This window comes from Sporosarcina sp. CAU 1771 (assembly GCF_054482775.1).
In genome coordinates, this window is the sequence record NZ_JBTLRN010000002.1 from 3,980 (window position 1) to 61,650 (window position 57,671).

The following is a 57,671-nucleotide window of genomic DNA, read 5'->3' on the forward strand; positions in this document are numbered from 1 at the left end:
ATTTGTCATATCAGTCATAAAAGTTGTGGTGTAGAAAGTGTTACACATCCTAATATACAGTCTAAAGGACTTTCAGGAAATCTGACATATAATCCTACACATTGTGAAAGATGTGGTGTTGAAAATACTGACTATACTGTTTATAAAAACGGCACGCAATTATCCCGAATTACGTTACCTATTACAGGGATAAATCCAACTTATCTACTTTTAAAAAAGCAGCGTTTCAGGTGTCAAGCTTGTCAGAGTAGCTTTACTGCTAAAACACCTATCGTTCAAAAGAATAGTTATATTTCTAAAAATGTAAAGGCACAGGTCATTATTAAATCTGCCGAAGCGCAATCTTTAACATCAATCGCAAGAGACTGTTCAGTCTCACCTACAACTGTTCAACGTTTGATTAATCAAGCTACGAAACAATTTATATCACATTATCAGGTGCTTCCTAATCATCTTTCTTTTGACGAATTTAAATACGCAAAAGGTGCACTCGCCTTTGAATATGTGAATGCTAAAACAGGCGATATCTTAGATATCTTGGATCGTCGTGATAATCATACAATTAAGAACCATTTTATCGCGAAATATAGTTTAACTGACCGACAAAATGTAGAAACCGTAACGATTGATATGAACGCAGGTTATGTAAGTGTAATCAAAGAATTGTTCCCACAAGCAAAGATTATCATTGACCGATTTCATCTTGTTCAATTGATTAATCGTTCTATGAATAAATGCCGGATTAACATCATGAATCAGCTTAAAACATCGAGCCATGACAATATGAAGAAATACCGTCGGCTTAAGCGCTACTGGAAGCTCTTATTAAAAAATCGCGCCAGATTATCCAGTGTCGAATACAAATACTATCCGTTATTTGGACAACGCTTAGAGACAAGTATTATCGAAGAGATGTTAGCTTATGATCCTGTGCTGAAAGCGAATTATGAACTTTATCAAGAACTATTAAAAGCCATGACAAATAAGGATTTCGAAGCACTGTCGTCTTGTTTAGCTAACCCTGTTTCACCTTTGATCTCAAACTACATGAGAACGAGTTTAAAAACATTAAGAAAGCATCTTTCATTTATACAAAACAGCTTTATTTATCCTTACAATAACGGAAGAATTGAAGGCATCAACAATAAAATTAAAGTATTGAATCGGGTTGCTTATGGATATAGGAATTTTCAGAATTACAAAAAACGAATTATATTACACTTTAAACTAAAGCCATCAGAAACCAACCGGAAACAAAGACAATCTGATTTAAAAGCATCCTAATATTCCTATGAGTTTCGTGTTTATATACTCATTTTATTTTAAAGTACATTTCAGTTGTTTGGAGTGGAAGATGGCGACTCCTTGGGGATTAGCGTTACAGGTGAGACCCCGCAGGAGCACGGTTTTTGCGACGAGGAGGCTCACCGAACGCCCCCAGGAAAGCGTCCATCTGGAACGGAAAGCAACGGGGTATATTGGATAGCCATGTAAAAAGGACAGTCCTAGAAAATCAGTTTCACTGACTTCCCAGACCGTCCAAGAATAAAAAACATAATCGACTATAACTCTTCACCAACGTCATTTGACAAAGAACCATTTTTTTTCGGATCATGTCGAATTAGATAAGCTATTTCCCAGGAAATACGATGAAATCCGACAAAGATTTCTAGTAGATTACTTCGAAATAGCTACCCAATGCCCTTCTGAAACTTCAACGAGTTCAGAGTTTTTCAAGTTGTATTTATCATCACTTGTTTGTTCATCCATAAGCACTCGCTTTTTCTTCGCTTCCACTTTTGGATCTGGGATTGGAATGGCGGCAAGTAAGGATTTTGTATATTCATGTTGTGGGTTCGTATAAAGTTCTTCACTCTCAGCTAATTCCACAATTTTACCTGCGTTCATAACGGCAACACGGTCACTGATATGCTTCACCATCGATAGATCATGGGCGATAAACAAGTATGTAAGTCCAAGACGCTGTTGAAGGTCTTCGAGCAGTGTAACTACTTGTGATTGAATGGAAACGTCTAGAGCGGATAGTGGCTCATCACAGACGATGAATTTAGGTTCGACCGCCAAGGCGCGAGCAATTCCGATTCGTTGTCTTTGCCCGCCTGAAAATTCGTGAGGGTAGCGCAAAGCGTGTGAAGGTTCTAACTCGACCAAATCCAATAATTCTTCAACTCGACGTTTTCGTTCAGACTTGCTAGTAGCTAAGCCGTGAATATCCAACGCTTGTCCGATTAAGTCTAAAACTTTAAAGCGCGGATTGAGTGATGAATAGGGATCTTGAAAAATCATCTGCATATGGCGACGCATTGTTTTCATTTCGCCTTTAGAAAGCCGATTCACAGCCATCCCTTGATATAAAACATCGCCATCGGTTGGTTCGTGCAGTCGTAAAATCGCACGACCAGTGGTAGATTTTCCTGAACCGGACTCACCAACGAGGCCCAAAGTTTCACCAGGCTTAATGTTAAAACTAATATCATCTACAGCTTTCAAATAATTACCTTTACCCAAATCGAAATGTAGTTTTAACGATCTAACATCGAGTAAAGGAGTCGTAGTATCCGTGTTCGTAAGGACTAGCGATGGACGTTTAGGTTTCTTCTTTTCGTCTAACCGTGGAAGGGAATTTAATAATTTCTTCGTATAAGGGTGTTTTGGATTCGCAAAAATTTCTTCAGTTGTGCCAGTTTCGACTACCTCGCCTTTTTTCATGACAACAACACGATCACACATTCCCGCGACAACACCTAAATCGTGGGTGATCAATATAATGGAAGTACCAAAGTTTTGTTGCATATCTTTCATTATATTTAAAATTTGAGCTTGAATGGTTACATCCAGCGCGGTAGTTGGCTCATCAGCAATAAGAAGTGTCGGTTGACAAGCGAGGGCAATCGCAATCATAACGCGTTGGCGCATTCCGCCAGAAAATTCATGTGGGAATTGATTGTAACGTGCCTCACTATCTTTAATTCCAACCAACTTTAAAAGTTCAATAGACTGTATTTTAGCGTCTTTCTTTGATAAATTCTGATGTTTTATTAAGCTTTCAGCAATTTGCTTACCAATTCGTATTGTGGGATTAAGGGATGTCATCGGGTCTTGAAAAATCATGCTGATGTCACGACCACGAATACTTTCCATTTCCTTTTCAGTTTTACGGGCTAGGTCTTCACCTAGGAAGGTTATTTTCCCGTCCTTTATATAGGATGGAGGGGATGGAAGAAGGCGCATAATCGATCTGGCAGTGACACTTTTTCCATTACCCGATTCTCCTACAATTCCTAATGTTTCACCTTTTTTCACATCAAAGCTAACGCCCCGGACAGCTTCGAAGACATTCTCCTTTGATTCAAAAGAAACGCGTAAATCTTTAACCGTTAAAATGGTTTCCAAATGACACACCTACCGATTGTTTAGAGTTGGGATTGAATGTTCGCTTTATATTGACTTACATATATAATTAAAATATACTTTACTATACTAAACTGAATTAAGCAATATAAGGGGAGGAGGGCTAAAATAAGGTGGAAAACAACAAGTCAGTGGCAGCAAATTTTAAACCGAACAATGCTCTTCAACATTCTTATAGTAAGATGCAGATTCACTCCACTTATAAATACTTGATTTGGATTTTAGGATTGCCTCTACATATCTTTCTAGTCCTATTCTATCTATTCAACAAAAGAGATACGAACTATGGGATAGTCTATTCAGAAATCGAAAAGACGTTGAAAAGCAATGGTTTCAAAGAGAAACTGCGGCTAGATTTTTACAATCAACTTCTACAAAAACAGTCCTTTTTTTCACAGAAAGTAAGCGAGCAAGAGACTGAAAAAGAAGCAGAGAAATTAGCCGAAGAACGATTTGAAAAAGAAATACAACAACGAACAATGAAGGAACTTGAAGAGAAAGGTCTGAAAAAACAGACTTATTCTACATTCTTTGAGGGGTTACTTTCAAAGCCATTATTTCTAATCATTAGTTTTATCCCAGGAATATTGATGTATGTAATGTTATTCATTTTAAATAATTCATACGTCAAATTTATTTTCGAAAGACTAATAATGGGTGTGTTTGTTGTATTCGGGGTTGTTGTTCTGGTCTTTACAATTCTCTATATATCTCCATTCGATCCGGCAGCAAATATAATAGGGATTACGGGAACAAAAGAACAAATAGCGAATTTCAATCGTATATACGGACTGGACTTGCCTTATTTAACTCAGTTATGGAATGCTGTGAGGGGAATTTTCACGTTCGATTTAGGAAATTCGTTTGCGGGCAATGAGGATGTAGCGACTAGCATCGCAAATAAATTCCCGATAACGTTCAAAATCACGCTTTATGCACTTGTCATGGCAGTAGTGATAGCGATTCCAATCGGTATTATTTCAGCAACGAAATCGAATTCATTTCTCGATTATACGTTTATGTTCATTGCACTTTTAGGATTATCAATACCAAACTTTTGGCAAGGACTTATCTTCATTCTAAACTTCTCGATTAAATTACAATGGTTGCCAGCAACCTTTAGTCCACAAAACAGTTTGTCGATCATTATGCCAGTCGTCGTACTGGGAACGGCACTCACGGCTTCCGTAGCGAGAATGACGCGTTCGTCGATGCTGGAAATCATCAATGAAGATTATATTATTACAGCGAAAGCAAAAGGGTTGAATCAGAGACAAGTTCTCTGGAAACATGCGATTGGAAATGCCATGATCCCGATTATTACGGTAATTGGACTTCTGTTCGGCGCAATGCTAGGCGGGGCGGCTGTAACTGAGAAGGTATTTAATATTAGCGGTATTGGTAGTTATATAGTAGATAAACAATTTATTCCTGATATTCCTGCCATTTTAGGCGGAGTTGTTTATATCGCAATTACCATTTCATTGGTAAATATACTCATTGATATACTGTACGCATTTTTTGATCCACGAATACGTTCCAAAATGAAGCAAAGTTAAAGCAGGTGAAATAATGGATGTAATGGAAAAGTTGGAAAAAAAGAAGGCGTTAAAGGTTTCATCGGAGTATACACAGGCGAGCTTCACGTTAGTTATCTCACTTGTACTTTCAATTATTTTTCTGTTGAATAGTTTTGATTTTGCTTCTAAAACACTTAAGCCTTTCATGTTTAGTGTGTTTGCAGCGTATGCTTTATTCACAGTTTTACAGTTATTCATAACGCTAAAAATCAAAAGTGATCTGATCAAGTTGGGGCATATCCAAAATTCAACAAGAAAGCTTGGATATCTTCAATTATTGAGCATTCTAACAGGTAATGTGATTATTGTTGCTTTTGCCTTTAATTTGATTAAAAAAAGAAAAACGACCGAGTATACGTTTGCGGTCTATGCACTACTTACTCAAATATTCATAGTGGGTATATCTGCACTGAATCTGTTTAAACCTTATGTATCCGACACATTTCTACCGGCCATGGGCGTACTACTTCTAATTGCAATTTTCTATTTAGTTACACTAATTCTAGTTGCAAAATACGTTGAAGCAGAAACGACGAAACCTTGGATGATTTTCATCGCTATCCCATTGTTGTTGACGGCTGTAACAGGTAATCTGTTTGCATTATTCCTAGGAATTAACCTTGTTATGAAGTCACGGAACTTTGACCTATCAACAATTGTCAAATGGGATACAATTTGGGGGAAAATTACCCGAAATACAACATCGATATTGGGTCTTTTCTTTATCGTAGTTATGCTTTCGATATCGGTTTGTAGTAATTTTACATTCGACTACAGCGTTGCCATTGAAAATAGTTATTCAACGATTTTACAAAGTCCAAGTATTCAATACCCACTCGGGACCGATAACTTTGGAAGAGATTTATTTTCAAGAATTGTATTTGGAGCGCGAATTTCACTAATCGTCGGATTCCTATCGACAATTATTCCAGCCGTTATAGGGGGAATGCTCGGCGCGTTTGCAGGATACTATGGCCGCCACACAGACAATGTTATAATGAGATTGCTTGATGTTCTTTATGCGGTACCTGGTATATTGCTTGCGATTGCAATTATTGCAGCTTTCGGAGCAAATACAACGAACTTAATTATCGCGCTCAGCGTAGGTTCCATTCCTACATATGCTCGAACGATGCGAGCGAACGTTTTAATGGTTACGAATTTAGAATATGTTGATGCTGCACGAGCCCTTGGTGAAAAGGATTTGTCGATTATATTCAAACATGTTGTGCCCAACTCGTTAGCCCCGATGATTGTAAAGTCAACACTAACAATTGGTGGTGCGGTTATTGCAACGAGTAGTTTAAGTTATCTTGGACTCGGAGTTGAACCACATATTCCGGAATGGGGAAATATTTTGAAGTTGGGCAGTACGTATCTTGAGTCCAATTCATATTTAGCGATTTACCCTGGTCTTGCGATCATCTTGCTAGTTCTATCTTTTAACTTTCTTGGAGATGGATTACGCGATGCACTAGATCCAAAATTAGATTAACCCGTTTTTAAAACAAAAAAAGATGATTCTCAGGAGGAATTTACAATGAAAAAAAGTATGTTATTAATAATGCTTGCCCTAGTATTAGTTTTATCGGCTTGTGTTAAAACGAAGTCAGACGTAGAAGAAACAGACAAAGGTGTAAATGATGGTGGGACAGATTCAGCTAAAGTTGAAATTGAAATTCTTGCAATGAGCAGCGATGAGGACAACCTTAACATCGTTCGCGATCAGCTTGTAAAAAATGGTTTTGATGTGAAAATTAATATGCAACCAGACTATGGTAGCTACAAAGCGCAACAAGATGCAGGAAACTTTGACGTTTCAATGAGTGGTTGGACAACAGTGACGGGGAATCCCGATTACGCAGTTCGTTCACTATTTAAAACAGACGGAGATTATAGCATAAATGCGGATTCAAAAATGGACGAATTAATTGACAAAGCAAGTACAGAAACACCAGAAGATTATGTTTCAACGTATAAAGAGTTTGAAGAATACCTAGTTTTCGAAAAAGCTTACATTGCACCACTTTTCAGCTCACTTAAAACACAAGCAGTGAACACAGACAAATTAGATATTAACTCAGTTCGTCTATCTAAATCTCGTTCACTTCCTTGGGAAGGTATCAAATTCAATGATGCATCAAAATCAGCAACAGAACCTTTAGTATTGTCACAAACTCAATCGACATTAACTGCATTAGATCCTGTTAAAGCAAACGATGGATCGATTAACATCATTAACACGAATATGCATGTGCGTTTAGTAAACTTAACGGACGACGACAATGTTACTTCTGATGGTTCATTATCTTTAAACCACAGTATTGCTGAAGGAAACTCAGAATACTACTTCATCTTACGTGATGACATTAACTTTGCGAAAGTAACTGACGGAGTAGCTGTAGATTCTGGGGAACGTGTTGGATTTGACGACGTGAAATTCTCACTTGACCGTGCAAAAGACAAAGACTCTGTTCCAGATCACCGTACGTATAGCTTACATGAGCACATTAAGGATGTTGAACTGGTAACAGATCTTGCATCACTAGAAGGAATTAAAGATTCTTCAGGTTCTTCAACAATTAAAGAAGCACTTGAGAATGGTTTAGAAACAAAAATCTCTGAATTAGTTGCTGAAAAAACAGCTTCAAACAACAAAGAAGGAAAATACCAAGTTGTGAAAATGACTACAACAGAGCCGTTCCCACAAGTACTAAACTATTTGGCTCACCAATCAGCTGGTATCGTTTCTAAAAAACAAGTTGAAAGTATTAACACATATGATGTTGCTACATTTGATGTAGATAAAGACATTCCTTACGGTGACGTAAATACAGTAACTGAAGGAAATAAATACGACAACCAATTATATACAAGTGGTCCATATATCATGATTACAAAAAATGATTACGATGCAAAATTCCAGAAAAACCCTGCTTACATGGTAGGAACTGAGAATGAGCCATCAATTACAAACGTTACAATGCGCTTTATTAAAGACAATGATAGTACACTTGCAGCTCTTCGTAACAGCGAAATTGATATGTTCTATGCAGTTCCTGAAACGAAGTTCGATGTAATTGAAGGCGACGAGAAGTTAGAGTTGCAAAAAATACCAAGTAACGCTGTAACGTACATGATTTTCAATACAGCAGGTCGTGACGTTGCTGAAAGCGAAGATCTTCGAAAAGCAGTTCTTTATTCAATCAATCAAGAAGATTTCATAACTTTCTACGGCGGGAACAAAGTAAAAGCATTCTCGACACTAAGCCCTCTAGTAGACACAGGAAATACTCTTGAAGCAGATGCAGCAAAAGCAAAAGAGCATTTAGACAAATACAAAGCAAGTAAATAAGTAGTGAATGACACCAGGTCTTCGGGCTTGGTGTTTTTTTGACTTTCGATAAATTCTAATTGCAAGTACGACCACAACATGTTAGGGTATAGTAAGTAAATAAGATACTACATATAGTGTGAAACGATGAATAGGTACCATAATCGGTTTAAAAGGGAATCCGGAATGTCGGAGCTGTCCCCGCAACTGTAAACGCTGACGACCACTTACAACGTCACTGTGGATAACTCCATGGGAAGGCAAGTGGAAGGACGACGCGCAAGCCAGTAGACCTGCCTTTTCATCGTCAAGCGACACTTTCTTCGGGGGTTGAGAGGTGGAAGCGAGCGGGTATCCGTGATCATTCCGTCTTTTTATGGATTTTTCACGACCTCATTCTGTTTCCAACTTACAAATCTATGAGCGATGGCTCTGCCGAAGAGGCGGATTCATCGCTTTTTTCTATGGAAAAGCGGAATTCTCCGTTCATGAAGGAACGCAACTTAAGTGCGCGACGTCCTGTCGCAACAGTTTCATGACCTAGGCCCCAGCAAAATGACTTGTGACCCCGAGAGGCTGGCGAATGCAGACTAGACACCGCGTCGAAAAGAACAAGGCAGTTTGCGAGGAAGCGAGATTCAGAAATCGCTCCGGCGCTCTGTGATGGCCTCCCGTAGGAAGCCCGCAAGAAGTTCACTGTCGGTCTTCCTACTTCGGCTCACACTTGTCGCTTCTACGCTGGATAAATTGAAATCAACAACATTATTTAACAAAGCCAATTTCAAAGGAGATGGATAAAAGATGACAACACAAGTGAACGTACGAGGAATAGAGCAGCTACTGATCGAGCTAGAAAATGAATTTGGTGTGGAGAAGATGGCTCCACTTATAAAAGTGAGTGAACGTTGGAGAAGTCGATTTCCTGGACAGAAGGACTCGGTTTGGGCAAAAGCAATGACGTTGGAAGCGATTAGCTTTGTCGCAGAAGATGAAACGTACTGGACGTTTGTTGCTTCGCGAATACTGCTGTACGAAGTATATGGAGATTATGAATTGCAAAATGGGAAGGAAGTCTATGTGAATTTTGCGGATCATGTTGAAACGTTAGTTGAAAAAGGATTGTATACACCAGTTCTAACTGAGAAATATTCAAGGGAAGATCTGCAAGCGTTAGGGCATTTATTGGAATTAAAGCGAGATAAGTTATTTACATACATTGGATTAAAGACATTTATGGACCGTTACGTCGCAGTTGATTTCAATAAAAAGGCGGTTGAACTTCCACAGCAACGATGGCTCGTGATCGCAATGACGCTCATGCAAGATGAAACTGTTGACCGTCTAGAAAAGATAGCGGAGTCGTATTGGGCGATGAGCAACTTATATATGACGGTTGCGACGCCGACGTTATCGAATGCAGGGAAAACGCACGGGCAACTATCGAGTTGTTTTATCGATACAGTTGACGATTCGCTGCAAGGAATTTATGACAGCAACACGGACATTGCCAATTTGTCGAAATACGGCGGTGGCATCGGTGTTTATATGGGGAAAGTTCGTAGTAGAGGCTCAGCGATTCGTGGGTTTAAAGGGGCTTCAAGTGGCGTGCTTCCTTGGATTAAGCAATTAAATAATACGGCGGTAAGTGTCGATCAGTTGGGTCAACGACAAGGGGCAATCGCTGTTTACCTAGATGTTTTTCATAAGGATATTTTCACGTTTCTCGATTTGAAATTAAATAATGGTGACGAGCGCTTGCGTGCACATGATATTTTTACAGGTGTTTGTCTGCCGGATATATACATGGAACAAGTCGAAGCACGTGGTGATTGGCATATGTTTGATCCGCATGAAGTTCGTGAAGTAATGGGCTTTTCGTTGGAAGATTTTTACGATGAAAAGCGAGGAAGCGGTTCTTTCCGGGAAAAGTACGAAGCGTGTGTAAATCATCCGACCTTGAGTCGTGAAACCGTTCCGGCGATTGATTTGATGAAGAGAATTTTGCGTAGCCAGTTGGAGACAGGTGTGCCGTTCATGTTTTACCGTGATGAAGTAAACCGTGCCAATGCGAATAAGCATGAAGGAATGATTTATTCTTCGAATTTATGTACAGAAATCACTCAAAATATGAGCGCGACAGAGTTTCAATCGGTCACGTTAGAAGATGATGTGATTGTGACGCGGTCAAAACCAGGTGATTTCGTTGTGTGTAACTTATCTTCGATTAATTTAGGACGAGCGGTTCCTGAAAATGTTTTGGAACGCCTTATCAAAATTCAAGTGCGCATGTTAGATAACGTCATTGATTTAAACAAGATTCCGGTTGTGCAAGCAGCTCGAACGAACTCGAGGTACAGAGGAATTGGACTGGGGACATTTGGGTGGCATCATTTATTGGCGTTAAAGGGAATTCAGTGGGAATCGAACGAAGCGGTTGATTATGCAGATGAGCTTTATGAGAAAATCGCTTATTTAACAATTTCGGCATCCATGGAATTAGCGAAAGAAAAAGGTGCGTATCCATTATTTGAAGGCTCGGATTGGCAAACTGGGGATTATTTTTCGAATAAAGGCTATGACTCAAAAAAGTGGCGTGAACTTCGTGTAGATGTCTCTACAAACGGTATGCGAAACGGTTATTTAATGGCAGTTGCACCGAATTCATCGACATCGGTAATTGCGGGCTCGACGGCTTCGATTGACCCGATATTTAAACCGTTTTTCCATGAAGAGAAGAAGGATTACAAGTTACCAACCGTCGCACCGGATTTAGATCACAACACGTATGATATTTACAGACGTTCAGCGTACATCGTCGATCAGCGGTGGTCTGTGAAACAAAATGCGGCAAGACAGCGCCATATCGATCAAGCCATTTCGTTTAATATATATGTGCCGAATACAATTCGTGCTTCGGTTCTACTTGATTTGCATGTCCAAGCTTGGAAATCGGGTATGAAGACAACGTATTATACCCGTTCGAGCGCAACGGATATTGCGGAGTGTGAATGGTGTCATTCTTAATCGCTTACGCATCTTGGAGCGGAAATACGCAAGAAGTGGCTGAAATCATCGAAGAAACTTTGGTCGGAAAAGGCGTGGACGTGCATTTGTACCGTATTGGAATTGGGGTCGTTCCAAATCCTCGGGAGTTTGACGCGGTGCTCATTGGTTCATTTACATGGGATAGTGGTTCGACGCCGAACGAGGTAAAAGATTTCGTCGCGGACGTCGGCTACAAACCCGATAATGTCTATGTTTTTGGAACGGGAGATACGCAGTTCGGGGGAGACGAGCTTTTCTGCGGGGCCGCGGTGAAATTGGCGCGATTTTATCAATCCAAACTAGACCCACTTAAAATCGAACAAAGTCCAAGAGGGTCACAGGAAAGTAAAATACGAAACTGGACGGAAGGGGTTTTACAACAATGGTTACACTTGAACGCGTAAAAGTATTAGATCCAGCACAACCGAATAAATCGACAGCAATTTTTGGTGGGGAAGCGAGCGGCATTTTAAATTGGAATGACTTAGCTCACCCGCACTTTTATATGTTAAGGCAACGTATCCGAGCTTTGTTTTGGACGGCCAATGAAGTCGATATGACGCAAGATGCGAAGCAGTTTCCGACATTGCCTCAGGAAGAACAGGCCGCTTTTTTAAAGATTATCGGTTTGTTAGCGACGTTGGACGGTCCACAAACGGACATCGCAGCTAGGATTTCGCAGTTTACAACGGACCCGTCGGTTAAATCGTTGATGGCTACGATTGCGGACCAAGAAAGTGAGCATAATCACAGCTACGCCTACGTTCTTTCTTCTGTAACGACGTTGGATAAGCAAATCGAATCGTTTGAAATGGGACGAACAGATTCAGTGCTTCTTCGGAGAAATGAACGAATCGTTAATGTGTACAATGAATTTGCCGAGCGACCGACGATTGAATCCGCTTTAAAAGCGATGGTCTATACGACTTTGCTCGAAGGACTTTTCTTCTACAGTGGCTTCGCATTTTTCTACAACTTGGCGCGAAATCAAAAAATGGTCGGCACATCGACAATGGTGTCGTATATTAATCGTGATGAACTGCAGCACGGGAAAGCAATTAGCGACATTTTTCGAGCAGCATTAGCAGAGAATCCAGAGTACAATACGGATGCGTTTACGGAGTGGATTTACGATCAATTTAGGCATTCCGTTGAACAAGAAGTGGCCTGGAGTCAATACGTATTAGCGGAAATCGAAGGCATCGACTTGGAAGAAATGGAAGGCTATATCAAGTACCGCGCGAATAAAATGCTGCGGATGCTCGGGCTGAGTGAAATCTACCTCGAGTTTACGGACAATCCAATGCGTTGGATTAAGGCGTATGTGGATAGCTTCGATGATACAAAAACAGATTTCTTCGAGCAAGCCTCAAGGCAATATGTGAAAACAAGTGATTTGAATGGGTTTGACGATTTGTAATAGGGAGCAAGTGCGCATGGCTGAGGCTGTGCGCTTTTTTTGTTGAGTGGGTTAGACGGGTTGTCCGGGGAAAAGAGTTTATTGTCCGGGGTATTCTCGTTAATGTGCGCGCAATCGTCGGAGATGTGCGGTGAATCAGTGGATGTCCGTGGAAAAGAGTTTATTGTCCGGGGTAATCACGTTAATGTCCGCGCAATCGTCGAAGATGTGCGGTGAATCAGTGGTTGTCCGCGGAAAAGAGTTTATTGTCCGGTGTAATCATGTTAATGTCCGGGCAATCGTCGAAGATGTGCGGTCAATCTATGGATGTCCGTGGAAAAGAGTTTATTGTCCGGGGTAATCACGTTAATGTCCGGGCAATCGTCGAAGATGTGCGGTGAATCAGTGGATGTGCGCGGAAAAGTGCTTTATGTCCGGGGTAATCACGTTAATGTCCGGGCAATCGTCGAAGATGTGCGGTCAATCCGTGGTTGTGCGCGGAAAAGTGTTTATTGTCCGGGGTATTCTCGTAAATGTCCGGGCAATCTTCGAGGATGTGCGGTCAATCCGTGGATGTCCGTGGAAAAGTGTTTATTGTCCGGGCTATTCCTGTTAATGTCCGCGCAATTGCCGAAGATGTGCGGTCAATCTATGGATGTCCGTGGAAAAGAGTTTATTGTCCGGGGTAATCACGTTAATGTCCGGGCAATCGTCGAAGATGTGCGGTCAATGTATGGATGTCCGTGGAAAAGAGTTTATTGTCCGGGGTAATCACGTTAATGTCCGCGCAATCGTCCGGGATGTGCGGGCAATCAGTGGATGTGCGCGGAAAAGAGTTTATTGTCCGGGCTAAGCTCGTTAATGTCCGCGCAATCGACTTTACTCCCGCACCAACAAATCCCACTCTCCGTTAACCACCTTCCAAATATGAAGAATGAGTGACATCATATGAATCTGTGATTAATATCACAGTACCTCATCCACGCTTAACTTATGATATAGACAGAGAAAAGAAACAGGGGGGATTCCCTTATATCGATTCCGATGGATGTTTCGTATAATCAGAATCGATACTTCATCTCAAATAAAAAGGAGGAATTCTAGTATGAGTCAAATCACTCTTGATACACAAGTCTCCGATATTGTCACGGCATTACCAAACAGTGCAGATTTATTTAGACAGCTCCGCATTGATTATTGCTGCGGTGGAAAGATCTCTCTCTTGGCTGCAACAGAAGAGCGGAATTTAGATTCAAAAGAAGTTCTGACCCGGATTCAAGAAATAGAACAAAACCGTAGTACACGACAAAGTATGGACCCGACAGGATTCGGAGAAAAAACACTAGTTGCTTATATTCAAGAAAAGTACCATGCGCACCTCCGAACAGAACTTCCACAGTTGGCACCATACATTACAAAAGTAGTGAAGGTTCATGGTGAAAACCATCCGCATTTAATTCGAATTCAAGAAATCTTTAAAACATTGCGGAAAGAACTTCTTGATCATACAGAGGATGAAGATCAAAACGTATTTCCTCTAATTCTCGAATTTCTCGATAATCCAACAGAAGCTGTAAAAGAGCAATTAAAGCCACATATTTTCGAATTGGAATCCGAGCATGACAATGCAGGGAAACTACTATTCGAATTAAGGAATATTACAAATGATTTCACTCCCCATGAGGATGCTTGTGGAACGTATAGACTTGTATACGCACGCCTTGAGGAGTTGGAGAAAGATACGTTCGAACATGTGCATTTAGAAAACAATGTGCTCTTCGACCGCGTCCGTGCAGCAATCTAACGAACAACTTAAAGGAGCCGTTTGAAAAGCTCATAATAACGAAGCGGTGAATGGGATATAAAGGAAATCCATTTACCGCTTTTTATTTTCAAAAAGTAAGGGTTTCCCCCCTATTAAATAGGCGCATCCCTAATAGAAAGAAAACTCTACAAATTCTACAATTAGATATATGTAAAGGAACAAAGTTTTGATTTCCCTGATAAGTGAGAGATTAGTATACCGCCTGGAAGTGTTTGTAGTCATTCTTAAAAGGAGTTGTTTGTTCGAATGAAGAAAAAATTTGGTCTTAATTATTTCAAGCCGACAGAGAAGTTCTCGGGTAGTTGGTCGATTTTAGAAGAAAAAAGTCGCGACTGGGAAAACATGTATCGACAACGTTGGTCCCATGACAAAGTCGTGCGGACAACACACGGTGTAAACTGTACGGGTTCTTGTAGTTGGAAAGTATTCGTTAAGAACGGCATCATTACTTGGGAAAATCAGCAGATTGACTACCCATCATGTGGCCCGGAAATGCCTGAATTTGAGCCTCGGGGATGTCCACGTGGAGCTTCGTTTTCATGGTATGAGTACAGCCCACTTCGTGTGAAATACCCATACATACGGGGAAAACTATGGCGCATGTGGAGTCAAGCCATTTCTGAATTGAAAGATCCAGTAAAGGCATGGGCGAGTATTGTCGAAGATCCAGAGAAAGCGAATGAGTACAAAAAAGCCCGTGGGAAAGGTGGGCATGTTCGTGTAAACTGGCGCGATGCAACCCTTCTTATTTCAGCTCAATTAATTTACACGATTCAAAAGTACGGTCCTGACCGGATTGCCGGATTCACTCCGATTCCTGCCATGTCGATGGTCAGTTATGCATCAGGTGCACGTTTCCTCTCTCTTATCGGAGGAGAAATGCTAAGTTTCTACGATTGGTATGCCGATTTACCGCCAGCGTCTCCGCAAATTTGGGGTGAACAAACCGACGTTCCTGAATCAAGTGACTGGTTTAATGCTGGATACATCATCATGTGGGGATCGAACGTCCCACTGACAAGAACTCCAGATGCTCACTTTATGACGGAAGTTCGCTACAAAGGGACAAAAGTTGTCTCGGTAGCTCCTGATTACGCGGAAAGTGTAACGCACGCAGACGACTGGATTGCAGCAAACCCAGGAACAGACGCAGCGGTTGCGCAAGCGATGACACATGTTATTTTAGATGAGTTTTATCAACAACGAAAAGAGCCAATGTTCTTGAATTATGCGAAGCAATATACTGACATGCCGTTCCTAATTACGCTTGATGAATACGAAGATTCCTATAAAGCAGGCCGATTCCTACGTGCCAGCGATCTAGGAGGAACTTCGCAACATGCGGAATGGAAACCGGTTATTTTGGATGAAGCTACGAATGAAATTATTGTACCGAATGGAACGATGGGGCAGCGCTGGGAAGAGGATGCAAAATGGAACCTAATCCTTGATAATCCAGACGGAACCCGCGTAGAACCAGCACTTTCTGTTGCGGAACATGGTGCAGAATGGAAAGAAATCGTCTTTCCTTTCTTCGATAATGTGGCAAATGGAACATTTAAACGTCCAATTCCGGCGAAAAAAGTTCAGTTTCCGGATGGAACGGAACGCCTCGTTACAACTGTGCATGATTTAATGCTAAGTCAGTATGGTGTTAATCGAATCGGAAGCGAACTTGAAGCATCTGGTTACGATGATGCTGAATCTTTCTACACACCTGCTTGGCAAGAAAAGATTACGAACGTTAAACCAGAGCTCGTCACACAAATCGCAAGAGAGTTCGCGCATAACTCACTTGAGACCGGCGGACGCTCGATGATTATCATGGGAGCAGGCATCAACCACTGGTTCAACAGTGACACAATTTACAGGTCGATTCTGAACCTGGTTACACTAACAGCTTCTCAAGGAGTTAACGGCGGCGGATGGGCTCACTATGTTGGACAAGAAAAATGCCGTCCAATCGAAGGCTGGAGCACAATTGCATTTGCGCGTGACTGGCAAGCTCCACCACGACTACAAAATGCGACATCTTATTTCTACTTCGCAACAGATCAATGGAAGTATGAAGAAATGGGAGCCGACCTTTTGATGTCACCGACTAGTGGAAAAGCGCGTTATGAACATCCAGCGGACTACAACGTTTTAGCAGCACGGCTTGGATGGCTTCCATCTTATCCACAGTTCAATAAAAACAGCCTTGTCTTTGCGGAAGAGGCGGCAAAAGAAGGAAAAACAACGACGGAAGAAATTGTTCAACATACACTTGAGCAACTGAAGTCCGGAGAAACGACCTTTGCGGCTGAAGATCCAGGAGCACCAGAGAATTTCCCGCGTTCCCTATTTGTTTGGCGATCGAACTTAGTGTCGAGTTCTGCAAAAGGCCAAGAGTACTTCATGAAGCATCTATTTGGAGCTTCAGATGGTCTTCTGGCATCACCGAACGAAGACGTAAAACCAGAGGAAATGGTTTGGCGTGAAGAAGTGGAAGGGAAACTGGACTTACTCGTTGCACTTGACTTCAGAATGACAGCAACGCCGTTGTATGCGGACATTGTGCTTCCAGCCGCAACTTGGTATGAAAAGCATGATTTATCATCAACAGATATGCATCCATTTGTTCACCCGTTTAATCCTGCGGTCGATCCACTATGGGAGTCACGCTCTGACTGGGATATTTACCGTGCACTCGCGCAAACGTTCTCAGAAATGGCAAAAACGCATCTTCCAGGTGTCTATAAAGACCTTGTCACAACGCCACTCGCACATGATTCGCCGCAAGAAATTGCACAGCCGTACGGTGAAGTGAAAGATTGGAGAAAAGGTGAGGTTGAAGCAATACCGGGTAAAACAATGCCGGGAATGACAATCGTTGAACGCGATTATACACAAATCTTTGATAAGTACGTCACTCTTGGCCCGCTTTTATCGACAGGCAAAGTAGGGGCGCACGGGGTCAGCTTCTCTGTTGCGGAAGAATATGAAATGATGAAGGGCATAAACGGTACGTACTATGATGAAACGATTAAAAATGGACTGCCTAAATTGCATACAGCTAAACAAGCAGCTGAAGCAATGCTCACTTTATCATCTGCAACGAATGGAAGAGTTTCGCAAAAGGCATTTGAAGCAGCAGAACACGATACGGGCGTTGAGCTAAAGGATATATCAGCAGACCGTGCGGCAGAGCGTTTCACATTTGCGAGCATTACAGCACAGCCACGTGAAGTAATTCCGACACCTGTATTCTCAGGGTCGAATAAACTAGGTCGCCGTTATTCACCGTTCACAACGAATATTGAACGACTTGTTCCATTTAGAACGTTAACGGGAAGGCAGCATTTCTATATTGATCATGAATTGTTCCTAGACTTTGGTGAAGCATTGCCTGTGTATAAACCAACGTTGCCTCCAATGGTATTTGGACCAAAAGACAAGCAGATTATAGGTGGGCAAGATTCACTTGTTCTTCGCTACTTAACACCACACGGCAAATGGAACATTCACTCGACGTATCAGGACAATCAGCATATGTTAACGTTGTTCCGTGGTGGACCGACCGTATGGATTTCAGATGTAGATGCTGCTGAACATGACATTGACGATAACCAATGGCTCGAAGTATATAACCGAAATGGCGTCGTCACAGCACGCGCCGTTGTCAGTCACAGAATGCCAAAGGGAACGATGTTCATGTATCACGCGCAAGATAAACATATTCAGGTACCCGGTTCTGAAATTACAGAAGAGCGTGGCGGAAGTCATAATGCGCCGACTCGAATTCATATGAAACCAACACAAATGGTCGGTGGCTATGCGCAACTTAGTTACGGATTCAACTACTATGGACCGATCGGAAATCAGCGGGACGTCTATGTCGCAGTCCGCAAGATGAAGGAGGTAAATTGGCTTGAAGATTAAAGCGCAAGTAGCAATGGTTATGAATCTGGACAAATGCATCGGATGTCATACATGTAGTGTGACGTGTAAAACAACGTGGACCAATCGTGAAGGTGCAGAGTATATGTGGTTTAACAACGTTGAAACGAAACCGGGAATTGGTTACCCAAAACGTTGGGAAGACCAGGAACTTTACAAGGGCGGTTGGCACATTAATAAAAAAGGCAAGCTCGAACTGAAATCAGGTTCGAAGTTATCAAAAATTGCACTCGGTAAAATTTTCTACAACCCCGATATGCCGGAAATGAAAGATTACTATGAACCATGGACCTATGATTATGAAAAACTAACATCTGCACCTGACAGCAAACATACACCTGTTGCTCGTGCGAAATCCGTTGTTTCTGGGGAGTACATGGACCTTGAATGGGGACCGAACTGGGAAGACCAACTAGCTGGTGCGCATATTACTGGACCACAAGATCCGAACATTGAAAAAATCGAGGAAGAAATTAAATTCAACTTTGAACAAGCATTTATGATGTACCTTCCTAGACTATGTGAACACTGTCTAAACCCGAGCTGTGTCGCATCGTGTCCGTCTGGCGCTATGTACAAACGAGAAGAAGACGGTATCGTTCTTGTTGACCAAGAAGCATGTCGCGGATGGCGCTATTGCATGACGGGTTGCCCATACAAGAAGGTCTACTTCAACTGGAAAACAAATAAAGCGGAAAAATGTACATTCTGTTTTCCGCGCATTGAATCAGGGCTTCCAACGGTTTGTTCCGAAACATGTACAGGAAGAATCCGTTATTTAGGCGTACTTTTATACGATGCAGATCGTGTTTTAGAGGCGGCATCCACTCCGGATCCGAAAGAATTATACAAAGCACAATGTGATCTATTCCTTGATCCAAATGATCCGGAAGTAATGGAGCAAGCGAGAAAAGACGGGATTTCAGAAGAGTGGATTGAAGCAGCACAAAATTCACCAGTTTATAAATTAGCAATTGAATATAAACTGGCATTCCCTCTACACCCTGAGTACCGTACATTGCCAATGGTTTGGTATGTTCCACCACTAAGCCCAATCATGAATTACTTTGAAGGAAAAGACTCGATTAAAAATCCGGATATGATCTTCCCAGCAATTGAGGAAATGCGTATTCCAATTCAGTATTTGGCGAATATGCTGACGGCTGGAGATACAGAAACTGTAAAAGGAGCACTGCAACGTATGGCAATGATGCGTTCTTATATGCGTGCTGTGTCATCTGGAAAAGGCGACGACTTTGACGTATCCAGGTTAGAACGTGTTGGCCTAAGCGCTCACCAAACGAAGCAAATGTACAGATTACTGGCAATTGCAAAGTATGAAGATCGCTTCGTAATTCCGACATCTCATAAGGAAGGCCATATGAATATGTACAAATCACAAGGTTCAGCTGGCTACGATGAGATGGGAGACTTCAGTATGGGGACGACACAAAGTCCTTATAGTTACGCATCAACAATTCCGATGGAGAACGATACGAATTGTGATGGTTGCGGACCATCTGAACCAAAGAAAACTGGAAAACAAATTTACGAAGAGAATTTCTATGGGGGGATCTGGCGTGATTGATCTGCAAAAGTTGTATGAAGAAAAACATGCATTTGGTTTCTTTGCACATCAACTTACGTACCCAGAAAAAATAAGTTTTCATCCGTCGGTTATGGAGGAGTCCTTTGACTCCTCTCACCCGGCATACGTGGATATTAAAATGTACTGGGATTTAATGCATGAGTATAGCATCGATGACATTCAGGAGATGTATACATACACGTTTGATTTCCAGAAGGATTCGACGCTGTTCATGACCTACGTAAAGTATGAAGATGCGAAAGACCGTGGACAAATGCTTGCAAAATTAAAAGTGCTTTACGAAATGTTCGGTTTAAATATGCCGGATAGTGAACTCTCTGATTTTCTTCCTTTAATGTGTGAATTTATCTATGCTTCTGAGTGGATAGGTGATCCAAGGGCGGAGCAGAGTTTCGGCATGCTTCTCGCGGTAATGGAGGATGGAACCTATCATCTATTAAAAGCGCTTGAAAAGTATAATAGCCCTTATTTTCATCTAATTAAAGGAATGAGGGAGACCTTTAAGTCTTGTATTCGTCAGGAGGCGCCAAATAATGGCTAATCAATTTCTATGGGTAATTTTCCCTTATCTATGTATGGCTATCTTTATTGTAGGACATATATTTAGATACCGGACGGACCAATTTGGTTGGACGGCAAAATCAAGTGAATTTATCGAAAAAAAGCAGTTAATGATTGGTAGTTTACTATTTCATATAGGGATTATTCCAGTGATTGCAGGACATGTTGCGGGTCTTGGTATTCCCAAAGAGTGGACGCGTGCAGTTGGCATTAGCGATCACATGTATCATATGGGTGCAGTTTGGGGCGGTGGATTTTTTGGTGTCGTTACATTTTTAGGGATGCTAATTTTGACGTACCGCAGATTTGCATTGAAAAATGTACGAAAATTATCTTCAGCCTCGGATTTAATCGTTAACTCATTACTTTTATTCATTGTGTTTATCGGCATGTACAGCGTAATTGGAACGAGTATTACACAACCAGACTTCGATTACCGAAGCTCCATTTCGATTTGGTTCCGTTCACTTCTTATTTTTAGGCCGGAAGCTGGCTTTATGTCTGCTGTGCCTCTTGCTTTCCAACTTCATGTCTTGTCTGGATTTCTGATTTTTGCGATGTGGCCGTTCACAAGACTTGTTCATGTTTGGAGTGTTCCATTGAATTATGTGGGCAGAAGCTCTATTCTATATAGAAAGCATCGTGCAAGTTAACTAAAGAAAAAGGGCTATGTCTTTTTTCTGCAGTAGGGGAGTAAAGTTATGGGAGCACAAAAAACATTCAACTACCAACAAGAAATAGATCAGATTAAGCATCTCTTTGACTTCGATTTTGTTGCATTGGCACTTGTTCAACAATCTGAACAACGTTTTGCAATTAAGTGGGAGTGTGTCTCAGGGAATCGGAGCACTCGCTACAAGCGCATCCGATTACAGTCGGGCAAAGGAATAGCCGGACTTGTTTTTAAAACAGGAAAACCTATTTTAGCGGAAGACGTAAATACAACCTTTGGATTATCTGATTTATATAATTATCCAATCATTGTAGCGGAAGGATTGGAAAGTTTCGGGGCGATACCTCTTTATAAATACAACCGTGTCCAAGGTGTCTTACTTGTAGCTTTTCGAACGAAAGATAAAATGACTACTGACTTATTTGAAGCTTTAAAACTAGAAATTGGTCCGAGCTTTGGGCCGTTTTATAATAAGGAGATGGTGAAGCGATGATAGAAATCGAAAGCATTCAATTGACGAATTTGTTAATGAAAATGTACGATAATTCAGCTGAAGCTATCTTCTTTTTTGATCAAAACGGAAAAGTACTATCCATGAATACCTCAGCCCAACTAATTGTCGGTGCTGAGGTATTAGACAAAATGGTACGGGGCGAGGAAAAGGCGATTTGCATGTCTTGTAAAGGGTACACGAATGAAGAAGAGATGCAAACGTGTTTGTCATGCTATTTAGTGAATCCAGTAGATGATTTTAGCTCTTTTCAAGTGTACTTAGATACTGTAGGTAAAGGCGTAATACCGTATACAGCTAGCTACCAAACGATCGATCAAGAAAATGGAATCCGTGTGTTCATGTTGCGCGACTTGACAAGGCAGTACCGGACACAAGAAATTTTAAATCAGAAAACAATGATGAAAAATGTAATAAAAGCGCAGGAAGGTGAACGTAAACGCCTCTCTAGAGAACTACATGATAGCGTTGCTCAAGAAATGCTCAGCACCCTTGTCGATTTGCGTGTATTGAAGTATATGGATGTCAATGCAGATGTATTGAAAAAGCTAAAGCAAACAGAGGAATCGATCATGCGGTTATTAGATGATATACGTCATCTGTCTGTTGAATTAAGGCCATCTGCTTTGGATGACTTAGGTCTTGAAGCTGCGTTTCGAACACATTTTAAAACGATTGAAAATAACTATGGATTGGTCGTTTATTTTACAGCAGAGCTAGAGTCAAAGCGATACGAGGGTGAGATAGAGACGGTTGTATACCGGGTCTGTCAAGAAGCTGTTTTTAATGCACTCAAGTACGCAGGAACAGACGACGTTCACGTGCGCTTTTTCGAGCATGAAAACAATTTAATTTTAACGGTCATTGACGAAGGTGTTGGATTTGATATTCAAAATGTGAATCCATTGGGAACTGGACTAGGGTTATATGGAATGAGAGAACGTGCAGAATTGGTGGGGGGACACCTGAAAATTGAATCGAATTCAAAAGGGACGACTGTGCGATTGGAAATACCACTATGAACGAGGGGGAAATGAAACATGAAAATAATAATCGCGGATGATCACGCCGTCGTTCGTAGTGGGTTTATGCATATTTTAAACTTTCAGGAAGATATGGAAGTTGTAGCTACCGCTGCGGATGGGTTAGAAGCATACGCAATGGTTGCAAAACACCGACCGGACGTATTGTTGCTAGATTTAAGTATGCCGCCGGGAGAAAGTGGCTTAATTGCGACTGGAAAAATTAACGAAGATTTTCCGGAGACGAAGATTCTGATTTTAACGATGCATGACGATGAAGAATATCTATTTCATGTGTTAAAAAACGGCGCTTCCGGATATATTCTAAAAAACGCGCCGGATGAAGAATTGTTATTGGCCGTTCGTACAGTGAATGCAGGGGATACGTACATTCACCCTTCAATGGCTACTTCATTAGTAAGGGAATTCATTAAATACGATACCGGTGTTACAGAAGATGATCCATTTAAAATTTTAACAAAACGTGAAATTGAAGTTTTACCCCTTGCTGCAAAAGGATATGGAAATAAAGAAATTGCAGAAAAACTGTATATTTCAGTGAAAACAGTTGAAGCGCACAAGGCAAGAATTATGGAGAAACTTCAATTGAAAAGTAGGCCAGAACTAGTGGAATATGCACTTCGAAAGAAACTTTTAAACTTTTAACAGAAAGGTGTCTTTTAAATGGCTGAATTTAAGTTTGATTTACCAGCTCTTCGCGTGTTAGAAAATGAACATCGGTATTTAACGTATTTAATGGATGGATGGCATACAATTGTTCTAGCTTTTGAAAGAAATATTTACACGCTAGAAGAGGGTCATGAAGCAGTCCAAACACTTAGGAAACTCCTTATCGAATTTATTGAACCGTACAAAAATCATACAGATAAAGAAGAAGAGTTTTTGTTTCCAATGCTTGCACAATATGTAGGGTCGGATCAGGGACCCGTCAATGCAACGGAAGAAGAACATGAAGAAATCGACGCTTACATCGGTCACTTCCTCCATCATACGCTAGGTGATACGAGCCACATGACGTTGTCAGATTTACAAAAGGTTGTAGGTGATGCAGCAGAAGCTTTTGAGGTAATTACTGTTCATTTTGTAAAAGAGGAATCTGTTTTATTTCCAATGGTGGATTCAATTTTAACGATTAAAGAACAAGATAAGCTGTACGAGCAATTGTATACATCAATACTTTGAATCAAAGAGAATACTAGTTAATAAGGACATATTAGGGTAAACCCTCGTAGGTTAAAGGGGACTACCCAATACATAAACGTAAACAATAAAGTTAACATAAAGGTAGGGAATCAAGGCCAGTTTCATTCCAAAACTAAAGGATTGGATGGATTTGAATGACAAAAAAACTACAATTACCATTACAAACGGCAAACTTAATTGTCGGCTTCATGGTTTGGGTTATCATCTCTTCTTTACTACCATTTATTGTTGAAGATATTTCGATTCCAACTGAGAAACTAGCAATTGTAACAGCGGTACCAATCGTTCTAGGTAGTATCCTCCGTATTCCTATAGGGTATTTCGCAAATATTTACGGGGCACGAATTGTTTTCTTTCTTAGTTTTTTATTTTTACTAATACCAGTATTTTATATTAGTGCGGCCTCCACTTTCACAGATTTAATTATTGGAGGAACTTTCCTAGGAATTGGTGGAGCTGTCTTTTCTGTTGGTGTAACGTCTTTACCAAAGTATTATCCGAAAGAAAGACATGGACTTGTTAACGGAATCTACGGAATCGGGAATTTGGGAACTGCGGTTTCTACTTTTTCTGCACCGATTATTGCAACACAAATTGGTTGGTCGATGACAGTAAAGTTGTATTTAATTCTATTGCTTATCTTTGCGGCCTTAAACTTCTTCCTAGGCGATAAAAAAGAGCCAAGTGTTCGAACGCCGATTGTGGAACAAATTAAAGGTGTATACAAAAATGAAAAGCTTTGGTTCTTCTCCCTATTTTACTTTATTACGTTTGGATCGTTCGTTGCGTTCACAATCTTCTTACCCAATTTCCTAGTTACCTATTTTGGCATAGAAAAAGTAGATGCTGGTATTCGAACAGCTGGTTTTATCGTAGTTGCGACGATATTCCGTCCAATTGGCGGATGGCTTGGCGATAAATTCTCTCCACTTTTTCTATTAATGGGTGTTTTTGGAGGATTGACAGGTGCAGCAGTCATCCTTGCATTTTCCCCATCGATTGGCTTGTATACAGTAGGAAGTATGATTATCGCAGTCTGTGCAGGAACAGGTAATGGTGTCATATTCAAACTAGTTCCGACCTATTTCAATAAACAAGCAGGCGTCGTCAACGGAATTGTATCCATGATGGGTGGCCTAGGTGGATTTTTCCCGCCACTGCTTTTATCGGCAGTGTACTCAATTACAGGTTCGTATTCAATTGGCTTCATGGCATTTTCACAGGTCGCGCTTGTAAGTCTAATCCTCGTTATTTGGTTGTACTATATGGACCGACTTCACTTGTCTGCTCAGGTATTTGAGTCCACAGGTCAAGGGATTCTAGTAACAACTCCAAACGGGACGATCGAAACTGTCAATCCCGCATTTACTAGATTGACAGGCTACTCAAAAGAAGAAGTTATTGGGAAAAACCCCAACATTCTAAGCTCTGGAAGACAGTCTTCCGAATTCTACACGACGATGTGGGGACAAATCGGCCAAGAAGGAATGTGGCAAGGGAAACTGTGGAACAAGAAGAAAAATGGTGAAGAGTATTTGGAACTCATTTCAATAAATGAAGTGAAAGACGAATCAGGGGACATCATTCGTTACGTTGGCACATTTACAGATGTTACAGATCTTACCTCTGAAAAACCAGATTCCTAACGAAATCATGACAAGGTACATTTTTACATGAAAAGAAGTCTCAATTCATGCTATACTATAAGTAGAAAGATAATTACAAATAGTTATGCGATTAATAGATGATGTACAAGGGATTGGGGCTGCTAGCCATTTAGACTAGTAGCCCCTATTTGTTAGGGGGGAGTCGTAAAGTGGAGACTCGTTATTCAAGGCAAACACTTTTCAAGCCGATTGGAACTAAGGGTCAAGAGCGACTGAGTACTGCACATGCCGTCATAATTGGTTGCGGAGCACTAGGCTCAACGGTTTCTGAGACACTGGTCCGTGCCGGAATTAAAAAAGTAACAATCGCTGACCGTGACTACGTGGAAGCATCCAATTTACAAAGACAGCAACTGTTTACAGAACAAGATGCCCTAGACGGAACGCCGAAAGTAGTTGCGGCTGAGAAAAGGCTAAAGGCGATTCGAAGCGACATCGAAATTCGAACAGTTTTAGATCATATCGACGGACCATTGATGGAGGAAATCTCCAAGGATGCGACGATTCTAATAGATGCAACGGACAATTTTGAAACGCGGTTGATGATCAATGACGTCGCATGGAAAACAGGGATTCCGTGGATTTACGGAGCCTGTGTTGGAAGTTCAAGCACGATTTTTCCGTTCATTCCAGGAAAATCCGCCTGTTTCCGCTGTTTACTTCCGGTCTTACCTTCGGTGAATGAAACATGTGATACGTCGGGCATCATTGCACCGGCAGTCCAAATTACCGCAGCGCATCAAAGTGCAGAAGCGTTAAAATGGATCACTGGAAATGAAGAAGCGATGCGAACGAAAGTCTTCCATTCGGATATTTGGAACAACACGAATATCGAAGCAGGGATTTCCCGCATGCGAAACGAAAGCTGCGAAACATGTGGCTCTTCGCCGAGCTACCCGACCCTTAGTGGCGAAAAAGAGACAGGGTATGCCGTTTTATGTGGGCGCGATGCGGTTCAAATTATACCTGAAGCAGGACGCACGTTAACACTTGCGGACGGAGAAGCCGTCGCAAATCGTCTCGGGATACCATATAAAGTCACACCGTTTTTCATTCAATTTCAGACGGATGCGCACCGCTGTATTTTATTCGGCAACGGACGACTTCTCATTCATGGATTGAAAGATATAAAAATAGGTAGAAAACTATACCACCAGCTTTTCGGGTAGAAATGAGGTATGGAAATTGGCACATAACGTTAGTAAGGAAGATAGTTTAGCATTTGCAGTTTTAACAATAAGTGATTCTCGTAAAGAAGCGAATGACCGAAGTGGATCGGCAATTCGAAAGCAGTTAGAAGAGGCTGGACATCAAGTCGTCGCGCGTCAAATCTGCCACGACGAGCGAGTCCAAATCGAAGAAGTTATTGAAAAATGGATAGCGGATTCGAAAATCCAGGTGATTATCACAACAGGTGGAACGGGCATCAGTCACCGCGACATCACGGTCGATACAGTAACGCCTTACTTTACAAAAACACTCGACGGATTTGGAGAACTCTTCCGATTCTTGAGTTACACAAAAGACGTCGGTTCAAAAGCATTGCTAAGCCGCGCGACGGCGGGGATTGTAAATGAAAAAGTTCTGTTTTTACTCCCCGGTTCGGTCAAAGCAGTCGAGCTAGCGATGAATGACTTGATCCTACAAGAAGCGCATCACATTGTGCATGAACTTGGGAAGCATAAGATCGAGGAAGAGTGATTGAGCGGGGGTTCTCGCGGATTGCCCGGAGATTCTTAGTGAAAGCGCGGACATCTTGGCGGATTGCGCGGACAATCCAGGTAAAAGAGCGGACATCTTCACGATGCCCGTACATTCCATGAGAAAGGGCGGAGATTCTCGCGGATTGCCCGGACAATCCTGGTAAAAGAGCGGACATCATCATGATGCCCAGACATTCCATGAGAAAGGGCGGAGAATCTCGCTGATTGCGCGGAGATTCCGGGTGAAAGAGCGGACATCTTCACGAGGCCCGGACATTCCATGTGAAAGCGCGGAGAATCTCACGGATTGCGCGGAGATTCCGGGTGAAAGAGCGGACATCCTCACGAAGCCCGTACATTCCATGCGAAAGGGCGGAGAATCCCGCTGATTGCCCGGACAATCCTGGTAAAAGAGCGGACATCTTCTCGAAGCCGTACATTCCATGCGAAAGCCCGGAGATTCTCGCGGATTGCGCGGACAATCCAGGTAAAAGAGCGGACATCTTCACGAAGCACGTACATCCCATGCGAAAGCCCGGAGAATCTCACGGATTGCCCGGACAATCCTGGTAAAAGAGCGGATATCTTCTCGAGGCCCGTACATTCCATGCGAAAGGGCGGACAATCTCGCAGATTGCGCGGACATTCCGGGTGAAAGAGCGGACATCGTCATTATGCCCGTACATTCCATGAGAAAGCCCGGACAATCTCACGGATTGCGCGGAGATTCCAGATAAAAGCGCGGACATCGTCTCAAAGCCCGAACATCCGACAACCCAACTCTCTCACCAAAACAAAAAACGAACGCTTAAGCGTTCGTTCGTTCGAAGTCACCGTTTTTGCCACCTGTTTTTTTGAGGAGCATTGTTGGGCCGATGATCATTTCTTTACCGGCAGCTTTGCACATGTCGTAAATTGTTAGAGCGGCGGCGGATGCGGCGGTAAGCGCCTCCATCTCAACGCCCGTCAATCCTTTTGTCTTTACTTCGGCTTGAATCGTTACTTCGTAATGGGGAACATTTTTATCAATCACCCATTCGAAGTGAACGTCGACGCCAGTTAATGCAAGTGGATGACACATCGGGATGATGGTTGCAGTATTTTTAGCTGCCATGACAGCCGCGACTTGAGCGACTGCGAAAACATCGCCTTTTTTATTGGTACCTTCCGTAATTTGTGAATGGATAAGTTCGTTCACGATGATGGATGATTTAGCGATTGCTGTTCGTACAGTCGTTGCTTTATCCGAAACGTCGACCATTTTTGCACGACCTTGTTCATTAAAATGCGTTAGTTCAGACATGACAATCATTCCTTCCAATGAATTACTTTGAAACACTATTCTCATTATAGCAGAAGATAGCGAGGGATTTATTTTGGTAGAGATTAGAAAACCAATTACAGTTTTAGAAGCAATTGAACTTGTGAAAGACCATTCAAAGTCTTTGGGTACAGAAACGGTTCCAATTGAAAAAGCATATGGCCGCATACTTGCAGAGCCGATTATCGCAAAGCATGACATTCCACCTTTTGACCGTACGCCTTATGATGGATTTGCGGTACGAGCTGAAGATACCGTCGGAGCATCGGGTGACAACCGGATTCCATTTAAAGTAATTGGAGAAATCGGAGCAGGTCACCTTGCTGAACGAGGACTTGAAAAAGGGGAGGCAATCCGAATTATGACGGGTGCTCAACTTCCTGAAAATGCTGATGCAATCGTCATGTTGGAGCAAACCGTTGAAGAAAAAGATGCTTTCACACTTCGGAAACCTTTTAATTCAGGAGAAAACATTTCCGTAAAAGGTGAAGATGCAGTTGAAGGTGAAGAACTGATTGAAGCTGGCGTGCTCATTCATCCAGGAACGATCGCACTTCTAGCGACATTCGGTTATGCAGAAGTGAAAGTAGCGAAGCGCCCAGTTGCTGGGGTTTTATCCACAGGAACGGAACTACTAAGGGTCGATGAAGAACTAGAGCCTGGAAAGATACGCGATTCCAATGGACCGATGATATTAGCGCAGCTTGACCGCATGCGAATTGACTACAAATCCTACGGCATGCTTGAAGATAATTTGGATGCGTGTACGGATATGGTGAAACGTGCCCTTGCTGAAACAGATTTCTTAATTACAACGGGCGGTGTTTCGGTTGGTGATTACGATTATTTGCCAACAATATACGAGCGAATGGGTGCGAAGGTTTTATTCAACAAAGTGGCAATGCGACCTGGAAGTGTAACGACTGTTGCGGTTCTTGGCGATAAGTTGTTGTTTGGCCTTTCTGGAAACCCTTCTGCCTGCTTTACTGGATTCGAACTGTTTACCCGACCGGCAATTTTACATATGATGAACGCAAAAAATCCATATGTTCCGAATATTAAAGCGAAACTTGGAGACGATTTCACGAAGCCGAATCCGTTTATGAGATTCGTACGAGCGGTATGGGAAATGACTCCGGATGGGCCCGTCGCAACACCTGCCGGATTCAATCATTCAAGCGCAATTGCATCGATTGCACGGGGAAATTGCATTATCGCTTTACCCGGAGGAACAAGAGGATTTACGGCGGGAATGGAAGTCGATATACTCTTGTTAGGTGCCGAACAAGGTCTCCCAAACTGGGGCCTATGAAAACGCTTCATATTGTTGGATTTAAAAATAGCGGGAAAACAACGTTGATTTCCAGATGGGTTCGTTTACTGAAAAAAGAAGGGGATAACGTTGCCGTTTTGAAACACCACGGGCACGGCGGTCCACCCGAACTACCCGATTCGTCAACCGATACGATGCAATTTCTTGGCAGCGGGGCAGACGTTTCCGTTGTTGCTGGTGGGGGAATCGTTCAACTTCATATGAACGAAGAACCGAGCTTTTTGGAAATGAAAACGATCGCGACACAAACAAAACCCGATATTTTATTAATCGAAGGATATAAAGAAGAACGTGGTGAGAAGGTCGTTCTCCTACGTGATGAATCCGACTGGGATGCATTAAAGCATATTCCAGATATACGGCTCGTCGTTCGAAATCGGGACAACGAACAGTTGGATAACTGGCTTTTGGAATGGAGGAAAGGCAGTAATGAAACCATTTGAAATCGTAGAAACACCAATAGAAATGCAAAAATACTCGGACTATGTTTTACATGCTGGCGCTGGCGCAGTAACCATTTTCACCGGAAATGTTCGGGAATGGACACATGGCGTTCGCACACTTTACCTTTCGTATGAGGCATATATTCCGATGGCAGAGAAAAAACTTGCGGAAATAGGCGCTGAAATGGAAGAGAAATGGCCGGGTGTCAAGGTCGCTATCGTTCACCGAATCGGAGAACTGCAAATATCCGATATCGCCGTCCTAATCGCAGTGTCTTCATCCCACCGAAAAGCGGCCTATGAAGCGAATGAATATGCGATTGAACGCATTAAAGAAGTCGTTCCGATTTGGAAAAAAGAAATTTGGGAAGACGGAGAAGAATGGATTGGCGCACAGAAAAAGTATCCAGAGAAAGGAGATCGGTCGAAATGATTCAAGTTCATTATTTTGCACGACTTCGTGAATTAACTGGACAGGCGCAGGAAACCATTGAGCGTGACTCAATGACGGTTCAAGAGTTGCTCGATTGGGCCGAAACAACGTATCCTGGATTTGGCACAGATACGATTCACGTAGCGGTTAATGAGGAATACGCACTGAAAGACGATGTTATTCAATCGGGCGATGTTTGTGCATTTATTCCACCAGTTAGTGGTGGATGAAAACCGTTGGAGTTGTTCTTGCCGGTGGGCTTTCAAGAAGATTTGGGTCGCCGAAAGCGTTTGCTAGGCACGGGGAAAAGTATTTCTACGAGATATCAGTTGATGCGTTAAAAATCCACTCCGACAAAGTCGTTATCGTCTCGCATCCAGACTTGGCCGATCGGTTTCCGGGGGATGAAAATGTGATTTTGGATATATCGGAGTTTCAAGGTCTCGGTCCACTTGCAGGGATCCTGTCCGCGATGGAATCTGTGGAAGCTGATCGCTATATAGTTTTACCTTGCGATATGCCGCATATAACTACGGACGTTGTTTTTGAATTAATCAAAAAACATGAGAATAAAGTCACGGCGGTTTCATCGGGTGGGCGACATCATCCGCTCGTGTCGATTTGGGATTACGGGATGAAAGAGCGATTGTTTCGCACGCTTCGAAGTAGAAAGCTGCGGGTTATGGACGTGTTGGATGAGATGGAAGTGACGTGGATTCCTGGAAATGAACTTACTGAAAATGAGGGTCAAGTGTTCATGAATGTGAATACTCCTGACTTTTTAGAGAGGAATTGAGAAGATGGAAGCGATAAAAGATAAACTGGGCCGCCCGATTCGAGATTTGCGCATATCGGTGACGGACCGTTGCAATTTCAGATGTACGTACTGTATGCCGAAAGAGGTTTTTGGGGACGACTACGTATTCTTACCGAAAAATGAGCTGCTGTCTTTTGAAGAAATCGAGCGCTTCGCGAAACTCTTTGCATCACTAGGAGTGAAGAAATTACGGTTAACAGGCGGCGAACCGCTTATGCGACGAGGGTTGCCGGAGTTGGTTGGCAAACTACTTGCCATCGACGGTATTGAAGATATCGGTTTGACGACAAACGGTGTTCTACTGAAACAACAAGCACAACCCTTATACGACGCAGGTCTTCGCAGGCTAAACATGAGCTTGGATGCAATCAATCCTGAAATTTTCGGAAAAATGAACGGACGTGGAATTAAGCCTGACTTCATTTTAGGGAATATCGAACATGCACAAAAAGTAGGCTTTGAAATAAAAGTAAATATGGTTGTCCAAAAAGGTGTCAACGAAAGTGAAATCCTTCCAATGGCGGCGTATTTCAAAGAGCGTGGAATTACACTTCGCTACATCGAGTTCATGGATGTTGGAAACGACAACGGTTGGAGCTTCAAACAAGTTGTCACGAAAAAAGAAATCTATGAAATGCTGAAAGAAGTATACGAAATGGGGCCGGCGGAAGAAGAGTACTTCGGTGAAGTTGCCAAACGCTATCGCTATTTAGATAACGATGCCCAAGTTGGTTTCATCACATCGGTGTCCGAATCATTCTGTTCATCGTGTACGCGCGCACGACTTTCATCCGATGGAAAATTGTACACATGTCTCTTCGCATCAGAAGGATTCGACCTTCGCGAATTAATCCGAAGTGGCCTTAGCGACGAAGAGTTACTAGAGGAAATCACAAACATCTGGTCACGCAGAGCAGACCGTTATTCCGACGAACGAACCGAGCAAACAGCAAAAAATCGTAAGAAGATCGGTATGAGTTATATAGGTGGCTGAAGTAGGAGCGTTGCTGTACGTCGGCAACGCTTTTTCTGATTTTATGGGGGGAGCGTACATTATCGTGGATTGCGCGGACAAACTATGGGATTGCCCGGAGATTCTGTCGAAAAGCCCGGACAATCCGGGTGAAAGAGCGGACATCGGTTAAAAGGGCTGACATCTTCGCGGATTGCGCGGACATCCCACGGAAAAGCCCGGACAATCCGGGAGAAAGAGCGGACATCGGGTAAAAGTGCTGACATCTTCGTGAATTGCCCGGACATTCAGGCCAAAAGAGCGGACATCAGGTGAAAGCCCTGACATCTTCGCAAATAGCCCTGACATCCCACTGAATTGCCCGGACAATCCGGGTGAAAGAGCGGACATCGGGTGAAAGCTCTGACATCTTTGCGAATAGCCCTGACATCCCAAGGTAATGCCCTGACAATCCGGTCAAAAGAGCGGACATCAGGTGAAAGCCCTGACATCTTCGCAAATAGCCCTGACATCCCACTGAATTGCCCGGACAATCTGGGGTAAAGAGCGGACATCAGGTGAAAGCCCTGACATCTTCTCGAATAGCCCGGACATCCCACGGAAAAGCCCGGACAATCCGGGTGAAAGAGCGGACATCGAGAAAAGGCCCAGACATCTTCTCGAATTGCTCGGACATCCCACGGTAAAGCCCGGACAATCCGGTCAAAAGAGCGGACATCAGGTGAAAGCTCTGACATCTTCGCAAATTGCCCGGACATCCCACAGAATTGCCCAGACAATCCGGGCAAAAGAGCAGACATCAGCCAAAAGCCCAGACATCTTCGCGACTTACCCGGACATTCCACCGAATAGCCCTGACATACTAACCTATTGCCCGAACATCCCACCAATATCCCCACACATCCCTCCTCACAAACCCACAACCTATGCTACACTTATAGAAGTAACCATAAGGGGGCATATTCATTGAAACAAGCGATTTACATCACCAGAAAATTACCAGAAGAAGCTGTTGCGCCACTTCGAGAGAAGTTTGACGTTCGTATGTGGAACTCAGAAAGCGAAACCGTTCCACGCGAAATTTTACTTAAAGAAGTAGCAGATGTTGAAGCACTTTGGGCGGTCATTCCAGACCAAATTAACGAAGAAGTATTCGACGCTGCAAAAAAACTAAAGATCGTTACAAACATGGCAGTAGGATTCAACAACATAGATGTAGAAGCGGCAACGAAAAACGGCGTCGTTGTCACGAACACGCCAGACGTACTTACCGAAACTACGGCGGATCTTGCATTCGGACTTCTACTCGCAACGGCGCGCCGGTTCACTGAAGCCGAAACAGAACTTCGAAAAGGCAACTGGACGTCTTGGTCGCCGATGGAATATACCGGAATGGACGTTGGCGGCGCAACACTTGGTGTCATCGGAATGGGCCGAATCGGTGAAGCCGTCGCACGTCGAGGAAAAGGCTTCAATATGCGCGTCATGTATCACAACCGCAGTCGAAAACCAGAAGCTGAAGCTGAACACGGTTTCGAATACGCAGAACTCGACTCCTTGCTAAAAGAATCTGATTTCGTCGTCATCCTAGCGCCGTTCACACCGGAAACTATCGGACTCATCGGTGAACGAGAACTAGGTCTTATGAAAAATACAGGCGTTCTCATTAACGTTGCACGCGGCGGAATCGTCGATGAAATAGCACTTTACGACGCGCTAAAAAAAGGCACAATTTGGGCTGCTGGACTTGACGTATTTGAAATCGAACCGGTTCCACTTGATCATCCACTTCTTACATTGCCAAACGTCACAGTTCTCCCGCACATCGGAAGCGCATCGATTCGCACCCGACATGCGATGATGAATTTAAATGCAGCAGCAATTAATGATACATTAGAGGGTAAAGAACCCCAAAATCGGGTAAATAAAATCTAAAAGGAGGCGTTATCATGAGAGGTTCAGTAATCCCACATTTAGCGTTTTACGGAGAAGGTAAAGAAGCGGCCGAATTTTACTCAGACTTGCTCGGTCTGGAAGCGGTCTATGTACAGAAATACAGCGATACGGAAGTTCCAGCACCACCTGAAGCCGCAGATTATCTCATTCACTGTCATCTTCAAAAAGGTGATTTCCAGCTCATGCTCGCAGATTCACTAGAAGAAAAGCCCGCTACAATGAAACATGAAGTGACGATGATGATCCAGTGTGAAAGCGACGAGGAAATCGAGCGCTTTTATGACGGCTTCCGCGCGGACGGCGAAGTCATTATGGAACTCCAAGATATGTTCTGGGGCGCAAGGTATGCCAAAGTAAAAGACAAATACGGTTTCATTTGGAACTTGAATTTTGATAAATTGGTATAATAAACTGTTCGTGAAGAATAAAACGGGGATTTCCTATGCACCCATATAGGAAATCCCCATTCTAAAAAACTACTTGAACTATCTACAAAACTCTGTTATCTTACTAGTTAATTAACTTCATTTAAGAACAGGAGGAAAAAGCTATACGCAAAATTAATCGAACCGAATCAGAACTAATTCACGCATTACCGAGACTCCTCGCGCGCTTACCCCAAGAGGATTCAAGACATGAGGAATTAGAAGGGCAACTGTACCGTATCAAAGCAGGATTCACCGGAGAACGTATTGTTGACCGGCATCTTGAAGCACTGGAACTCCCCGAATCCTCAATCATTCTCACCGACATTCACCTTTTTCTAACCTCAGAACTTTCATTCCAAATCGACACATTACTCCTTTCCAAAACATCAATCCTCATCCTAGAAGTAAAGAATATGGCCGGCAGTCTGCGGTTCCTATCAGATCCTCACCAACTCGAACAAACCCATTCATCCGGAAAAGTAACCCTAATTGACTGTCCAATTGTCCAACTGGAAAACACGAAGTATTATTTACAAACGTGGCTCAAAAAACAAGGGATAGATGTTGCGGTAGATGGACAAATTGTCCTTGCGAATAAAAGAAGTAAAGTCGTCCTCGCACCGCCAAAAGCCCCCATCGTTTATTTGAATCGCCTCCGGATGTATTTAGAAAAACTAGAAAAGGAACCTACTCTACACAACGCATCAAAAATTCAGGAAATCAGTAGGGTGATCCTGAAAAACCAAAAACCTTATAATCCATATCCTCTTTGTGAGTATTTCCGCATCGATCCAAACAGCTTAAAAAGAGGCCAACTGTGTTCGATATGCAGCGCCACAATGAGTTTCGTGAATCACAAACAGCGTAAATGCAACGTCTGTCACCAACTTGAAGCAAATAATTACGGGCAAGCGATTACAGACTGGTTCCTTCTTATAAATAACACAATTTCAAATCAAGAGTGCAAACACTTCTTACAACTGAAAAATCGTGACGCCACCCTCTATGCTTTAAAATCTCTTTCTTTGAATAAAATCGGAAACTCCGTAGCAACGAGATACCAATGGCCACGGGGCCGTGCTCTTTTGAATAAAGATTGAATAGAGTGAAGGAGTTGAAAAAGTATGCCCAGGCATACTTTTTTGTTTGAGAAGAATGGGGTTGTCCGTTGAAATGTGGATAATGTCCGGGGAATGTATGAAGATATCCGATCAAATTTGAATAATGTCCGCGCAATCGCATGATGTCCGTTGAAAAGTGGATAATGTGTGGGCAAAGTATGAGGATGTCCGCTCAAATCGGGTTAATGTCCGCGCAATCGCATATTGTCCGGTGAAGTGTGGATAATGTCCGGGCAAAGTATAAGGATGTCCGCTCAAATCCGTATATTGTCCGCGCAATAACATGTTGTCCGTTGAAGTGTGGATAATGTCCGGGGAATATATGAAGTTGTCCGCCCAAATCCGAATAGTGTCCGCGCAATAGCATGTTGTCCGTTGAAAAGTGGATAATGTGTGGGCAAAGTATAAAGATGTCCGCTCAAATCCGAATAATGTCCGCGCAATCGCATATTGTCCGGTGAAAAGTGGATAATGTGTGGGGAAAGTATGAGGATGTCCGCTCAAATCTGTATAATGTCCGCGCAATCGCATATTGTCCGTTGAAAAGGGGATAATGTGTGGGCAAAGTATGAGGATGTTCGCTCAAATCCGTATAATGTCCGCGCAATCGCATGTTGTCCGTTGAAAAGTGGATAATGTCCGGGGAAAGTATAAAGATGTTCGCTCAAATCCATTTAATGTCCGCGCAATAGCATGTTGTCCGTTGAAAAGTGGATAATGTGTGGGCAAAGTATGAAGATGTCCGCCCAATATTTCAAAAAGTAAGAGTAAACTCACTATAAGTCACGGCAAAATGAAAGCACCTAGGGGATGCCTAGATGCTTTGTTCATTACATTTCCAAATGCATTTTCAACTCATTCTGAACGTTTTCTAATTCCGTCTCGTTCATGATGTAGTACCAAATACCGGATTTCATTTCACCAATGCCCTCATTGATGTAGATCTGTTCAACATTTTTCGCAGCGTCTTTATAATTCTTCTGTACTTCGACCATTTCTTCGAATGTCATGTTAGTCTTGATGTTATTTCCAAGAGCACTAAAGATACTCTTATAATTTAGCAAGCTATTAAGTGAGGCACCTTGACTCAATACAGCTTGAATAACTTGTTTTTGCCGGTCTTGCCTCCCAAAGTCACCTCGTGGATCTTCGTACCGCATACGCACAAATGATAGTGCCTCTTCTCCGTTTAGGGACACATCTCCCTTAGGGAAAACGGTACTTCCTACCGTGAAATCGAGTGTGTTGTTTATTTTAATGCCACCAAATGCATCAACAATATCTTTGAAACTATCCATATTAACCTGAACGATGTAATCAATTGGGATGTCCAACAGGTTCTCGACAGTCGCCATAGACATCTCGATACCACCGAATGCATACGCGTGGTTTATTTTATCTTTAAAGTTTTTACCAGCAATTTCTGTATACGTATCACGTGGGATACTTACCATTTTTGTAGATTTTAACTCTGGATTTACAGTCATAACGATAATTGTATCCGAGCGACCTTTATCGTCTTCGCGTTCATCTACACCAAGAACTAGTAGCGAAAATGGTTCCTGTTTACCGAAGGCAACCGCTTCTTCGCGTTTCTCAGACACGGTCCGATCTATTGGCTCATGCATTTCTTTTGCAGTTTCCGTCAAATTCGAGTAAATCATTACTCCGTAAATTACTAGAACACTAACAATAATTCCGAATCCACTTACTATCCAAGGCCACTTTTTCCTTTTCTTTCTTTCAATCTCGCTCATTCATCTTCCTCCATCTATTGGGCTATAAAATTCGAAGTGTATGCATTCGCCCAAATATCTGCATCTTTGTCATAGAGTAATTCCACTAATTCATACGAATAGTTCTTCAAAGTAGAGAAATTCATGTATCGGATCAATCTAAGTGGGGTGTGTAGTAGCAAGGCGACAAAATACACTGGAGCTATTAGTTAGTCTAAAAAAACCAGGGGTACACTTACTCTTCTGATTTACTTTCATTTCAATTAGACGCTTTACATACTGTTTAGGTTCTACTACATGCACCGATTTCCTGCTAGAATACCTTAAATCTTATTAAAAGGAGCATTATATACTAATAGCTTGATGATTTGAGAAGAACTTTATTCATACTATTGAAATCAAATTTATCTTTTCGCTTCAGATAGCTCCTATATAGTGATGTACTACTAGAGCCTGAATTATTCATTAAAATGTGCCGGTGTTCAGTGCAATTGTGATGATAATCAGAGTTTCCCTGATTTATGAGGTGAATAGGATACATTAGTAACTAGTTTAGTTTAGTTCAGTGGTATAAAAGTGGAGAGAAAAGCTGGAATAACACTAAGTTATTATATTCCTAAGAGTGAATATAAAATATTAAAAAAGAGGTTCTATATTTAGTCTTTTAGTTGTCCATATGCTAGTCTCATTGCAAATAGAGGAAGTTATTAAACAGTTGAACAATTATCAGAAACTTGCCCTGTAATCGATATACGATCGTGGAATGGAAATTCAAAAGCACCAGTTGGAATTATTTATAAATGGAAATTAAAGAGTCCAATTCATTGTGATTGGACTCTTTTTTGTCTTTAATTTAGTTTTACTACAAGTGAAGCGAAAGTGGTACAGCTTTTAACTGGAACACTTCTAAACTAGTATTTAGTTTGCAGTCTCGCCAACTGGTGTCTTTTCTTCAACCGTATGTTCATTTTGATAAGCAAGGATAATCGAACAGAAACTTTTTGCAGAGATTGCCATCGCACGTTCATCGAAATTGAATTTTTCATGATGGTGTGGAAAGACATCTTCGTCGTTTGGCATCTGCGCGCCTGTAAAGAAGAAAGATCCTGGAACTTTTTGCGTATAGTATGAAAAGTCTTCTGCTGGCATTACAGGAGGTGTTTCGATAACATTTTCGACACCTGGAATACCTTGCACGGACGTTCTCACAAAATCGGTTTCTTTCGGGTGATTATACAATGAATCGTAGCCTCGTTCATAGGTTACTACCGCACGCGCATCGTTCGCCTCAGCTATCGAAGTTGCGATGCGAGTGATTGAGCGTTCTGCGAGATCACGTACTTCCGGGTTGTACGTGCGAACCGTTCCAGCCATTTCTGCCTTCTCAGGAATAACATTAAATGCATTTCCTGAATGAAAAGCTCCAATGGAAACAACGAGCTGATCTAAAGGGTCGACTCGGCGGCTTGCTATCGTCTGTAAGTTCAAAGCGATTTGAGAAGCGATGATAATCGGGTCAATGGTTTCGTGCGGCATGGCACCGTGACCACCTTTACCGATTACTTCAATCTCGAATTTGTCCGCTGATGCTTGAATATAACCTTCGCGGTAATACACGTTTCCTAGAGGCATAGTACTTTGTAAGTGACATCCAAATATTGCATCGACACCGTCTAAGCAACCGTCTTCAATCATTGGTTTTGCTCCACCAGGTGCTAATTCTTCTGCGAATTGGTGAATAAATACTATAGTACCAGGCAATCTCTCTCGATGTTTTGCTAGTACTTTGGCGGTTGTAAGTAAAGCCGCAGTATGCCCATCGTGTCCGCATGCATGCATCTTGCCTGGGATGGTCGATTTATATTCCACATCTTTCTCATCATGAATAGGTAGTGCATCAAAATCTGCTCGTAAGGCGATGGTTTTTCCAGGTAGACCGCCTTTTAACGTACCAACGACGCCTCTGCCACCGACATTACGTCGTACGTCAATGCCTAGGTTCTCTAAATACTCAGCGATTACTTTCGGTGTCCGTACCTCTTCAAAAGAAATTTCCGGGTGTCGGTGAAAGTCTCTCCGAAGTTCAATCATCTCTGGTTCAAATTCATCGATTGATGCAAAAAGTTGATCTAATAGTTCATTCATCATCAAAACCCCTTTTATATAAAAATAAGTACACACATCTTACTCTACCTCCTTTTGAATGACTATTCAAACTATTGGCTAGTAGAATTAGTAGTACTTTTGTGCAAAGAGAAAAACGTAAGAAGTTGTCCATTGAATAAGGCGGGATTTAATTTTATAGTTTACGGAGTTCATTCCAGCCACGCTTGATCAATTAATTGCTAAGGCACAGCTGCTCGATTTTCTGATATGCTCTACGTAATCATACTATTTGGAGGAGTTTAACATGAGGGAATTAGAATTCAAGAGATTCTTGGCAGAAAGTGAAGGAATTGTCAGTAAGGATAAAGCTGTGGTTTCCCGAGTTTCAAAAGCCTTGAAAGTAGAAAGAGATTTACGTGTGAATTTAGATAGCGTTGTGATAGATGATGAAAAAATGTACAATTTACTCTTGCAAATACGCACTCAAATGAATGAAACGAATGGAGTTTATCAAAACGCAGTTAGAAAGTATTATTTATTCGTAAATGGAAAAGAGTTTCCTAGAATGAAGACTTATGAAAAAAGTCGAGTGTAGTTGGGTGGAAGGCTAAGAGTCGACAAAACAAAAAGAGGGCGTCCTTTCCAAAGAAAGGACGCCCTAATAATAATTTTAACAGTAGCAAACCTATGTGGTGATTATGTTACCTACCCGAAAGCATTAACCCAAGTTGACTGATCACTGCACTTCCTATAAACGTTCCTGTGAAGACAAATACAGCAACGATCGCAATCTTCCAAGACGTTTTTCTTAAATCTGTCAGTCGATCAGCCACCGAAATCCCTGCATATGTAAGGATTGGAGTTGTGATTGAAAGGAAATCAACCGCACGTATTGCCGCAATAAATGTATCAGACATGAGACATAAAATTAATGACGTAATGGAAACCCATCCGAGCACAGGGAAATCTCGTATGACTTTCAACGGAATTTTCTTTGTTAAGTCAGAGACAGCAATTCCAATCATGGAGAACATCCATAAAATCGCTAACCCTAAATAGGTCATTGACGTAACGGGAGTTGAGTCCGGATTCTTTATGAGCTTAATTTGTTGTGTAAATAAAATCAGCCCAATACTTAATAATAAAATGAGGCCATATTTTACGTATTTATTCTTAGTAAATGCCATTATTTATTCCCCCTTGCAAAACGACCGTACATAAATCTCTGTAGAGGTACGGCTAAGAGTACCATCGTAAAGGTGCCTAAGAAACTCGTTAACATCTGACTTGTGGCAGCATAAGCCAGTATCGTTTGTTCCATCTCAGGAACTCGTGCAACCAATGTCGAAGAGGAAGCAACCATCATACTCGACGACCCAACTCCAGATGCCATCGCAAGTGCTTCAACGCGGAAGCCGAGGTCCAGTAAAATGGGTGAAAGGATACTAAAGAAAATGGATCCGAATAACGTTCCGAAAATATAAAGTGACAGCACGCCGCGTCCTTCAGGAGATTCTAACGTGTATTTCTCACTAATATAAGCAAGTTCACCTTCGCGCCCTATTCCTAGAGTTGCACCGATGGCTTCTCTTTTTAATCCAAGAAGTAAAGCAATCGGCAATCCGATTAAGACCGTTCCTAAGTTACCGAGCTCTTGGAATAAAAACACCCAACCGATACCTAAGATTTCTTTAATCTTCGGCGCAACGTCTGCACCGTAACGAGCCATCAATGGAAGCATAATGATAATTAGGTATTTACTTGCAAAATCAACGTTTCCTTTACTATAAATTTTCTTCATAATGCCTTTACGGAATGTTTTCATACCTAAAATCATTGTAATGACGATAGCGAAAACGAGTGGAAGTAAACCGATGGTAAACTTACCGAGTTGAACGGCTTGAAAACCGATAAACTCGGCAATTGTAACAATCACCAGCGAAAAGATGATTAAATAAAGTAATTTTCCCTTCATGAGAGTGGCCTCATTTCATATTCAAATTTGATTGGTAAAACTGTTTTTAGTGGTTTACTCGACAATGGAGTGAATTAAATCCATGTATTCGGCGTACGTTTTTTTATACAACTTCGTTTTATCGATGTTGCCGTTCATTTTCTCCAACACTTGTGAGAGGAATCTTGGAAAGATTTCAAAGACGAATTCAGGATCGATGTCGATAAAATCGTCACCATGAATGGTACCTGCAAATCCGCTATAACTAACATTAATAACAGGCATCATGATGGACAGGTCCCCAGCATCGCCGCCAGCACTGATGACATTGTCTTCAATGATTTCTTCGATTTCATCGTTCTCAAGGTAAGCTGCTTTAACGAATTCATTCAAGTAACGGTTTTGTACAAATGGAAGGTAACCCATTTGAGTCTCGATTTCGACTTCCCCTTGAAGTGCCATAGCACTCCCTTTAGCCGCATCGTCTAGTTTAACGGCTACTTCCTTAATGTACTCGACGGATTGTCCTCTGAGGTCCGTTCCGACCGTTATGTGGTTGGGGATGACGTTAGTAGACATATCCGAGTCCATAACGATTGGGTTAATCCGTACCATTTCACTGTCTTTGAATTGTTGGCGACCTAATCCTAACGCAACGTTAAATAAGGTAGACATATTATAAGCATTTTTGGATGAAAATGGATCAAAACCGGCATGAGTTGCTTTGCCAATGAATTTGTATTTCTTATAGAGGAATCCTGCCAAAGAGTAATTGATTTCGACCGCTCGATTTGTCACGTCTCCACCAATGGAGTGTGTACAAATGGCAAAGTCGATATCGTCAAATATACCTAACTTCATAGCTTCTGGCTTCCCACCGTAATGTGTGATTTCGTTCGTACGCATTAAGCTTTCACGGTAATTGAGGTCGAGGTATTCTTCTGCAGGAACAAAAATGAAGGTGATTTTGTAAGCAAAGGATTCGTAGGCTTTCGATTCATACAAATACTTATACAAGGCAAGTCCAATCGCTACTTGTGAATAATGTCCACAGTTATGCGCAGCACCCGTTTCTTTGTCCGCATGCATATGCGTTGGGGCGTAAACCGCATCAAGTTCAGAGATGAAGGCCATATTTAAGCCCTTGTCTTCGCCAAGACTCGTTTTCAATCCTGTTGTACTGAATTCTTCAATTTCAATATCTGGATTAACTTCTTTTAAGAAGTCAAGAACAGTTTGCTTCGTCTTAAATTCTTTATAGCCTAATTCTGGATTTGCATAGATCGTGTCAGCCACTTGTTTTATCGTGCTATATTGCTCTTTGAAAATCATTTTAAAAACGCCTCCATTTATTTCTTTTTCGTGCACTAACCTAGTTTATCCTATGGTTCGACATTTTTAAAGGCAATAGTTTTCGAATAGTAGTAATTGGGATTATTCTTACTATAGAAGTACCGAAATATTGCAGGAGTTACAGTTTTTTTGATGAAAAAGGATATCCTTATCTAAGGGTGGAATCCGTGAAAGCCCAGACATCTTCATCAAAAGAGCGGCCAATCGGCCAGATAGCCCGGACATTCCAGAGAAAAGAGCTGACATCCTAGAAAAGCCCGGACATCTTCATAAAAAGAGCGGACATTCCACCAGATAGCCCGGACATTCCAGAGAAAAGAGCTGACATCCTAGAAAAGCCCGGACATCTTCATCAAAAGCGCGGACATTCCACCAGTTAGCCCGGACATTCCAGAGAAAAGAGCTGACATCCGTTGAAAGCGCGGACATCTTCATCAAAAGCGCGGACATTCCACTAGATAGCCCGGACATTCCAGAGAAAAGAGCTGACATTCGTTAAAAGCCCGGACAACTTCATCAAAAGAGCGGACATTCCGCCAGATAGCCCGGACAATCCCAAGAAAAGAGCTGACATCCTAAACAAACACTCGAATTTTAATTTTACAACCTTCTATATTCACTGAGTCTTTCTCTATAGAAGGAATTTATTCAAATCAATACGAAAGAGGAAATTACCTCCTTATTGTCGAACAAGTACCCTAACCTATTTAATGAAGGGAACTGATCCAGATGGCCGAAAACTATTCAATTTTACAAGGAGCGGAAGAATTTTATTACGAAGGAAATGAAACCGGGGTTTTGGTGATTCATGGATTTACGGGGACAACGCAAAGTATGGCTTATCTAGGAAAGCGGTTCGCAGAAGCGGGCTACACTGTTTATGGACCAAGACTAACTGGACATGGAACGGCTCCCGAAGACATGGAAACCTCCACTTATGAGAATTGGATTCAAGACGTGGAAGTGGGACTTGCCCAACTGAAAGAAGTATGCTCAAAAGTCTTTGTTGCGGGGTTATCCATGGGTGGAACACTCACACTATATTTAGCCGAAAAGCACCCAGAAATTGCAGGAATTATGCCAATCAATGCTGCGGTACATATGCCGGAATTTGAAGGATATTATCTAAGTTTAAAAGACAGCGAGCGCTTCATTGACGGAATTGGTTCAGATATAAAGGCAGATGGAATTCAAGAATTAGCCTACGCACAAACGCCTGTCCGTGCAATGGGTGAACTTGCTCAGTTGCTAAAAATAGTGAACAGCGATTTAGGTAAAGTAACTGCACCTGCATTAATTTTATCGTCCACAGTGGACAATGTGGTACCTGTTGAAAACTCACAAATTATCTATGATCAAATCAAATCCAATGCAAAAGAACTCATAAAATTAGAACAGAGTTACCATGTCGCTACACTCGATAACGACAAGGAATTGATTGCAGATAGCTGTCTTGCGTTTATTGAAAAGTACGATGCGTGAAGTAAGAACTGTGTTGTGAATAATTTAAAAATTAAGAGAATCCTCCAGGCGTGGGACTGGAAGATTCTCTTTTGCACTTAAGTTAAGACTCTAAAATCCCCTTCAGTGTCGCAAGCATTTCGAAGGCTTTCAAGCGAATCTGACCTTCCTTCTTGAATTGCATCCTTTATATTTTTTAAGACCTCCAGAATTTCATCATCCAAGGGTTTTGTATGTGCTTCAAACTGGTTCACGATTCTTTTATTCCTGGGTGCTTTCATCGTAAATAATCAACCCAATTAGGAATTGTGTGAGAAACCTTGTGAAACTATAGATGTGACTGCGCAAAATAGAATAATATGTGGCAATGAAAGCCTAAGTTACTCTACTTTACAAGGTTAAAAAGTTTATATAGTAAAGTGGATCGATTGGAACTCTTTATGTCCACTTTAATTAAGCAAATTTATGCAACTAGTTTGGGCTGTAAAAGGGTTTACGAAGGGGTAGGAAGTGATTGTTATTGGTGGATAAATAACCTATTAGTGTAAATCTTTCGAATAAAGTTAATAAATAGACATATTACTAATTTTTAGGATATAATAGATTAACTAGGTGAAATTACTTAGTTTATAAATAAGTGTGTAATTAATTTGTGTGAAAGGATGTGGATATGGTTGGGTAATTATGCTCATCATAGTTTAGCATTTCTTTTCAATGGATTGTCCCCAATACATATCAGGTTGAAACAGTAAATCTACTTAGAAGATGAGTTGAATTGGATAATCTAGTGGAGGATGGATTTGTCTAGTTCAATCACTTGGCTTCACTAAAAGGAGGTGAGTGAGTTGTGATAGTTAACCGAAGTAACAAGAAATCCCCGAGTCAGTCTGGCTAGACTTGTTAGACTCGGGGAAGTTAAGTTGGAGTATACCAACCTATTGTTAGTATACTCCTTTTTTCATGAAAACGATATAACGAAAAAAGGGGGATGTGAATATGGGCTTCTCGAAAAACTTTATACTTGCGTATGATGCTGTTATGTTATTGCCTAGGTATGATGAAAACGGATCATTGTATACGTTAATGGTAAAGTCAAATAAACAATTGCAAGTCGAATATGGTCCGACTCAACTGATTGACTTAAATTTACGTTTTCATGGCTCTAGTCTCAGAGGAGCGAGTGACGGGTCGCGGATGGTTTTAGGAAGAGGTAACATGTATCCTGTTATAATCAATAAAGAGCTAAGTGTATGTTGGTTTCCTAGTAAGTCACCTCATAAAGAAGGTTGTTGCTGGTTTGCTTTACATCAGGTTAAAGAGTACATCGGAATTAGTAGAAAACGAACGAGAGTAGTCTTTCACAATCAAAGTACATTTATTGTAGATATGAGTAGAGCTTCGTTTGAAAATAAAGTAAAGAGAGCATATAAATTACTAGGCAAGTTGGTTTACAGAATGAATGGGCGATTAGAGGGGATTTTTGAATCAGAAGAATTATATAACCTCAATTACATTCAGCGAAAGCATAAATTTGGCAAGGATCTCGATGAACAAGAGTAATCATTAACATTCCGCCGATAATATAAAAGAGGCAATCCATGCATCACATGGATTGCCTCTTTTATAACTTCAAAATATGGATGTTGCGGCACTACTGGGCAATCCCCAGTCGGATGGGCAACGTATTTTTTTCCACCTTCTGCCGAAAGTGCCCCCAGTGCGGGACAGAGAAGTGCCGCGCCTCTGTGACTAGTAGTATATGCATTTAGATTAGAAAGTATACATGTTAAGAAAACCCATTGGAAATTCCAATGGGTTTTAAAATAATAGTTCAATCGATTGCTAACACTCCAGCAGCTTTCGCGCGGATCTTAGCAGCATCACCTGGTAAATATGCAAGCGGCACTTCTTCAAAATCAACAATAACAAGTTGCTCAGGATCAGCACCCGCAGCAATGGCTTCTTGGCGAGCCATTTCTTTCGCTGCTTCTATAGTCTGTTCTCTTCCGAGTTCGTCCATCGCGAAAATACGTTCAATTTGTCCACTTACTTGTGAAATAGCTGAACCAATCGCATTCGCAACACCTGAGTTATTTGGCTTTATCACTTCAGATGCGCCTTCAAATTGAGTAGGGAATAGAATGCTTCCACCACCAACTAAAATAACAGGTACCGGTTCTGCACTTGTTTTCATACGGTCGATTGTTTCTTCCACCATTGAAATCATTTTCGCATAAATCGTTTCAAGTAACGCTTTATCCAAATGCGCAACCAACTCAGGATTTCCGAGTTCAGCTTTACCAAGCGCAACAACAATATCTGTCGTTGTCAGTTTCGAACCACCGAAGATCAGGCTTTCTGTTTGTAGCTTATGCCCAACACTTTCAGGACCAATTTGGAAGCTATTGTCTTCATTAATTTGAATAATTGTTCCACCACCAAGACCAATTGCCGTAATATCTGGCATGCGGAAGTTTGTGCGCACGCCACCGATTTCGACTGCAAGTGAAGATTGTCTTGGGAATGAACCAATTAGCACACCGACATCCGTCGTCGTTCCGCCAACGTCAACGACAATGGCATCGGATAGATCTGTTAAATACGAAGCGCCGCGCAGACTGTTCGTCGGTCCACAAGCAATCGTTAAAATTGGGTATTTCACTGTGTATTCCACCGACATTAATGTCCCGTCGTTTTGACCGAAGAATACTTTCGCGTGAATGCCTTCTTTTTTCAACGCTTGTACAAAACCGTCCGCTGTCGTACGAGCAACGTTCACGATCGCAGCGTTTAGAATTGTTGCGTTTTCTCTTTCCAGTAAGCCGACACTTCCGATTTCATTGGACATGGAAAGGGCAACGTCGTCTCCTAATACTTCACGTAAAATCTCCGCAACGCGCGTTTCATGTGTATCCGAAACAGGGGAGAAGACCGATATAATCGCAACCGAATCGACTTTTCCTTTGATTTCATTCGCGATTTCGTAAATATGTTGTTCATCTAACTCAACGATTTCACGACCGTCGAATTCATGACCACCACGGACAATATACGTATGTTTGTTAAGGATATCTTTTAATTCATCTGGAACACCGAGTAGCGGTTTAATCGCCATTGTTGCAGGCGCACCAACACGGATAATTGCCACGTTGTTCAATCGTTTACGTTCAACGATAGCGTTCGTACAATGTGTTGTTCCAAGCATTGCGAAATTGATTTGATCAACAGGAACTGCAGCTTTTTCAACAACTTCTTGCATCGCTGCGTAGATTCCGCTACTTACATCTTCAGTCGTCGGTGTTTTCACTTCAGAAATTACATTGTACTGGTCGTCTAAAATAACTGCATCAGTATGAGTTCCACCAACGTCAATTCCGATTCGGTAATTCATCATCTTAGTTGTCCTCCTTGTTGACGAGTTCTTCAAGTGGCGTGAAATCTACGCCGTAGCCGAAGTATTTCGGTCCAGCAACATCGATTCCTGCTTGTGTACGCCATTTCGGGTTGGCGGGCATTCCGATAACGACACATCGTGCGCCGTAACGTAAACCTTCCGTCGTAATTGGCATTCCTGTATCCGAATCTAAAACCGTGATTAAGTCAGGAGTCACACAAAGCACACGGTCTTCTGTTTCCGCAAGCAAATGCTCATTTTGAAAATGAAGCGAGCATACTTCGTTTTTGAATTCATCCAACCCTTCAAGAGTTGCTTTCCCTTTCGCAAATCCAGCTTCCGTCTTGCGGTTAATGTCCGTCACTTTTCCTTTAAATAGTCGATGCCCGTTCGTAATTCGAAGTACTTCTTGAATCGGGTCTTCATTGTTTCCTTGTGCTGCCCGAATCGCTTTCCCGATTTCTTCTTCAAGCGTTAACGTAGCGTGGATAGACGATTCTTTTAGCGTTTTTCCGTCCATTGAGTAAATCGCAAGCATAACCGAACCGCCCATTTCAATCGTCGCCGTTCTTGCAATGCGCTCTGCCCATTCACTTGTAACTGTATTTAGAACCAAACTATTTCCTTTTTCATCGGATAAAACCATTGGCGTTGCCGGAACGCCATCTAAATGGAATGTGACCATTTGTAGTTCTGGGAATGCACGACCCATTCCGTCTGCATCGACGACAGGTAAGCCAAGTCTTGCAGCGAGTGCAAGTGGAAGGAGGGAGTTGACGCCACCCGCTTCGATCGGCATTGTCGCGTAAATTTTCTTCCCAAGATAGTCTTGAATCGCTTCGAAAGCTTCAATTGCTTCTTCGCCACTCGGTATTTTTTCGACCATTACCGTTGGAGCACCCATCATCGCAGAAGGAACGATTAACGCGTCATCTGGCACTTCATCGACACTTAATAACTTGATCGGACCGTACTCTTCCACAGCTTGAAGGGCCATCAATTTCCCGATATATGGATCCCCTCCGCCACCAGTACCAAGAACAGCGGCACCAATTGCGATATTCTCAATTTCTTCTTTACCAATTAACCTCATTAGAAGTTCCTCCCTTTATTAGCCACAAGTAGTTGTTCGTTCGACTTTTGCATGAGTTTACTTGCGATGAGTTGTAAGACGAAAGCGACTAAAAATGCATCAAATCCAGAAGCACCTGTTAAAGAAAACAATCCGAACCCAGTCGGTGCAGGCGTCGTCATAAACGCGACAAGCGTTGCGATGATCCAAATAGACACGCTGACAAAATGGATGTTTTTCATATGTTTAAGATTTTCAAATGCATATTTTTTTCGATTTAATAAGAAATCCGCTACGTAAATCCCGCCAATCGGTGGAATTAACGCACTAAGGAATACTAGGAATGGGATGAAGTTTTCGTAAATGCCACCAACAGCCATCAGCGTACCGATAGTACCCGCACCAATTGTTAAAATGTATTTGGGCGTTTTCCTAAAAATAACGGAAAATCCTAGTGCGGAAGAGTATAGGTTGTTATCGTTCGTTGTCCATTGTGCAAGAATTAGAACAAGCATTGCACCTGTACCCCAACCGAGGCCAAGCATAATTTCTACGATATCTACTTGAGAAGTCGCTTTAGCTAAGACTGCCGCAATAATTAAGACGATGCTGTAGCCGACAAAGAATCCGACGAATGAAGCTATCACAGCATCTTTGGGTGTTTTAGCATAACGTGAAATATCCGGTCCAATAATTGCGCCGATTGCTAAAGAACCAATAACCAACGAAATCGATAAACCAATTGTTAGTGGGTCGCCCAATAAAGGTCGAGCAACAACTTCGCTTAATGTAAGTCCATTCATCACTTTGATCAAAGAAGCAACTAGCAATGTACCAAGAAGGGGAACGGCAACTAGGCTTAATTTTTCTATCGCTTTAAAGCCGATAAATGCAGTAGTTGTCATTAAGATACCACCAATAACAACAAGAACTTTGGGGTGAATCGAAAGGTTAAATACATCGACGAGTACATTGTGTAAACTCGTTCCGAATAAATCTAACTGGACACCAAACCATCCGAAAAGAGCGATAGCTACGACGACTGATACAGCATACGAGCCGTATCTTCCTAAAGCAAACATTGATACAAGTGCTGTAGACAACCCTGTTTTTGCACCGACTACACAACAAAGTGCACTTACAATGGCTAATATAAAACTTCCGATAAAGGATGCGATGATTGCTTCAGGCATTGAAAGGCCGCCACCGAGTGCACCTCCAAGTGCTGTTGCCGAAAGAGCAACAATTCCTCCGATCCATACGATCGACAGCTTCCCCCAACCTTTACGTTTCTCTTGAGGTACTGGTTCAAGTTCAAAGTCTTGTACTAATTCATGTTCCGTTGCTTTTGCCATAAGGCGATCCTCTTCTCTTTAAAATTATTTATAATTCGCATTTAAATTACGGAAAATAGATTCAATCATTTGCTCTGCAAGTTCAACTTGTTCAGAAAAGTCATCATCGTCGTATAAGTTAATGCCCCAAAATACACCGTTTCCAACTAAAATGAACTGTTTAATTGTTCTGTCAACTATAGGCGCAGGAATCGTAGGAAAACTCGATCTCAGTTCATTGCCTAAAGAATCGGTCATCCACTCTGCATAATAGTTCATATGTTTTTGTAAATCTTTCTTGATTTCTGGAATCGGGGAAGTAACAAGTGATATATAAGCAGTCGTTGCTTGTAAATCACCCTTATGGTGCTTAACAATTCCTCGTAGCATAGCGGAAAATATTAGATCTACTGGCTCGTCCTTATTTTCAGTGAGGACTCTTTGCATTTCATTAAAGTGTGCCATTAATAATTGTTTAAACGCTGCTATGAATAATGCTTCTTTATTTTCGTAAAAAAAATAAATGGAAGCTGGTTTTATGCCGACTTCTGAGGCAATCTTTCTCATCGTAGCTCCTTGATACCCATGCAAGGAGTAGTGGAGGAGTGCTGCATCAATCAACTCTTGTCGCTTCAAATTCTCACCACCTAACAGTTGTTAGGCTAATTATAGGGACTCGGGTTTAAGAAATCAATAACTTTCTGAAAAATTTTAATATAGTAAAGTGTTTCGTTTACTTATGAAGGCGTTACCATTGTGGAGGTAACAGTTTTTTGAATAAAAAAAGAAACTTTCAAAATAAAAAAAGTTTCAAGGGCATTCACTTAAAGTGTATTGATGCTGCTTATAATTTAGGGAGTCGTTGTCAAGGCTAGGGGATATAAAAAGTTAGAGGGTCTTTGTATGAACAAAAGCGGTTCGATTAGTATTTTACATGTGATATTCCTATCGATGACAATGATTGGCTTGAAAAATCATGTGACCATCATCCCATCGCTGTTAAGTGGGGCAGGTAGAGATGCATGGATATCTATTTTGGTGTCCACTTTTGCCATGGTACCTTGGGTTTTCTTATTACTTTACATCCACAAAAAATCAAATCAGCACTCCATTATAGATTGGTTGAAAATGAAAGTTGGGAAAGTAGTTGCGAATATTTTCCTTTACGTAACTGTCATCTTTTTCCTAATATTAGCTGCATTTACAATGGCAGAGGTATTACAGTGGATTATATCAACCTTTTTACCAACAACGCCTATGTTGCCATTGTTAATTGTTTTTACTGTTCTTTGCATCCATCTCGTCTCAACAAATATACAAACGATTGCGATGGTTAATGTATTCGTTCTCTTTTGGGTGGTCGTTTTCGGATTTTTTATTGCGTTTACAAATTTGCAAGTGAAAAATTACGAGTTACTCCAACCTTTTTTTGAACATGGCGTACAACCTGTTCTTAAAACCGCAGTGTTTCCAGCATCCGGATTTGTAGAACTACTGCTGTTTCTATTCATTCAGCATAAAGTGAAAGACCGCATGCGTTGGTATCATTTTGTCGTCATGCTATTCATTTTAATGGGGTTAACGATGGGACCTACAATTGGAGCGATAACAGAGTTCGGTCCAATTGAAGCCGCAAAACAAAGATATCCTGCCTATGAAGAATGGGGAATTGGAACGATTGGGCGATATATTGACCACTTTGATTTTTTATCGATTTATCAATGGCTGACAGGTGCATTCATAAGAGTCGGGTTAATTTTGTTCATTGTAGCAGACTTACTAAAGATGTCTGGAAACAAAAAGCGTATTTGGAAAATACTTGGCCCAGTTTTTTTCATTATCTGTTTACCGCTTGCTCTTATGAGCGACCGAATATTTCTGATGATTAAGGGAGACCCTTTACTAATCATCACCTTTAGCTTTCTGTTTTTAATTTCACTTTTTTTAGTCCTAGTTGCTTTCTTTTCAAGAAAATCAACAAAAAAAGCTCGCGCATAAAATATTTACAGAAAATGGTGAATCTGTATGGAACCGACCGACAAGAAAATCGATCTCGATTCCCTGAAGCAACTGTTTCAAAAGTCCGGGGACGTCCAGTTTCAATCGTATACATTTAATCATTATCCTGTCGTTTTCATCACATGCGATTCGATGATAGATCAGCAGCTATTGAATGAAGTCATCGTTCCACGCGTTCAACAATTCATCGAAAACCTGAATGATGATCCTCTAGAAAATTTGGTTAGCGAGAAATTGCACATTCCAAACTTGAAAAAAATAGAAGATAAAAAGGAAATCGGTTCTCTTTTGTACACCGGCAGTGTGCTTTTATACTTTAAGGATGATGGACTGCTTATTTCAAGTAATATAGAAAAAAAGCCCAATCGCAATCCCGAAGATACAAATATTGGCGCACCTATAAGGGGACCAAGAGATAACTTTATTGAAGATATTTCCGTCAATATCGCGTTAATAAGAAAGCGAATCCCGACGAACTCACTATGCGTGGAGAAGTTTCAAATTGGAAAACGATCCCGAACGACGGTTGCCCTTCTTTATTTTGACGACATTGCAAGTAAAGACACATTGGCTAGTATAAAAAGTCAGTTGGAAGAGGTCGATACGGATATTGTTGTTAGTGGAGATTTGCTCATGGAAGACGTGAATAAAAGTGCATTGCTTTTCCCGAGGACTGATTATTCAGGACGACCGGATTTTGTGGTTGAATCACTTGCAACAGGACGCTTTGTTATTTTGGTTGACGGGGTGGCTTACGCCATTATCACACCCGTGAATTTGTTGTTACTATTAAAAACAAGTGAAGATAATGAAACGCCTGTTATCTATAATTCGTTTGAAAGGTTATTGCGTATTGCAGGGATGACTATCGGTATATGCCTACCTGCATTTTGGCTCGCCTTAACAACGTTTCATCAAGACCAACTCCCACATCTGTTATTAGCGACAGTTGTGCAATCGAATACCGGACTCCCCTTACCTTCAGTTATCGAGATGCTCATCATGATACTCATGTTTGAATTGTTTCGAGAAGCTGGTTTACGTCTTCCTTCTGCTCTTGGCGGAACAATCGGTGTCGTGGGCGGTCTTATCATTGGAGATGCTGCCATTCGTGCTGGTATTACAAGTCCGGCAATGATTGTCATTATTGCAACTTCGACGATTGCAACTTTTACGCTAGTTAACCAATCGGTCGTGACGGCAGTTAGCATATTGCGCATTTTTTTCATTTTCCTAACGGCGTTTTTCGGAATGTTTGGATTCATCATCTCGTTCTTTTGTACAGTTCTTTATTTATCGAACATCCGCATATTTGGAGTCCCTTACTTGAATAATACGGCGGACTTAAGCTGGAAAGAGATGAGGAAAACATATCTACGTTTACCGGCTGGTCAATATAAAGAACGTCCGAACGTGTTAAATCCAACGGACAAAACGAGAAAAAAAGAGGGTGAAAAATGAAGGTACGATTATTAATAATCATGTTGCTTGCAGTCATCCTATCTGGATGTTGGGATGAAAATCAACCCGAAAAAATGCTGTATATAAATGGGGTTGGGATTGATTATAAGGATGGTAAATATGATATATACGCGCAGTTTGTTAGCTTTGCTAATATTGGAAAAACGGAACAACCTAATAGTGATGTCCTACAGGCTGAAGTGGGTCGTGCCCAAGGTGACACAATGGATGAAGCTATTCACGAGTTATATCATTCAGTTGATCAAAAGGTTTATTGGGGACATTTTTCTTATCTCGTTGTTTCTGAGGAAGCAATGAAACACGGGAAATTAAGTCCGACAATTGATACTTTTATTCGGTTCAGGGAAACACGATATCAAATTTGGGTGTATACGACTAAAGATCCCGTCGAAGAAGTTCTTTTAGTAAGGCCTGTTCTCAATAAAGCAATTACACTGTCCAAACTAGGTGACCCAGTAAACTCGTTTGAACAGGAATCATTTGTAGAGCCAATAGATATTCGAATGCTTCTTATCAGATTAGATGAACCAGGCCATGAAGCAATGATCCCTTTAATATCGGTAGAGGAGAACTGGCAGTCGGAAGATGAGAGGATTAAAGCCCCGGTTATATCGGGTGTCGGTGTCGTTACGCCGAACACATTTAAGGGCTTCGTCACTAAAGACAAAGCACGAGGAATGCAATGGATGTCGAATGAAATGAGTAGGGGACAAGTCACTTTCAAGTTAGATGGTGGTGATTACTTTACAATGGTGATCGATAACTTGAAGGTCAAAATAGAGCCAATCATAAGTGGGGGAGATGTGGCATTTGATGTTGAAGTAAAGTTGGAGGCTTCTGTCAGTACGGTTGGAGAAAATGTGAAACCAGATCGAATTCAGAAAGAGATAAAAAAAGAGGTTAAAAAAGAAATTATGGACACTTTTGAAGAAGCGTTAAAAAAGGAGATTGATATTTATCGGTTCTCAGAAAAGCTGTATCGTAAAAATCTAAAGGAGTGGAAGAAACATCAAACAGACGGAAGATTAGAGCTGACAAAGGAATCGATTCGAAACCTCAAAGTCACAATCTCAAAACTCGATTCGGATAGAAAATCATTTAGGAAAACGATTGAATGAAAGTTATAATCGAAGAAAGTAAGGAAGTATTTCCATATGGATGATTCATTCCTGCAAGTCCTCGTCTATATTCTTGTATTGAAAGTTATCACGTTAATAAAAAAATCAACCAAGATACAATATTGGTTGATTTTTTATGGAGTTATTCTTTTTTCTCAAATTCCTGTGGATCAAATTCCAATGCAGCCTCAGCTAATTGCATCTGTACTTTTCTATAGTTCTCATTTCCGTCTTCCTCGTTTTGCGCTAAGTTTTGCTCTGCAATTTGCTGCTGGTTTAATCGGGGATCCCTTCGTTGAATAAAGCTGTTGGAATGCTCTTTCTTGTTGAAGTTGAGCCGTACACCTTTGTCGTGATGGGATTTATTATCTTTCTTTGCCAAGTAAATTCACTCCCTTCCCGAAAGTAGAAGTTATCTTTCAGTATAGTGTTTCCTTATGTGGTAATACTATACTAGGCAGATTAGGACGTCGGAAAGGAAATGCTAAGTTTTGTACTTTACATTGGGCGACTTCAAAAGTTTATTCAATTCAAATTCAGTCATTCAGGGATGTAAATCAAAAATCGCCTTAGGCACTATTAAGATGCCCAAAGCGATTGTCTTTATTTCAAATTATTCAAAATTACTTTAGTGTTTACAAACATTTTAGCGGCTTGACCACGTGTTGTTGGATTGCTTGGCATGAACATACCATTTGATCCATTAGCGATTTTAAATTCATATAACATGGAAATTGAATTTTTCGCCTCGTCATCAAGTTGTATAATGTCGGTGAATGGTGCTGTTTCTGTCGCAACATACGGTTGTTTTGATATTAGCTCATACGTCCGTTTGATCATAAGTGCAAGTTGTGTTCGTGTAACTGGTGTAGAAGGGTGGAACTTTCCGTTACTTCCTTTAACAATGCCAGCTTTATAGGCAGCAGCAATTTCTGCTTGTGTTTCTTCTGCGTATCCACTTATATCGGAGAATGGTGCAGATTCATTTGTTTCTAACCTGAGCGCTCGAACAATGATCGCAGCAGCTTGTGCACGAGTCAATTCATTACCTGGTTTAAATGTACCATCTGTATGACCGTTAATGAGACCGAGCTCAACAGCTTCTTCGATGAAGCCTTTGAATTCGTTTGTACCAATATCAGGAAACGTAACGGGTGGTGTCAAATTCATTTGGACTGCAAATTGTGCCGCAACCTCTTTATATCCAGTTTTACTCAAATGAATGTTGCTTGGATTTGGCAGGTAGGCTATAGGGTTTTCCGAAATCTTATCAGCTGTGGGGACAAGAACTGCAGTCGTGTTTGTCATTCCAGCTAGAATTGAGTTATTTAAACTTGTCAACAGTTGTGTCAGTTGTCCTTGTAAAACAGGATCAGGAATATGTGGAAATGGATTGTAGTAGCCCATTATATACACTTCGACTCCCGGGTTCAGGGTGTAAATCGAGTTGAGAATTAACGCATAGTTTTCTCCAACTTTTTGAATTGCCTTAGTCAGCTCACCGAAATCAATCGTCGATTTGCCTGTTACAGAGTCAAATGTTATATGTGCCAAGGCATCATTCGCTCCGGCGCTAATTGTAATAAGCTCTGCATTCATGATAGATTCCTGTACTTCTGGTTTATCCAAATCTAACAAAACTTGAGTGGATGTATAACCTGGGACAGAAAATCCTTTAAAGAATGACTTTAATAGAGTTGCGTCATCTAAAATTTCAGCAAGATAATCCGTGTAACCATTTCCCAAGACATTTTCAGAACTTAACCCAGCCGCCAGTGAATCGCCTAGTGCAAGGTAATCAATGGTACTTGTTTGGACCTCCTCTGCCGAGGGATTTAAAGGTGTTGCCACAAATTGAAGCATAAGCGTAAGCATAAAAAGAATTCGGAATTTCATCATAGATTTAAGCATTGTCAGCCTCCTCATCTTCTTTTTTATAAATCTAGTTCAATACTGTGTTTCGATAACCTAAATAGTAGTATATAGGTTAGTAACGTCTTCATTATAAACCTTTATTACTAGTTTGTGAATAGTTTTTTTGAATGTTCCGAAAACTTAATTTAAGATTCGATAGAGTAGTCAAAGGTGGCAGCTTTATTTAAAAACTATTTAGAAAATAGGATTAGAATTAAACTTTTAAGAAGATATTTTTAATACATGCATTAATGAACGGCGACGAATTTCCGTCTCTAATAGATAAATAAAGTGTGGATTTAATTTCATGTCTTTGGCCTGTAGGTAAGACTCGATTAGCAATTCATCTGACATATTCTTCAATTTAATTCCCCCTTCT

The 57,671-nt window shown here is 41.4% G+C and carries 49 protein-coding genes and 1 riboswitch; of the genes, 35 read left to right on the forward strand and 14 right to left on the reverse strand.

Annotation, left to right across the window (positions count from 1 at the left end; all coding sequences use genetic code 11):
- On the forward strand, window positions 1–1,284 hold the full coding sequence (locus ACXYMX_RS02665; protein ID WP_459042685.1) for an ISL3 family transposase: 1,284 nt from the start codon (window positions 1–3) through the stop codon (window positions 1,282–1,284).
- A 393-nt stretch (window positions 1,285–1,677) separates the two neighbouring features.
- Here the strand turns inward: ACXYMX_RS02665 and ACXYMX_RS02670 are convergent, their stop codons facing one another.
- Entirely contained in the window at window positions 1,678–3,414 is a 1,737-nt protein-coding gene (locus ACXYMX_RS02670; protein ID WP_459042686.1) for an ABC transporter ATP-binding protein, read from the reverse strand.
- Between the two features lie 200 nt (window positions 3,415–3,614).
- Here ACXYMX_RS02670 and ACXYMX_RS02675 point away from each other — a divergent pair, with 200 nt between their 5' ends.
- The 18 genes from ACXYMX_RS02675 (at window position 3,615) to ACXYMX_RS02760 (ending at window position 27,522) form a co-directional block, all read left to right on the forward strand.
- Entirely contained in the window at window positions 3,615–4,991 is a 1,377-nt protein-coding gene (locus ACXYMX_RS02675) for an ABC transporter permease (RefSeq protein ID WP_459042918.1), read from the forward strand.
- Window positions 4,992–5,004: 13 nt separating this feature from the next.
- The gene (locus ACXYMX_RS02680; RefSeq protein WP_459042687.1) at window positions 5,005–6,507 is read left to right on the forward strand and encodes an ABC transporter permease; all 1,503 of its coding nucleotides are present in this window, start codon (window positions 5,005–5,007) and stop codon (window positions 6,505–6,507) included.
- 45 nt (window positions 6,508–6,552) lie between these two features.
- Window positions 6,553–8,367 carry an ABC transporter substrate-binding protein gene (locus ACXYMX_RS02685; RefSeq protein WP_459042688.1) on the forward strand — a complete coding sequence of 605 codons (1,815 nt, stop codon included), beginning with the start codon at window positions 6,553–6,555 and terminating at the stop codon, window positions 8,365–8,367.
- Window positions 8,368–8,482: 115 nt separating this feature from the next.
- A riboswitch (cobalamin riboswitch) is annotated at window positions 8,483–8,661 on the forward strand.
- A gap of 486 nt (window positions 8,662–9,147) precedes the next feature.
- The gene (locus ACXYMX_RS02690; RefSeq protein WP_459042689.1) at window positions 9,148–11,370 is read left to right on the forward strand and encodes a ribonucleoside-diphosphate reductase subunit alpha; all 2,223 of its coding nucleotides are present in this window, start codon (window positions 9,148–9,150) and stop codon (window positions 11,368–11,370) included.
- Complete coding sequence (locus ACXYMX_RS02695; RefSeq protein WP_459042690.1) at window positions 11,355–11,795, forward strand: flavodoxin; 441 nt, start codon at window positions 11,355–11,357, stop codon at window positions 11,793–11,795. The genes ACXYMX_RS02690 and ACXYMX_RS02695 overlap by 16 nt, the downstream gene beginning before the upstream one ends.
- Window positions 11,774–12,811 (forward strand): ribonucleotide-diphosphate reductase subunit beta, encoded by a 1,038-nt coding sequence (locus tag ACXYMX_RS02700; RefSeq protein ID WP_459042691.1) that lies wholly within the window; start codon window positions 11,774–11,776, stop codon window positions 12,809–12,811. The genes ACXYMX_RS02695 and ACXYMX_RS02700 overlap by 22 nt, the downstream gene beginning before the upstream one ends.
- Window positions 12,812–13,895: 1,084 nt before the next feature.
- Entirely contained in the window at window positions 13,896–14,594 is a 699-nt protein-coding gene (gene ric, locus ACXYMX_RS02705; RefSeq protein ID WP_459042692.1) for an iron-sulfur cluster repair di-iron protein, read from the forward strand.
- Window positions 14,595–14,861: 267 nt separating this feature from the next.
- Window positions 14,862–18,536, forward strand: coding sequence for a nitrate reductase subunit alpha (locus ACXYMX_RS02710; RefSeq protein WP_459042693.1), 3,675 nt, complete (start codon window positions 14,862–14,864; stop codon window positions 18,534–18,536).
- Entirely contained in the window at window positions 18,526–20,142 is a 1,617-nt protein-coding gene (gene narH / locus ACXYMX_RS02715) for a nitrate reductase subunit beta (RefSeq protein WP_459042694.1), read from the forward strand. The genes ACXYMX_RS02710 and narH overlap by 11 nt, the downstream gene beginning before the upstream one ends.
- Window positions 20,135–20,704, forward strand: a complete 570-nt coding sequence (gene narJ / locus ACXYMX_RS02720; RefSeq protein WP_459042695.1) for a nitrate reductase molybdenum cofactor assembly chaperone — start codon at window positions 20,135–20,137, stop codon at window positions 20,702–20,704. The genes narH and narJ overlap by 8 nt, the downstream gene beginning before the upstream one ends.
- Window positions 20,697–21,377: a respiratory nitrate reductase subunit gamma gene (gene narI / locus ACXYMX_RS02725; RefSeq protein WP_459042696.1), complete on the forward strand. Its 681-nt coding sequence runs from the start codon at window positions 20,697–20,699 to the stop codon at window positions 21,375–21,377. The genes narJ and narI overlap by 8 nt, the downstream gene beginning before the upstream one ends.
- 48 nt (window positions 21,378–21,425) lie before the next feature.
- On the forward strand, window positions 21,426–21,890 hold the full coding sequence (locus ACXYMX_RS02730) for a GAF domain-containing protein (protein ID WP_459042697.1): 465 nt from the start codon (window positions 21,426–21,428) through the stop codon (window positions 21,888–21,890).
- The gene (locus ACXYMX_RS02735; RefSeq protein ID WP_459042698.1) at window positions 21,887–22,930 is read left to right on the forward strand and encodes a PAS domain-containing sensor histidine kinase; all 1,044 of its coding nucleotides are present in this window, start codon (window positions 21,887–21,889) and stop codon (window positions 22,928–22,930) included. Before ACXYMX_RS02730 ends, ACXYMX_RS02735 begins: the two co-directional genes overlap by 4 nt.
- 18 nt (window positions 22,931–22,948) lie before the next feature.
- Entirely contained in the window at window positions 22,949–23,596 is a 648-nt protein-coding gene (locus tag ACXYMX_RS02740; RefSeq protein WP_459042699.1) for a response regulator, read from the forward strand.
- 18 nt (window positions 23,597–23,614) lie between these two features.
- Entirely contained in the window at window positions 23,615–24,133 is a 519-nt protein-coding gene (locus ACXYMX_RS02745) for a hemerythrin domain-containing protein (RefSeq protein ID WP_459042700.1), read from the forward strand.
- Between the two features lie 155 nt (window positions 24,134–24,288).
- Complete coding sequence (locus tag ACXYMX_RS02750; RefSeq protein WP_459042701.1) at window positions 24,289–25,800, forward strand: nitrate/nitrite transporter; 1,512 nt, start codon at window positions 24,289–24,291, stop codon at window positions 25,798–25,800.
- Window positions 25,801–25,970: 170 nt separating this feature from the next.
- Entirely contained in the window at window positions 25,971–26,990 is a 1,020-nt protein-coding gene (locus ACXYMX_RS02755) for a ThiF family adenylyltransferase (protein WP_459042702.1), read from the forward strand.
- Window positions 26,991–27,006: 16 nt separating this feature from the next.
- Entirely contained in the window at window positions 27,007–27,522 is a 516-nt protein-coding gene (locus ACXYMX_RS02760; protein WP_459042703.1) for a MogA/MoaB family molybdenum cofactor biosynthesis protein, read from the forward strand.
- Window positions 27,523–28,332: 810 nt separating this feature from the next.
- Here the strand turns inward: ACXYMX_RS02760 and moaC are convergent.
- A complete protein-coding gene (gene moaC, locus ACXYMX_RS02765) occupies window positions 28,333–28,827 on the reverse strand; it encodes a cyclic pyranopterin monophosphate synthase MoaC (protein ID WP_459042704.1) in 495 nt (164 codons plus the stop codon).
- Between the two features lie 73 nt (window positions 28,828–28,900).
- Here moaC and ACXYMX_RS02770 point away from each other — a divergent pair, with 73 nt between their 5' ends.
- The 10 genes from ACXYMX_RS02770 to ACXYMX_RS02815 all read left to right on the forward strand — a co-directional run bounded on the left by ACXYMX_RS02770 (window position 28,901) and on the right by ACXYMX_RS02815 (window position 36,328).
- Window positions 28,901–30,157 carry a molybdopterin molybdotransferase MoeA gene (locus ACXYMX_RS02770; RefSeq protein ID WP_459042705.1) on the forward strand — a complete coding sequence of 419 codons (1,257 nt, stop codon included), beginning with the start codon at window positions 28,901–28,903 and terminating at the stop codon, window positions 30,155–30,157.
- Window positions 30,154–30,621 (forward strand): molybdopterin-guanine dinucleotide biosynthesis protein B, encoded by a 468-nt coding sequence (gene mobB / locus ACXYMX_RS02775; protein WP_459042706.1) that lies wholly within the window; start codon window positions 30,154–30,156, stop codon window positions 30,619–30,621. The genes ACXYMX_RS02770 and mobB overlap by 4 nt, the downstream gene beginning before the upstream one ends.
- Window positions 30,608–31,054: a molybdenum cofactor biosynthesis protein MoaE gene (locus ACXYMX_RS02780; protein WP_459042707.1), complete on the forward strand. Its 447-nt coding sequence runs from the start codon at window positions 30,608–30,610 to the stop codon at window positions 31,052–31,054. Before mobB ends, ACXYMX_RS02780 begins: the two co-directional genes overlap by 14 nt.
- Window positions 31,051–31,284, forward strand: a complete 234-nt coding sequence (gene moaD, locus ACXYMX_RS02785) for a molybdopterin converting factor subunit 1 (RefSeq protein WP_459042708.1) — start codon at window positions 31,051–31,053, stop codon at window positions 31,282–31,284. The genes ACXYMX_RS02780 and moaD overlap by 4 nt, the downstream gene beginning before the upstream one ends.
- On the forward strand, window positions 31,281–31,850 hold the full coding sequence (locus ACXYMX_RS02790) for a molybdenum cofactor guanylyltransferase (protein ID WP_459042709.1): 570 nt from the start codon (window positions 31,281–31,283) through the stop codon (window positions 31,848–31,850). Before moaD ends, ACXYMX_RS02790 begins: the two co-directional genes overlap by 4 nt.
- Window positions 31,851–31,854: 4 nt before the next feature.
- The gene (gene moaA / locus ACXYMX_RS02795) at window positions 31,855–32,865 is read left to right on the forward strand and encodes a GTP 3',8-cyclase MoaA (protein ID WP_459042710.1); all 1,011 of its coding nucleotides are present in this window, start codon (window positions 31,855–31,857) and stop codon (window positions 32,863–32,865) included.
- Window positions 32,858–33,016, forward strand: a complete 159-nt coding sequence (locus ACXYMX_RS02800) for a hypothetical protein (protein ID WP_459042711.1) — start codon at window positions 32,858–32,860, stop codon at window positions 33,014–33,016. The genes moaA and ACXYMX_RS02800 overlap by 8 nt, the downstream gene beginning before the upstream one ends.
- Before the next feature lie 794 nt (window positions 33,017–33,810).
- On the forward strand, window positions 33,811–34,779 hold the full coding sequence (locus ACXYMX_RS02805) for a 2-hydroxyacid dehydrogenase (protein ID WP_459042712.1): 969 nt from the start codon (window positions 33,811–33,813) through the stop codon (window positions 34,777–34,779).
- A 14-nt stretch (window positions 34,780–34,793) separates the two neighbouring features.
- A complete protein-coding gene (locus ACXYMX_RS02810; protein ID WP_459042713.1) occupies window positions 34,794–35,207 on the forward strand; it encodes a VOC family protein in 414 nt (137 codons plus the stop codon).
- A gap of 257 nt (window positions 35,208–35,464) precedes the next feature.
- The gene (locus ACXYMX_RS02815; protein ID WP_459042919.1) at window positions 35,465–36,328 is read left to right on the forward strand and encodes a nuclease-related domain-containing protein; all 864 of its coding nucleotides are present in this window, start codon (window positions 35,465–35,467) and stop codon (window positions 36,326–36,328) included.
- 851 nt (window positions 36,329–37,179) lie between these two features.
- Here ACXYMX_RS02815 and ACXYMX_RS02820 read toward each other — a convergent pair.
- Window positions 37,180–38,106, reverse strand: a complete 927-nt coding sequence (locus tag ACXYMX_RS02820; protein WP_459042714.1) for an LCP family glycopolymer transferase — start codon at window positions 38,104–38,106, stop codon at window positions 37,180–37,182.
- 897 nt (window positions 38,107–39,003) lie between these two features.
- A complete protein-coding gene (locus ACXYMX_RS02825) occupies window positions 39,004–40,230 on the reverse strand; it encodes a M20 metallopeptidase family protein (protein ID WP_459042715.1) in 1,227 nt (408 codons plus the stop codon).
- A gap of 265 nt (window positions 40,231–40,495) precedes the next feature.
- Between ACXYMX_RS02825 and ACXYMX_RS02830 the strand changes: the two genes are divergently transcribed.
- Entirely contained in the window at window positions 40,496–40,786 is a 291-nt protein-coding gene (locus ACXYMX_RS02830; protein WP_459042716.1) for a hypothetical protein, read from the forward strand.
- A gap of 106 nt (window positions 40,787–40,892) precedes the next feature.
- On the opposite strand, the gene ACXYMX_RS02835 is transcribed toward ACXYMX_RS02830, so the two are convergent.
- The 3 genes from ACXYMX_RS02835 to ACXYMX_RS02845 are packed head-to-tail and all read right to left on the reverse strand — an operon-like array spanning window position 40,893 to window position 43,477.
- Window positions 40,893–41,378 (reverse strand): hypothetical protein, encoded by a 486-nt coding sequence (locus tag ACXYMX_RS02835; protein WP_459042717.1) that lies wholly within the window; start codon window positions 41,376–41,378, stop codon window positions 40,893–40,895.
- The gene (locus ACXYMX_RS02840; RefSeq protein ID WP_459042718.1) at window positions 41,378–42,166 is read right to left on the reverse strand and encodes a DUF3100 domain-containing protein; all 789 of its coding nucleotides are present in this window, start codon (window positions 42,164–42,166) and stop codon (window positions 41,378–41,380) included. Before ACXYMX_RS02840 ends, ACXYMX_RS02835 begins: the two co-directional genes overlap by 1 nt.
- A gap of 54 nt (window positions 42,167–42,220) precedes the next feature.
- Window positions 42,221–43,477: a M20/M25/M40 family metallo-hydrolase gene (locus ACXYMX_RS02845; protein ID WP_459042719.1), complete on the reverse strand. Its 1,257-nt coding sequence runs from the start codon at window positions 43,475–43,477 to the stop codon at window positions 42,221–42,223.
- 750 nt (window positions 43,478–44,227) lie between these two features.
- Here ACXYMX_RS02845 and ACXYMX_RS02850 point away from each other — a divergent pair.
- Entirely contained in the window at window positions 44,228–44,980 is a 753-nt protein-coding gene (locus ACXYMX_RS02850; protein WP_459042720.1) for an alpha/beta hydrolase, read from the forward strand.
- Between the two features lie 975 nt (window positions 44,981–45,955).
- Window positions 45,956–46,519: a competence protein ComK gene (locus tag ACXYMX_RS02855; protein ID WP_459042721.1), complete on the forward strand. Its 564-nt coding sequence runs from the start codon at window positions 45,956–45,958 to the stop codon at window positions 46,517–46,519.
- Between the two features lie 271 nt (window positions 46,520–46,790).
- Here ACXYMX_RS02855 and ACXYMX_RS02860 read toward each other — a convergent pair whose 3' ends face one another.
- The 4 genes from ACXYMX_RS02860 to ACXYMX_RS02875 are packed head-to-tail and all read right to left on the reverse strand — an operon-like array spanning window position 46,791 to window position 51,395.
- On the reverse strand, window positions 46,791–48,350 hold the full coding sequence (locus ACXYMX_RS02860) for a hydantoinase/oxoprolinase N-terminal domain-containing protein (RefSeq protein WP_459042920.1): 1,560 nt from the start codon (window positions 48,348–48,350) through the stop codon (window positions 46,791–46,793).
- 4 nt (window positions 48,351–48,354) lie between these two features.
- Window positions 48,355–49,446, reverse strand: a complete 1,092-nt coding sequence (locus ACXYMX_RS02865; protein ID WP_459042722.1) for a DUF917 domain-containing protein — start codon at window positions 49,444–49,446, stop codon at window positions 48,355–48,357.
- Complete coding sequence (locus ACXYMX_RS02870; protein WP_459042723.1) at window positions 49,446–50,780, reverse strand: purine-cytosine permease family protein; 1,335 nt, start codon at window positions 50,778–50,780, stop codon at window positions 49,446–49,448. Before ACXYMX_RS02870 ends, ACXYMX_RS02865 begins: the two co-directional genes overlap by 1 nt.
- Before the next feature lie 24 nt (window positions 50,781–50,804).
- Window positions 50,805–51,395, reverse strand: a complete 591-nt coding sequence (locus ACXYMX_RS02875) for a TetR/AcrR family transcriptional regulator (protein ID WP_459042724.1) — start codon at window positions 51,393–51,395, stop codon at window positions 50,805–50,807.
- Window positions 51,396–51,662: 267 nt separating this feature from the next.
- Here ACXYMX_RS02875 and ACXYMX_RS02880 point away from each other — a divergent pair, with 267 nt between their 5' ends.
- Genes ACXYMX_RS02880 through ACXYMX_RS02890 form a run of 3 tightly spaced genes read left to right on the forward strand, consistent with a single transcriptional unit; the run spans window position 51,663 to window position 55,378 of the window.
- Window positions 51,663–52,757, forward strand: coding sequence for an endospore germination permease (locus ACXYMX_RS02880; RefSeq protein ID WP_459042725.1), 1,095 nt, complete (start codon window positions 51,663–51,665; stop codon window positions 52,755–52,757).
- A 27-nt stretch (window positions 52,758–52,784) separates the two neighbouring features.
- On the forward strand, window positions 52,785–54,239 hold the full coding sequence (locus tag ACXYMX_RS02885; protein WP_459042726.1) for a spore germination protein: 1,455 nt from the start codon (window positions 52,785–52,787) through the stop codon (window positions 54,237–54,239).
- A complete protein-coding gene (locus tag ACXYMX_RS02890) occupies window positions 54,236–55,378 on the forward strand; it encodes a Ger(x)C family spore germination protein (protein WP_459042727.1) in 1,143 nt (380 codons plus the stop codon). The genes ACXYMX_RS02885 and ACXYMX_RS02890 overlap by 4 nt, the downstream gene beginning before the upstream one ends.
- 142 nt (window positions 55,379–55,520) lie before the next feature.
- On the opposite strand, the gene ACXYMX_RS02895 is transcribed toward ACXYMX_RS02890, so the two are convergent.
- The 3 genes from ACXYMX_RS02895 to sda form a co-directional block, all read right to left on the reverse strand.
- The gene (locus tag ACXYMX_RS02895; RefSeq protein ID WP_459042728.1) at window positions 55,521–55,760 is read right to left on the reverse strand and encodes a hypothetical protein; all 240 of its coding nucleotides are present in this window, start codon (window positions 55,758–55,760) and stop codon (window positions 55,521–55,523) included.
- Between the two features lie 221 nt (window positions 55,761–55,981).
- The gene (locus tag ACXYMX_RS02900) at window positions 55,982–57,289 is read right to left on the reverse strand and encodes an S-layer homology domain-containing protein (RefSeq protein ID WP_459042729.1); all 1,308 of its coding nucleotides are present in this window, start codon (window positions 57,287–57,289) and stop codon (window positions 55,982–55,984) included.
- Window positions 57,290–57,514: 225 nt separating this feature from the next.
- A complete protein-coding gene (gene sda, locus ACXYMX_RS02905; RefSeq protein WP_459042730.1) occupies window positions 57,515–57,655 on the reverse strand; it encodes a sporulation histidine kinase inhibitor Sda in 141 nt (46 codons plus the stop codon).
- Window positions 57,656–57,671: the final 16 nt, after the last annotated feature.

Bases quoted from the DNA above. Each gene is read 5' to 3' on its own strand.
- ACXYMX_RS02680 (WP_459042687.1), top strand. From the start codon at position 5,005: ATGGATGTAATGGAAAAGTTGGAAAAAAAGAAGGCGTTAAAGGTTTCA.
- ACXYMX_RS02780 (WP_459042707.1), top strand. From the start codon at position 30,608: ATGAAACCATTTGAAATCGTAGAAACACCAATAGAAATGCAAAAATAC.
- moaC (WP_459042704.1), bottom strand. From the start codon at position 28,827: ATGTCTGAACTAACGCATTTTAATGAACAAGGTCGTGCAAAAATGGTC.
- ric (WP_459042692.1), top strand. From the start codon at position 13,896: ATGAGTCAAATCACTCTTGATACACAAGTCTCCGATATTGTCACGGCA.
- ACXYMX_RS02810 (WP_459042713.1), top strand. From the start codon at position 34,794: ATGAGAGGTTCAGTAATCCCACATTTAGCGTTTTACGGAGAAGGTAAA.
- ACXYMX_RS02820 (WP_459042714.1), bottom strand. From the start codon at position 38,106: ATGAGCGAGATTGAAAGAAAGAAAAGGAAAAAGTGGCCTTGGATAGTA.
- ACXYMX_RS02900 (WP_459042729.1), bottom strand. From the start codon at position 57,289: ATGCTTAAATCTATGATGAAATTCCGAATTCTTTTTATGCTTACGCTT.
- moaA (WP_459042710.1), top strand. From the start codon at position 31,855: ATGGAAGCGATAAAAGATAAACTGGGCCGCCCGATTCGAGATTTGCGC.
- ACXYMX_RS02735 (WP_459042698.1), top strand. From the start codon at position 21,887: ATGATAGAAATCGAAAGCATTCAATTGACGAATTTGTTAATGAAAATG.
- ACXYMX_RS02830 (WP_459042716.1), top strand. From the start codon at position 40,496: ATGAGGGAATTAGAATTCAAGAGATTCTTGGCAGAAAGTGAAGGAATT.
- ACXYMX_RS02840 (WP_459042718.1), bottom strand. From the start codon at position 42,166: ATGAAGGGAAAATTACTTTATTTAATCATCTTTTCGCTGGTGATTGTT.
- ACXYMX_RS02865 (WP_459042722.1), bottom strand. From the start codon at position 49,446: ATGAGGTTAATTGGTAAAGAAGAAATTGAGAATATCGCAATTGGTGCC.
- ACXYMX_RS02855 (WP_459042721.1), top strand. From the start codon at position 45,956: ATGGGCTTCTCGAAAAACTTTATACTTGCGTATGATGCTGTTATGTTA.
- ACXYMX_RS02880 (WP_459042725.1), top strand. From the start codon at position 51,663: ATGAACAAAAGCGGTTCGATTAGTATTTTACATGTGATATTCCTATCG.
- ACXYMX_RS02890 (WP_459042727.1), top strand. From the start codon at position 54,236: ATGAAGGTACGATTATTAATAATCATGTTGCTTGCAGTCATCCTATCT.
- ACXYMX_RS02710 (WP_459042693.1), top strand. From the start codon at position 14,862: ATGAAGAAAAAATTTGGTCTTAATTATTTCAAGCCGACAGAGAAGTTC.
- mobB (WP_459042706.1), top strand. From the start codon at position 30,154: ATGAAAACGCTTCATATTGTTGGATTTAAAAATAGCGGGAAAACAACG.
- ACXYMX_RS02750 (WP_459042701.1), top strand. From the start codon at position 24,289: ATGACAAAAAAACTACAATTACCATTACAAACGGCAAACTTAATTGTC.
- ACXYMX_RS02835 (WP_459042717.1), bottom strand. From the start codon at position 41,378: ATGGCATTTACTAAGAATAAATACGTAAAATATGGCCTCATTTTATTA.
- ACXYMX_RS02690 (WP_459042689.1), top strand. From the start codon at position 9,148: ATGACAACACAAGTGAACGTACGAGGAATAGAGCAGCTACTGATCGAG.
- ACXYMX_RS02740 (WP_459042699.1), top strand. From the start codon at position 22,949: ATGAAAATAATAATCGCGGATGATCACGCCGTCGTTCGTAGTGGGTTT.
- ACXYMX_RS02730 (WP_459042697.1), top strand. From the start codon at position 21,426: ATGGGAGCACAAAAAACATTCAACTACCAACAAGAAATAGATCAGATT.
- ACXYMX_RS02845 (WP_459042719.1), bottom strand. From the start codon at position 43,477: ATGATTTTCAAAGAGCAATATAGCACGATAAAACAAGTGGCTGACACG.
- ACXYMX_RS02675 (WP_459042918.1), top strand. From the start codon at position 3,615: ATGCAGATTCACTCCACTTATAAATACTTGATTTGGATTTTAGGATTG.
- moaD (WP_459042708.1), top strand. From the start codon at position 31,051: ATGATTCAAGTTCATTATTTTGCACGACTTCGTGAATTAACTGGACAG.
- ACXYMX_RS02850 (WP_459042720.1), top strand. From the start codon at position 44,228: ATGGCCGAAAACTATTCAATTTTACAAGGAGCGGAAGAATTTTATTAC.
- ACXYMX_RS02685 (WP_459042688.1), top strand. From the start codon at position 6,553: ATGAAAAAAAGTATGTTATTAATAATGCTTGCCCTAGTATTAGTTTTA.
- ACXYMX_RS02860 (WP_459042920.1), bottom strand. From the start codon at position 48,350: ATGAATTACCGAATCGGAATTGACGTTGGTGGAACTCATACTGATGCA.
- narI (WP_459042696.1), top strand. From the start codon at position 20,697: ATGGCTAATCAATTTCTATGGGTAATTTTCCCTTATCTATGTATGGCT.
- ACXYMX_RS02870 (WP_459042723.1), bottom strand. From the start codon at position 50,780: ATGGCAAAAGCAACGGAACATGAATTAGTACAAGACTTTGAACTTGAA.
- ACXYMX_RS02745 (WP_459042700.1), top strand. From the start codon at position 23,615: ATGGCTGAATTTAAGTTTGATTTACCAGCTCTTCGCGTGTTAGAAAAT.
- ACXYMX_RS02790 (WP_459042709.1), top strand. From the start codon at position 31,281: ATGAAAACCGTTGGAGTTGTTCTTGCCGGTGGGCTTTCAAGAAGATTT.
- ACXYMX_RS02700 (WP_459042691.1), top strand. From the start codon at position 11,774: ATGGTTACACTTGAACGCGTAAAAGTATTAGATCCAGCACAACCGAAT.
- ACXYMX_RS02825 (WP_459042715.1), bottom strand. From the start codon at position 40,230: ATGAATGAACTATTAGATCAACTTTTTGCATCAATCGATGAATTTGAA.
- ACXYMX_RS02695 (WP_459042690.1), top strand. From the start codon at position 11,355: ATGGTGTCATTCTTAATCGCTTACGCATCTTGGAGCGGAAATACGCAA.
- ACXYMX_RS02885 (WP_459042726.1), top strand. From the start codon at position 52,785: ATGGAACCGACCGACAAGAAAATCGATCTCGATTCCCTGAAGCAACTG.